Origin of the sequence: Enterovibrio gelatinilyticus, from assembly GCF_028683095.1 — a bacterium.
GTDB lineage: Bacteria > Pseudomonadota > Gammaproteobacteria > Enterobacterales > Vibrionaceae > Enterovibrio > Enterovibrio gelatinilyticus.
In genome coordinates this window covers 57,672-111,376 of record NZ_JAJUBC010000020.1, presented here as the reverse complement: position 1 = coordinate 111,376, position 53,705 = coordinate 57,672, and the positions used below count along the sequence as shown (strand labels likewise).

Genomic DNA, 53,705 nt, shown 5'->3' with positions numbered 1-53,705 from the left:
TGAATTTAAGCAGACTCGCAATGTTGATTAATAATGACTGGCTAGATTTATCCTAGTGTCGCAAGAATATTGAACATCGGCAGTAAAGCCGTTATGTTATTGATTAATAATGGCTGGCTAGATTTATCTCTTGCCTGGGTGCTACAGGTTGAAAAGTTATTCTAAAGTTCATAAACAACTATCTATTTCTGTATAAAAGTAGTGTTGCTTATTAAGTGATGAGCCACGAACCTATCCCATTGTTCTAATCCTTGTCCGGGATGGTTGAACCCGTCGACAAGAGAGTGTTATGCGAGTGCATATCGAACTGACGTATATCGGCGCTTAAATTATTACGAAGTATAGGGGGTATTTTTCAAATGAATTACACCGGTGTCGGGTCCCTTTTTTTCCTCATTCTTAGTGTGGCAGTAGCCTGGTTCGTCTGGGAAGATTCTGACTCCAGCACAGCAATTCCGGATTACTCGACGACCAAATTGTTGGCTGAGCAGGGTGATGGTGAAGCGCAATATCAGCTGGGTTTATTGTTATTGAGAGGACTGGGGGTAACGAGTGACCCCGAGGAGGCTCAGCAGTGGTTCCAGAAATCTGCAGATAGCGGTAATGCTCACGCACAGTTTCAGGTTTCACAGTTTCATGATCGGAAGTTTCAATCCTCCGAAAATCCAGAGCATGGCATAAAAGCGTTTAACTGGTTAAAGAAGGCCTGTGACAAAGGGAGTTGGGAAGCACAAACAAAGATGGGACAAATATACCTGAACGGTTTACAGATTGAGGGCCTTGAAGTTAGTCCGGACCAAGGAACTGCTGCGTTTTGGTTTCGTCGAGCGGCGAAGAATGGCAGCAGTAACGCCAATTATCAGTTGGCAAAGTTACTCGATGCAAACCCTAAACTGGCAAAAAATGGAGAGGAGAGTCTTGATTACTATAAAAAAGCTGCTGAACAGGGTAATCCGGATGCCCAGTATTGGCTTGGTGTTATCTATCTTGAAGGTAAGTTAACGCGACGAAACCATGGTTTGGCTATTGAGTGGATGAATAAAGCTGCACAGCAGGGGCAGCCATATGCGGAATACATGGTAGCAACAGAGCTTGAGAGAGAAGGTAAGATACAAGAAGCGTTAAACTATTATGCTCGATCAGCCGAGCAGGGTTTTGCAGAAGCTCATTATAAAATTGGTCTGATATACCGATTTGATACCCTCATTGACGCCGACCTTGAGAAAGCTGAATTTCACTTAACCAAGGCTACTGAGCTTGGACATAGTAAGGCGAAAGAAGAGCGGATTGGTTTACTGGCGGAACAAGGTGATGCGGAGAACCAGTATTACTTTGGTAATCTTTTAAAGAATCGCTATTTTGACGGTGGTGCACGAAAATCATTTCTGCATGACCAAGCCTATGTTTGGTATGAAAAGTCAGCAAATCAAGGTTATCCGGCGGCGCAGAATGAAATGGGCAAACATCTATATTTGGGTAACCCTGAAAAAGCTTTTAGTTTGTACCGCCAAGCTGCGCATCAGGGGTTAAGCCCTGCGCAATGGAATCTTGCGATCATGTATATGAAGGGAGAAGCCACTGAGCGAGACCGAATGACAGCAAACATGTGGCGCATAATCTCGGAATCTACCAGACCCGCAGGGGACATGTATAGTTATGGCCGAATGTCCGCTCGTTTTCAGTTTGCCCCACTAAATGAAACGGAAATGGAGGAGGTTCAGGCACTTGCTCAGCGATGCATGGAAACTGACTATGAAGTATGTGCTGGAACTTAATGTGTGGTTAATCGATGATAGGTAATAATGATTCTGCAGCCAGATGTCCTGATGGGTTTGATGCTTTAAGCCTGTGATTTACAAGCATTGAAAGGCTCATTCCGGTATGATTCTGATGGTTTGTCGTGCTGGCCTGTCCCAATATCAGCAACTTTCCCTTTGAAAGCTCTGAACTTCATCAAGGTAATTAATGCAAAAAGTGACCATTCTTGTCGATGTACAAAACATCTATTACACAACAATATAAATGCGGACAGGCATAGTTAATTGCTACGACTTCATCCCTGAAGTCGAAGCTCGCAGCCGCATCTACACCTGTTAATGTTCCTCTTCGATTTGGCTTTATCTCTTTATGCATTAGTGTCAGTAATTTGCCCTATGCAGTACTGACCTCTTTGTAATACTTTTCCTCATCAGTCGGGAAGGTATGGGGTCCGTCTAGCGAAAACCTCTAAGTTCATCAGTGTTTGCACTTTTATACAGTAGTATCGGTTTTGTGCGGTAAATCTCTAAACTTTGCGCAATCAGTTCACGGTTTGCTATTGAGTGAAAAGATAAAGAGGCGTAAATTCAGTTAGATGAAAGCGTGCGAGCATTCTTATTTGTAAGAGCTGGCTGAGATAACAGGAAAGCAAAGTGTGCGACTAAGTTTTGTCCTAGAGTGTATTGGATACAATTTAGCTATGCATGTCTCAATACGTTGTATTAATGAGGTATATAGTGTTGATGCCCGTGCACGCTTTCCCGAGAGAGCTTGGCAAAACGCGCAAGCCGTATATACAAATGTTAGGTACTCTAAGGATAGTCGTGCATAAATTTATTTTACTCATAGCTTTAAGCTATTTATCGTTCTCAGCTTCTTCCTGTGAATATCAACTGAATGATACCGGCGCATTCTTCACACCGCCTTCAACTATCGTCTTTCAAACAGGAACCATTTGCTCTATTCCTTGCTTAAACTTTAAACTTCCTAAAGGGCCTCATGGTGGACACCTGGATGGCCGGATTTTAGTATTGACAAAATAAGCAAAAAATTCTCCGAATACTTAAAAGAAATCAAGAGTTACGGAACAGGCTACAAAATATTATATAGAGATAAGAAAATTAAAGAATATAGTGTTGCGGAAATTGCTTCTACAGGTGAGGCTATATTTGATTTTGTTGGTGGTGGCTCTGGATCAACAACAGCTGAAACTAGAGAAATAGTTTTCGACTTTGGTGAGTATATTATTTCATGCTCAATGACATCGCGTAGTAAAGATCATAAAGTGCACTTAGCTTCACTAATTGAACTTTGTAACTCTATCAATGTAAAGCCGGAGTTAGAGTACTTAGCTTCAAGTTTGAAGTGCGACATTTACTCTGATTTGGGTACATAACATTCCTCCGGTGTTTTAAAGGCTAATCGTTTTCTAGGGCGAGTGTTAAGTTTCTTAGCGATTTGGTTACACTCTGCTTGAGTGACAAGTTCTAATGACATGCCTTTTGGGAAATATTGTCGGATAAGACCATTTGTGTTTTCGTTGGTTCCTCGTTCCCACGAGTGGTAAGGCGTAGCAAAGTAAACGGTTGTTTTTAAAGCTGCTTCTAATACGCTGTACTGATGAAATTCGGTACCATTGTCTGCCGTTATCGTTTTCACTAAATGAGATTTAAGCATCATGATCACTCGACGGTTCAATTCTCTGGTCGTTTTGTTATTCAAGTGACCGATAACGGTGTAACCCGTTTTTCTCTCAACGAGTGTAACGAGACAATGAAGTGAGCCTTTGCCCATGACTGTATCTATTTCCCAGTGTCCTTGTGAGTTTCTGTTTTCAACATCATGAGGGCGTTCAGAGATATGTTTTTTGGCAGCGATACGACCGCGACTGTCATAGGCGTTATAGCGTTTTCGACGTTGTTTTGGTGCGCAACGTAAGTGTTGCCAGAGAAGCCCGCCTTTTGCTTTGTCACGCCATATGTATTGGTAAATAGATTCATGGCTGATGTAGTGTAAACCTTTGCGGTTGAGGTGGCCTACGATTTGCTCTGGGCTCCAGTCGAGGCGGAGATAGTGCCTAACAAGGGCATAAATTGCCTCGGTCATTTGCGTGTTTCTGCGAGAACGACGTCTTCGAGCCACTGTTCGTCGCTGTGCTTTACTAGGTCTGTATGCACCATCAGTGACCCAGCAGGCATTCCGCTGAACTTCTCGATAAATGGTACTTCGGTGCCTACCTAACAACTTGGCAATAGAAGCAACCGTGCAGCCTTGCTTTCTGAGTACTGAGAGCATATACCTTTCATTCTCGGTGATCTGTTGGTAGTTCATAAGCTTTCACTTCTTGGCGGGAGTAAAAGAAATGAAATAGCACAGGTCACCGTTTTCTGCTGAAAAGGCTGTCGCACTTAGTATTTGAATTCGCCTTGGCTAACAAAGCGCTGCTAGGGACAAACCTACGCTGCGCTCCGGTTTGCCCAAGAGCATGGCGTTATGTGAACTGGATTAATATGAGAAAAAGACGAGCTAGAAACAAGAAAAAACATACGGAAGGTTATAGAAGGCTTTCAGATTACCCTAAGCTAAGTTACGACGCTTGGCATCGCCTGTTTTATACTAAGCGTACTGTAAATAATCCTAAAGAAGCGAGTATATTGAAGTGGGCGCAAAAAACAGCAAGCTATAGGTTTCAGTTCTTCTATTACATCAGTGGTGTAGTGTCTTTTATGATTTGGGCGGCTACGGGTATAGGTTTTGTTACTTTTCTTGGCTACGTTGGTTTAGGTTATGTGTTCTATCGCTATATACGTATGACATGGTCTTATGAAGAGCGTGTTACTTATGAAAGAGAATATCCAGTAAAAACAATAACAGAAGTTCATAAAGAGCTGGTTCACGATGGCTTAGTTACGAGTTTCTGTTCTATTGTAATCACGATACTAATGTTCGTTTTGGTTTATATGTCGAAATCGTTAACAGTACAATAAATTCATGCAGATTCGCAACGCTTGGCACTTTTGGTTTGAATCAGCTTCAGTGTTTACGGCACAATGGTAGAGGTTATGTGGCAGCGTTGCTCACTACTTAATTTGGCGTTAAATTGAAAGTAGAGAAGTCCAAATGGAAAATGTTATTGCAAAGTATGAATCAGGTGAATTGAGCGATAGCGACTTTGTCTATGACGTATATGAGTTGCTGGCCAGCAAATATGATGCAGTAGCGGGATATGATCTACTGAGGGAAAGCGAACAAATATTGGTTCACCCCTTAGAGCTTGAGGGGCAAGTTCTCAATGGTGGATTTAGCCAGTATTTTGAGAATATGTACGGCGATAATGTCTTTGCAGCCTTGGCTTCATTTAAGAAAATTGGCATGAACGAGGCCTATAAAATCGTGCAAAAGGTAATTGAACTGTTTCCTGATTCAAGTCCAGCAAAAAATGAAGAAGATAGAATTAAGCAGTTTGATCTGATGTCAGAAGAAAGCCAAAAAAAGATTGATGATCTTAGTCATCAGTTTTCATTACTAGAAGAGCATAATGCTAAATTATTTATTAGGTATGTTTTAGAAAACAAAAGAGAGTTGGTGTAAAAATTTAACAAAGCAATGCAGGGGATATAAACACAAGGAGAGTGCATTGGAAAAGTTTGCAGTATTGTCTGATATTCATAGTAACGTGTTCGCGCTTAAAGCTGTTGTTGATGACGCAAAATCAAAAGGGGTGACAAATTTTATAAATCTTGGAGATATTCTATATGGTCCAATAGCCCCAAGGGAAACTTACGATTACTTACTTTCATTGAATGCTATAACCATTTCAGGTAATCAAGACCGACAGATTTATGAGGCGACAAAAGCTGAAATAGACTCAAACCCAACAATGAAATTTATCTTAAATGACTTGGGTAGGTCACCATTAGAGTGGATGAAGCAGTTGCCATTTGATTTACAGATAACCCCTGATATTTACGCGTGTCATGGAACACCAGACGATGATCTCGTGTATTTATTAGAAGATATAGTTACCGGTAAGCCAGAAGTTAGAGCTGATCGTGAAGTAATAAAATTATTAAATGGCAGATACTCACCGATCATTCTTTGCGGTCATACTCACACCCCAAGATGTGTTGAGTTATCGACAGGACAGATAGTTGTTAATCCTGGAAGTGTTGGGCTGCAAGCCTACACTGATGATGAGCCTAATATTCACTCAATGCAGAATTATTCATCAAAGGCTTCTTATGCAACATTGCAGAAAAAGCCTGATGACAAATGGGACATAACGTTTGATAGAGTTACTTATGATATCCAAAGAGCAACGAGCGCTGCTAAAGCGCAAGGCAGAGAGGATTGGGTGCACTTTTTGTCCACAGGTCGGTGCTTATAACACATATGAGCCCTTCTCCGGTCAATACGCAATAGCATTCTTTTGGCTGCGTCAGCAGCCAATGCTTTCGAACAACAAAGCCGTCTACTTCGTTCTGTCTTTTCCGCCATTAAGTCGTTGCTTACGACAAACACATATAGAGGGTCTCTTACTGCGGTCTCACCGCTGCCTGCCACTTGTGTGCCAAGGCAGGCAGCGCTTTGGCTTTGCTCTTCACCAAGTGGGAATAGAGGCAAAGTGTTGAACGAAAGGAAAACGTTGAATATTCCCAATCTCATACAAAATCGTCAGCGCAAGAATACGGCCAATGCCGGGTACAGTTTGAAGCAGTAGATAGTCTCTCGGGTTGTGCTGTTTGGCGTTTTTCTCGATGAAGCACTCCACATGGGGGAGTTCTTTGGTGTAGAAGCCAATCATATTGAGGGCGATATCGATGTTGCGGTTAATCGCCGGTTCATTGAAGCGGTTGCGCACGTCTTCTCTGGAAGAGGGATAGCGAAGGGCGAGATTGGGTGACGGCACATTGTATTGGGTAAACGTGTTCGACACATGGGTTTTAAGGTGCGCACCGTGGCGCACGAGTTTGCCTGTTGCGTCGAGAATACAGACGTAAAGAATGTGTGCATGCAGATCGATGCCGCAGTAATAGTTATGCTGTTGGTTATAAAATCTCATTGAGTCTTCTCCGTTTTGGTTTTGTCGCCTTCCAGCTTAGCCCGAGGGTTAAGCTGGAGGAGAAGGCTCAATGAGTATTAAGGTCATCAACCATCGCTACTTCGAGGCTGGACAGCCACAGTCTAAAGCGCACTTCGCTCGCGGCTGCTGGTTATGGGGTGATATGCACTAGGTGTGGCATGAAGCTCGAATTCAATCATAAAGAATATTTGGAAATAAGATCCTCTGACCACGGCACTGCTGGTATTGGATATGATTGCCAGCTAACGCTTGGTTTCCAATCGGAATATGTGCAAGGCCAGACGGAAACTTGGGTAGATGGCCCCGAAATGGAGCAGTTTATTGAGCAGTTAAGGATGGTTGAAAAAACACTATCTGGTGAAGCTACTTTGAGTGCAACGAGTCCCGATGAACTTCTGATCGAACTTACACCAATAGATTTGCTCGGCCACTACAGCTTCAAAATAAAAACTGGTCACCGATATTTCGTACATTCAAAAATGAGCATTGCAAGTGCTGAAGCTGAATTCCCTGTCTATGGGCAGCAAGTTATTGAAATATGTATCTCATTGGCTTCTTATTTTGAATCAAAGCTGAGTGCGTAACAATCCCATTAAATATCGCGCCCTACGGGCACTAGACTCGCAAAAAATGCGCTCGCCGTTTATGGCTGCGTTAGGCTACTAAGGAATCCAGTATGCTGCTTCAAACAAAGGACAAAACTCAGGAACTGCTGAACACAATTTGGTGTGATGATTACTATGTAGTAGCAGCTGGTGAAAGTGCTCCAAGCAAAAGCCAGCTAAATGGTTTCGCACAAAAGTTCGGTGTTAAATTTCCAAAGGAGTACGTGGCTCACTCTGTTAACCCCTTTGGAGGTTTATATCTCGAAGTTAAAGAAGAATATTGGCCAAGAGCAAGCGTCGGAGAAGTCGGTCCTTTTTGGTCATTTTTGTACGGATTGACCACTTACGCATTTAGTGACGAAGCACCTGATTGGATGCGTATTGATATAGCTGCATCTGAATTCAAAGATATGGGCCACACAGTGGTGCCAATTCTAAAAGTAATGGGAGATGCGGATGTTTATTGTGTCAATGAATTAGGTGACATTGTCCGTTGGTCACACGAGGAAGACATCTTCGAGTCATTTGACGGTGGTTTCTTTGATTTATTGAGCTTCGAGTTAAAGGAGTTAGAAGACCGGCGTGTCAAAAAGGTAATAAATCTATCAAGCGAATGAGCGAGGGATGTTTAGTCGTGTCGCATTTGTCAAAGAAACGCTGTGACTTAGGCGTTTCAATCAGTTTGGGTTTGTAAATGCCCATTGTTTGAAAGTTAAGGCTCTAAAGTATGGCACTACCTAAAAATAAATCTCGTAAGATTGTGGTAGACGATGTTGAGTACCGCTTTGCGATTTCTATATCATGGAAAGATAATGGCGAGTTTGACTTCAATATTACAGTGCAGAGTGAAAAATCTAATGCTGGAAAACTAATTCTTAAAGGTCTTGTGACCCGAAATTTCTGGTTAGATTTCTCCGACCTTGTAGGTGATAAAATTAAAAAGGGCTTATACCCCACAATAACGCCAAAGCACATTGAGCATTTTATTAAATTGGCAATTGATAAAGGTTGGAAACACTCTCAAAGCGGTGATAATTTCAACCTTGTAGTAAACAATAAACAACTGGAGCTATAAGGTCTTAACATGTCGTTTTCCGCGACCACTTTACTTGGCTGCTTTTTTCAGAAGAGGTGCAAAAAAGCAGTCAAGATCGGCGGTAAACTTAGCGTTAGGTAGGGGAGTATCGAGAGCATTATGAGAAATCCTGAAAGAATTGATGAAATTTTAGATATGATAGGAATTATCTGGAAGAAGGATCCTGATATCAGGTTTCAGCAATTAATTTACACACTACAAAGTGAATACTCTTATAATCACAATAATGTAGGAAAAATTGAATCAACCACTCCCGATGGTTTTACACAAATAGGTTACGATCTATTTAATACTGAAGATGATCAATTCATAAATTATCTAAGAGAACGAATTAGACAGGGTGCTCAAGTTGGCAATACCTAACAAAGTGTCCGCCTAAACGGTCGAACATCAAAGGATTAGCACGTGCAATATGGCTGGTATGCCATTTATAGATAACGTCTTTTTCACGGTGCAACTGTGCATTGCCAGGCATTCGGTCGACTCGCTTGATGGTATGTTTAGCAGTGTTCATGACGTAAACGGAACGCCCGAATTTAGTGAGTGTGAGGTGAGCCCCATCGAGAGAGGATGGGTTCGCAAGTATCAGTGACTGAAGCCATTTTTTATGAATAATGGGACACTGAGTTTGTAGAATATCTTGTAGAATTTGAATATCGCGCATCGTTGCTTCCTTTTGTTGAAATGTGGTTTTTGGCGAAATTCATTAGATCAAAAGGGGCGATGCGCGTCCTTCTCATTGCTTAGGATAGGAATCTTGAGCGGGTTAGCTAGATTTCAACGTTAGGCACCATAGGTTACAAATGTGCGGTTCGATATTGATAGTATTGTATGGTCTTGTGGTTTCGTTCGGTGCAGTGGCGGGGACTTGTACGCAGGGAGATGATGGACGCTTTTATGTTTCGATGGTGTACGGTTCATTTCTGTTCTTACTCATTATGGTCACACTTTGGCGTGGAAGAGAAAATACAGTATTTATCTGGATTAACCCGATAATTGCTTTGTTGGTTTCTATGTCTGTGACTTATTTCTGGACACCTTTCGTCATTGAAACAACCATTGAGGGTCATCATTTTTGTGGCAAAGTATTCGATTCTTACATGGGCGAACCCTATTACTTGGATAGAGGCATACCAATGTTTCATATTGCATTCTCGTTGGCAATTTTCATGTTTTCATGTTGGAAGCTAATGAGGGTAAAGAAGGTTAGTTTGTGGTGACAAGATGTCTAACACGAGACTATTGCATCAATAGCTAATTCAAACTCTGTGTCTCGCTTCACATGACGCCATCGGGTAGCATCGAATTTAGAATGACAACCATCTTTCTGATGAAGGAATGCTAGCGACTTTTTTGGATTTTTTGCTTCAACGAGTCTTTGGAAAGTAGTGATTTAGTGCGAGAAACGGACTTGCGAAGAATGACTTTGCCACGGTAATCAATCGCGTGTAGAGAGAAGTGGTGTTTGCTAAGCGCAACATCGCAAAGAATTCTTGAAGACATGGAACCTCCTGTTTTCAAAAGGCACCAAAATTTTCCAAATTCACATGAGAGAGGGCCCATGTGATGCGTTATGTCGCACTTCAAATTTAAAGCTAAGGGTTCGGGTTATTATGGCCGAAAAATTGAAAGTTATATTTTGTAATCTCCTATATGTTCTTGGTTTGGTTGTTGCTATTTTTTCAATAGCTTATATAAATGCTGGAACAAATGTAAACGATGGGCGTGGCTTTGGTGAATACGCAGGGGTTAGTATGATGCTTGTCATGCTTCCCTTGTCGATGTTTTTATTTTATTTGGGAAATATCATTGGTTGTAAGTCTCGGGTTTTTACAATGAGGCGAGCGTTCTTTGTTATTTCACTTTCGGTGTTTTTTATTTCTACAGTGAGGTATTTATACTATGAAATTTTCTATTTACATGTTCACAAAAACTTTGGTGTCCCTCCTGAAGGATGGCAGAATATTGTTGCCTTACTAGTATGTTTGTTTTTTCTGTTTCTGTCTTCTAGATGTAAGAAAATATGATTTAACCATAATGATGGGAATGATATATATGAATAAGTATCGTGAAACCAATACTTAACTCTGGTGCTGAAATTTCCCTCATAATTAGCCCAGCCTTGATGAATGTGTTAGTCTCTTATATTGCTGTTAATTGATGAAAAATCGTCGATGCTAAAGGTGTTGGCTTGAAAGTCGTATTTCCATTTGGCTTTGTCGTAATGAGACCGTTCCATCACATCAGTATCTGAACACACGCTTTTGAATCGTAGCATCTGTCAGTACTAACTTGTGTGATTCTGCAGTAAACGGCTTAGGCTTCAATGATTGATTTTTGGTGTTTATTCGTCACACACGACGCTTTCTCTGAGCATAGAGCTTCTGATAACAACCATCTTTAGTGATTAATAAAAATGAAAATTATAGAAAAAGGTAAAACGATCTATACGTCGGCGATTTTGTCTTTACTAAATGATGCTGAGGGTTATATAGAAAATATTGAACGAACCTGGCGAGGGGATATTCCGATTACTGGGATATCACTCGATGCGATTCCTTGGTTCGGGCAATTTTCACTCTCATTGAGAACCAGCTCTGATTATCCTAGAAATGGATTGCGCTACGATTCAGCTGATTGGGAGCATTATGACTTTGTCTCGAGTTCTACTAATCCAAAGGTTAAAGAAGCTTTAGAGTATATGAAGTACATGTATGGTGATGAAAGCCGAGATAAGGCCGATTCTTCACATTTACACTTTATAGCGTGCGCCGAAGCGCTTCTAGATACTTCCGTTGCTTCAAAACTAGGATCGCTTGGCATCAAAGCGCCTGAAGTATCTGATCTGCCGATTAAATCTTCATTTGAGTATGTGGTAACTGATCCTGATTCCACCATTTCAGGAAACTACTGTGATTTTATTGTTTCAAACAGAGTTCTTTCGAGGCTTCGAAATGCCTAACACATATGAATCCTTCTGCATTTGCAAGGCAATAGGTTAATAGACGACTGTGTGAGAAGTCACTGCTTTCGGGCCACAAAACTGTTTATATCGTATTGCAGTTGAAGTATTGCACTTTAAGCAAGCGACCATTTTTTGTGAGTACATGAACGAAGCAACATTCGTTTTGAGATAGTTCAGCAAGATGAAGAAGTATCTGCGGGGGAAAAGTACAGTTGTGTATTGGTTAGCTGATGATGTATCTGACAATAATCTCAAGTCTTGAGGTGCTAGGAGTCAAGTTGTATCGTGGCCCAATGGAAATTGAAAGCGGTATAACAATTTGCCAGTTAGACGATCTTTTGGGGAACTTAATTGGCTTACATGGAAAGCCATATAAAAAGGCATGATTAGTACGTAAGGTTATAAATTAGGAGATACTATGAGAAATGGATTGTATTTGTTTTTATTCTTGGCCTTTCCTGTATTTTCGGGATTTAAGTGGGATATTCCATATGAGGATTTTGGCAATTATACCGGAAATCGGTATCTTACAGACTTGAAAGCAGGGGATGAATCTACGTTTTATGGTGAAACCTCATACTTTTGCTCTGATGAGAATGGGGAGTTATCTATCTATGGTTTAACTGTGATTGGAGAAGGGGATAATAAAGTTAAAATGCTTCAGGGAGGAATGGTTGACTTAGTTGTTCCTGATCCCATCGAATTTTTTGCTCAAAGAGTTTGGGATGACTCTTATGCCGATTGTAGTTGGTGGACACCTGGAAAAGGAAAAAATATCATGTTGATTAACAGCATTAACGGTAAAAAATCTTTTTCTAGCCTACTAGGTAATTGAACCAAAAATACAAAGAATAAGCACTGGGATGAATGTCGAGGACATGTCACATCAATCTGACGGGAAAGGTCGATTGATGAGCGCGGATAAAGGCATACTTCAATTGGACTGATTGGCGAAGTACGCCGCGATTTTTGATATGTCGCGCTCTTTTCTAGTGCGTTAAAACGCTTTCTTTGAGACGACGAATTTCTTCGCTTTCATCAGAATTGGTATGGGTAAGTCCCTAAATTTCAACGCAATGTACATTGAAGGAAGACTATGGACAGAAATGAGCCTCAAATTGGGAGTTTGCTTAATGCTGAATTCGATCGTGCCAAAGCGCCGAAAGAACACAATTTTGAAACTCGGAAATTATCCACTGCGCCGCTTAATTATCGATTTTTAGCGCAGATGACAGACTCTTTGATCAGTATACTGATTTTTATGGGGAGTTTTTACGTGTTAGGTAAATCTGGGCTAGACACAGAGAATGTGCGTATCTATTCACTGGTTGTTTCCGTGTCTTACTATCTTTTTAGCGACGCCTTACCTAAGGGGAAGAGCATTGGAAAAAGATTATTCAAGATTTCTGTTATAGACAAAAAAACAGGTGCATATTGTTCGTTGATTCAATCATTTTTTAGAAATTTTCTTTGTCTTATTCTCGGTTTCATTGATTCAATATTTCTATTGGGTAAGAAAAGAAGACGTTTGGGTGATTTATTGGCTAGAACCATTGTGATTAAAGATACATAGTTTGAAAGCTGGTTTTATTGTATGCGGCTTTTTTCGTTATCAGCGCAGCAAGGACTCTGGTCTTTTTTACCTATACTAGGTCAATTGGGTGAGTATGTTGCCGTATGAATTTTTCGATGCTGCGTCAATCAAACTCTCAATATGCACATCGAAACATATCATGGTAGTGAGTTAAGCAATGGTTTGACAACCTTTCAAACAAGAGTTGGTTCCTGTAATAAGTTGTCTTGTGAAGCGACTGAGATATGTGCAATGGAGTGTTATGAACACATTAAGTGTTAAACCAGGTGATATTGTAGCAACGGATTTTGGACTCTATGAACACTGGTCAATTGTTACTGACAAACTGTGCGACCAAGGGTTGTATATGCTTATATCAGCGACAAAACGTAATGGCACGGTGATTGAAGAGCCTTGGAATGTGGTTACCCAAGGAAAAAAGACAATTGTAAGTAATGTGAGTTCTCTTAATACCATTGATGAAATGCTCCAAAAAGCCCGCACTCAGATAGGTAGATGGAAGTATTCTGTCACAGATAATAATTGTGAACATTTTGTAACGTGGGCGTCAGGAGCGAAAGTCACATCAAATCAGTTAGCGAGCGGTTTAACTGGTGGCACAGTTGGTGCGGGTTTAGTTGCGGCATGTTCAGAAAATCCAACAGCTCTCAAGTTGCTTGGAGGCTTTGTTTTAGGTGTAGGGATAGGAGTTGCGGCCTCGAAAATTACGAATAAGAGTAGTTGACTCGTTCTAAAATCCTGAAGCAAGACGAATCAGTAACTTCTGTCGAAATGAATTGTGTCGTTTGAGGGAGCTTCGCGGCGTAGATTTGTGCGTTCTACCCTTTAAATACGACGTGAACAGAATGAAATCATCGATAAAGAAATGTATTGGTTTACTATGGAACGATTACAACATGCATGCTTCATGGTGATTGTCAGTTTTGAATTCAAGGGGATAAATTGAAGCTTGTATTGTTACCTGGCATGGATGGTACTGGAAACTTATTTAATGAATTCGTCTCATTCTATAGAGGTGAAACTGCCGTAATTTCATTCCCACATTTAGGCAGTCAGTCGTACGAAGACTTGTCAGCGTTTGTCGTTTCAAAGCTCCCAAAAGAGGATCACATACTGCTAGCTGAGTCGTTTTCAGGTGGTTTAATCCCGCACCTTATTCAGCATGATAACAAACATACAAAAGGTATTATCTTTGTCGCTAGTTTTCTTAGTTGCCCTCGTCCGTCTTTAATTCGTTTGGTTTTGTTACTTCCTATCAAACGTTTGTCATCAATCCCTGGTGCAAATTTGATGCATCGATTGTTGTTTTTGGGCTGGGATGTACAAGAGAGCATTGTCGCTACGTTTACGTCCACAATCAGCAATTTGCCTGAAGCCACCCTGAATAGTAGGTTGAGATCCATTCTAAGCTTGAAAAATACAATGGCATCTCATAGTTCATTACCTTGTGTGTATATTCGTCCAATTAGCGACTTGCTTATTCCTGAGGGGAAGGCGAAAGAAATACCGACGTCATTTACAAATTGTTCGTATAGGCCGATCGTTGGCTCTCACTTTATATTGCAGTCTTCACCTCAAATGTTGGCTAATGAAGTGAGGCAGGCGGTGCTGCATATAACAAAAAATTCGTGAGGCATTGGGTGATTGTCTTTGCGCTTCTATGTAGATTTCGCTGAAAGTTCTTTGCCATAACTTATCTACAAAGCCGACTATGTGTACCTACGGGCGTTGTTTCCTAAATCATTGATCTAATCATCGGCGCAGCGATTCAGATCATCAATGTGATGAACAAAGTCACAAGACTCGGTATACCTGCAAGTTACCGAGTTGAGTAACATGTATCATGCCCATAGGATCAGTACGTTAGATGGGTGATTTGATCAACAGCGCCGTTTCTACATTTCACAATGAGAGAATCATCACGATGGAAACCAGCAGACTCATTTTACGACGTTGGAAAAGTGAAGACTATCAGCCATTCGCTCGTTTAAATTCAGACCCTGAGGTCATGCGTTATTTTCCATCGACTCTTTCACGTCATGAAAGTGATATGCAAGCAACTCGACTTCAGTCACTGATTTTAAAAAGAGGTTGGGGCTTTTGGGCCATAGAGCTTAAAGCAACGGGTCAATTTATCGGATTTGTGGGCTTACATTACCAACACGAAGCTAGTGGTATTCCAAATGCTCCGTTTGTAGAGATAGGTTGGCGGCTGTTAGCTGAATATTGGGGAGAGGGTTACGCGTCAGAAGCTGCGCAACAATCACTTCACTTTGCCTTTCAAGAATTAGGCGCTTCAGAGGTTTATGCCTTTACTGCACTGCAGAACATCCCATCTCAACGCGTTATGTTGAAGCTTGGTATGACCAATAGTCATCAAGACTTTGATCACCCTCAACTCCCCAAAGGCCATGAATTGGAGCGGCATTGCCTATATAGAATTAGTCGTGAGCAATGGCTAGAGAGTGATACGACAGTGATCTGATTAACTGCCGTCGATTTTGTTGCAAACGCACTATGTGTAAATAAATTATTGCTGTTTATTCATCGCCTTAAGTCAGTTATCATCAAACCAAAGTGCACAGAATTTTGAAGGGAATATGGATATTCAGCCAGTCAAACCTAGTGATATATCGGCGGTACAACATTTGATTGCGATGGTGTCAGAGCTTGACGTTCTGCCTTTGTTCAACGCTCAAGGGAAAGAAGAATACAAGACGCGAGTGCTACCAGATATCGAATCAACATTTGATGAAAGCATGTTTACAGCGATAAAAGCCGAGCATGATGGCGAAGTGGTGGGCTTTGGTGCGCTTCGAGACGGAAACTATGTAACGCATCTGTTTGTGTCTAAATCTTGTCAAGGGACTGGGTTGGGCAGAAAATTGCTTAGCTCATTATTAGATTCGACGTCCCACAAAGAAATTCGTTTACGTTCATCCGTCAATGCAGTTTGTTTTTATGAGCATCACGGTTTTGAAGCGATGGCTGAAGAAGAGTCGTTTAACGGGATACGGTTTGTGCGCATGTCCTTGGTTCGTCCATAACGGTTTACCAAGAACGGTTTGTGCTGGTCTTTTTGTACCTTAAAGGTTTGTTGCAACGATTTATAACGCAGTATCTTGAGCGCGAAAGGCATATTGTCTACAATGTCGCACTTTTATATCTACAGGTCATGACCATGAACGACACTACTTCGCTTCCAGCTTTGCCGGATCGCCTATCAGGCAACCCACGCAGCCCACACCATGTTGCTGAGTGTTTCGAGCACAACATTGGTATTCGCCTTAACGGCAAAGAGCGTTTCGATGTCGAAGAATATTGCATCAGCGAAGGTTGGGTAAAAATCCCTTCACCGAAAGCATTGGATCGTCGCGGTCAACCGCTTTTGATCACGCTGAAAGGCACGGTTGAAGCCTATTACAGCTAAGAGTTGTTCGGTGTTACTACCGACACTTTTAGACACTAAAAAGAGAGCCTGAGGTCATTGGGCTCTCTTTTTTTATGGACGTTTATGCTTTATCGACAAACATATGGTTCGCCTTAGTCACACCACGATCGTATGTACAGAAGGTGTCTGTGGCGGCTTCTGTTTTGCTATGGATTTTGATGTTGGTGATCACTTCAAGTGCTCCCGCATCGTAGCAGGCTTGCTGGGCGGCTTTAACAATATCCAACAACTGATTGAGTTCGCCGCGCATCGTGGTCTCCATTGCGCCAACTTGATAAGGAACATTGGCGGCCTTCACAACCTCAATAGCCTTATCTACCACTTCAAAATTATTGCCTTCTTTTAATCTTGGAATAACTTGGAATGCGACATAGACATCTTTGATTTGGGGATTATTTACTGACATGGGTGTGCTTTCTCGAATAGTAAAGATCTCGCGCATGTTATCAGTTTCTAGGGTTTGCGCTAGCGGCGAATTCTGTTGATTGATGCCATGATTGAATTTCGTCTAACCTTCTTTATTTGTAGAAATTACTTGTTATGAGAGCCTGCTTGAAAGGCCATTTTGGGGGCGTATTCTGGCGATGTTTCCCCGTGTTAATCCGCTTTCGTATTTTAGTGAACCAGAGGATAATGCCGCATTCGCAATGTGTGCTTAGAGGTGTTAGATGAAGATTGTTGCTTATATGGCGCAAAGTCTTGATGGGTTTATTGCTGGTGTGAACGGTGAATTGGACTGGCTAGAAACGATTGAAAACCCTGAAGGCAGTGATTTTGGTTTCGCTGAATTTATGGGTTCGGTTGATGCATTGCTGATGGGACGAAATACCTTTGAAAAGGTGCTGTCGTTCGGCATGTGGCCATATAACAAACCCGTCTATGTGGCGAGTAACTCCCTGTTGGAAGTGCCTGAAGAATTGGCGGGTAAAGCGCATATTATCTCGGGCGAACTGCAAAGCATGTTGTCGCAGATGCAACAACAAGGTATCAACACGGTTTACTTGGATGGCGGTAAGCTGTTTCAAAGCGCACTGCGTTCTGGTGTTTTGAATGAAATGACGATCACTTCGGTCCCAATTGCTCTTGGGCAAGGGATTTCGTTATTTGGTGATTTAGAAAACCATGTACAGTTGAAGCTTGAAAGTTCAGAAGTCTTGTTGAATCAATTAGTGAAAACTAAGTATCGTGTTGTACATCAGCAAGGGTAAGTCATGCGTGATTTATCGTTCAACTGCCCTTCAATCGGCCTTTGATCATGGAAGGGGCATTTTGCCCCTTTTTAAAATCATCCTAGACTGTTTTCCAGTCCCATCTGATTTCTGTTAAGCGTGACGGCTTGGTACGCCTCGATGATGTGTCCGCCTATAGCTGCATTTCCCCTCTGAATTCGCGAATAGTGCGCCAAGGACTTAGTGAGGTACCTTTGGGTAATATGAGCTTGATCGTCGCAGTACGCATGCCAAATTTTCTCACCGACAGGGCTTACGGGAGCCTGCTCATTCGTACGGTTTGATACCAGTATAATTTCATAGAAACGTTGGTTGTCTTCGACTAAGACTTCGTCTTTTAGGCTAAACGCCATCTCAATCAGTTTTTCACGCAATACGAACTGGTGGTGCACGGGGCACAGCAGGAAATCAATCTCCATATCCGGATGTGAGCGATGAATAGCGCTAACGAATTCGTTCATCAGATCTCCACCGACACCTGCGATAATCACTAGATGCGTTCCCTGATAATCGACCAGCGGTAACGTGGCGACGTCGATGCAATGGGTTTGCCATTGAGACGAGACATCTGGGTAGAGCCGATTCAAATGTGTTTCTAGCGTCACCATGAGATTTGGTACGATATCGACGAAGTGTACCTTGTCAGCAGCATTTCGTTTTAGCAAAGCCGCGCCCAGAAAACCGTGGTCGCAGCAGCAATCCCAAATGTGGGTGTAGCGCGACGTTACCATCTGCTCAATGTGCTTCAATCTTTTGCTGAGTTTCAAGGAAGTTGCCTGCGAGATGTAAAAAAGGGCGCGCATTGTAAGGCTTTTCTCATGTTTAGCGAAGCTGGTTTAAAGCGATTTGGTGTGAAAAATGGCGACGGTGGCGTCAATCAAATTTTGCATCAGTATTTAGAAGGATTTCACTGCTTTTTGAAGTATTATGCGGCAATTGAGTTAACCGTAGATGTCTATGACTATCCCCGTTAAAAATGTCACGCCAGAAGTATTGTGCTCTAACTGCCGAGCATGTTGTTGTCGTTTGGAAGTGATGATCATCACTGATACTGGTGTTCCTGAAGAGCATATTGCTTATGACCAGTGGGGTGGAGAAACCATGTTACGTCTAGATGATGGTTGGTGCTCTGCGCTAGATCGCGAGACATTTATGTGCACTATTTATGAAAACAGACCTTGGATCTGCAGAGAGTTTGAAATGGGCTCTTGGGAATGCAAAGACGAAAGGAAAGGACTTTAGGGTGTGCTTACGCGATGCTGTGCAATAGGGCATTGCGGGTGAGACACTCCGCGATTAGTGCACGAAAGAAAATGGGCAGATTATCTGCCCATTTTTTATTTGGAGTTATAGGTGTGCTAGAGATTAATCAAACAGTTCCTGCATCACCAGCTTTGGTGTGCGATCAACCTTGAATAAGCCCCAGTGTTTTTCTGGTTCTTGAGGGTGAGAGTCGCCTTTCCACGGCTCATCAAATGCTTCAAACACGAATGTGAGGATTTTCTCTTCACGTGTCCAGTTTAGCAATTGCTCGTAGTAAGCGGCTTGCAGTTCTTCTGAAGCATTCCACTCGTCAATCCCGCGACCATTTGAGGCGGTTGCCCAGCCGGCTTCTGTAATAATGACAGGCTTGCCAGGGTAACGGTCGGCAACAGCGAAGTAGTTTTGCTTGGTGTATTCCAATGCGTCATCAATGGTTTTGTATTCCCAAACCGGATAGGTGTGCAAAGAAATGAAGTCTAGCGCTTCTACTAAATCATCCAGCTTGTAGGTCCAAGGAACATAGTTCTCGCAAAACGTGACTGGCTGTGAAATCGCAGACTTAACACGCTTAACATGTTCAACCAGTTTCTCCACAGAGATAAGGTGATCAGTCCATTCAACACTCGCTTCGTTACCGACAGAGACATATCCCACGGTTTCAGGATAGGCATTTGCTAGGTCGATCAATCGTTCAATCTCTTGCTTGTTTGCTTCTTGGTTTGCAGCCAGCGTTTCCTCACTGAACTGTGCACCCCAAGGGCAATCTGGGTTGTTCATTTCAGCGCCGACATCTGCTCCAAGCATGACTTTGAAATCCAGACCTTCGTTTTTTATTACGTCTAACACCAAACGTGCATGCGTACTGCAATCGTATAGGCGTAGGGCTGACCAGTTTTGAGAAAGGATCAGTAAATCCTCTTTCACTTGGTTGTAAGAAGGATAGATCCCTTCGCGAGGGTTTTGACCTTCTCGGTACCCCGAATAACAAATAGCGTTTCTGTATTCCATAGTGTTATACCTTTTTTCCTTATTTTTATAGCTAATAGAAAAAGACGGCTAGAGAATGCGTAAATTAAGCGTTGTACTTAAAGTTACCGTCTTTATCCCAAAGTCCCCAATAGGCACCAACAGCGCCTTCATCTTCCACTTTCCATGCTTCGTCGAATGACGAGAAATAGAATATTTCGATGTTTTCTTCCTCTGCCCATGCATAGGTGTCGATAAAGTATTTCAATGCGTTGATTTCAGAAGGCACAGCGCCACGTTCGGCGACGCCCTGATTTGGCCAACCTGTTTCTGATATGATCACGCGTTTACCGTTTCCGACTTTCATCGCACGGTGATACATCTCTTTCATGTATGGGACGGCGAATTCTTGTGGGCAGCCTTCCCAGAATGGGTAGCAGTTGGTGAGTACAACCTGACAGGCATCCGTGACGCGCTGGTGATTTTCAAATAAGAAATACGCATCCACATAGCCGACTTCAACATTAGGTAACGCCGCTTTAGCGCGTTCAATGTAGTCGATCAAATCGTCTTCAGATAAATCGCCACGCAGTAGCACTTCATTGCCAATCGCTAACACATCAACATGGCCTGCTTTAGCCACTTCAATAGCGTTGTTGAATTCGATTTCGTTTTTTTCTTTGTCATAATCAATCCAAACGCCAACCATGGTTTTTAAGCCATACTCTTTGGCGATTCTTGGAATGTTCTCGTGACCTTCTGTGCAGGAAAATGAACGCACCCAATTGACGTGAGGTACGATGATTTGCAATCTTTCGTGAATTTGCGCTTCGCTAATTTCAGAACCCGGTCCCTGTCCGTCGACATAAGGACTGAAAGAAATACCGTGAATTTTGTTATCCACGATTTGGCGCGTTTTCATTTTCAACTCAGTTAACCCGTCACCGTTTTGTTGGTGCAGGTAGGCCATTTTGCTCGACACTGTCTAACTCCCTTTGGATAGCGACTATCCTAACGTCAATGTCACTTAACTAATCAGTGACTTATGATTTTGTGGTTGCGATTTTCGTCTCGGTAGTTATCCAACTCTTGGTATTCAAACTGGAAAAGAAAGCGCTTTCTTTTTGATTTTTGCCACAAGAGGCGCATAACACAACCAAGAATATTACGAAGGTAAACATGGATCACATTTGTCGTTTATTACGTTATTCCGATAGCGCATAGGCGCATTTGCTCATATTGGCACCTAACTTTGGCGTTAAAACAAACAGTTGGATCTATTTGCCATCGATCCAAACCTAGGTTAAACGGCGTGCATAATGCGTCGATGAATTGACGGTGATGGTGCATGGCTAATTGGGTGAATTGGCAGTCTATCTAGACATTGCATGCTAATCGTGAGTTGCACGAAGTGAGGGTAGGTGAGTGAGTTCGATGACGAATAAATGGCGTGGATATTGAGTGTGGGGATGGGCGGTTATAGAGGCCGTAGTAAAGAGACTTGTCGCTGTGTGGAAGTGTTGGCGGAACAAAAGAAAGCGGGCACTTTTTGTGCCCGCTATAACCTGAATAAAAGGTTAAACCGTGAACCTATGAACCAATTCGTTTTGGCTCACTGCTTGTTTATCAAGCCTCTCACTGGCTCCGGCAACATTTTGCATGGCGCTGTAGCTGTTGTCTGCAATGAAGCTGATGTGTTCGACGTTACGTGCAATATCTGCTGATGTGGTGCGTTGCTCTGTCGCAGCCTGAGCAATTTGGCTGCTCATGTCGCTGATCATCATGATGATGGCTTCAATTTCTTCCATCGCTGAGTTGGCGTCAGATGCCTGGGTGACGCTATTGCCCATCTCCGTGACACACTCTTGCATCACGGACACAGCATCTTTAGATTGCGTTTGTAGTTTGCTGATCATCTCCTCAATTTCAGAGGTGGAGTCTGATGTTCGTTTCGCCAGTACGCGTACTTCATCAGCAACCACGGCAAAGCCTCGACCTTGGTCACCCGCACGCGCGGCTTCTATCGCGGCATTCAGGGCAAGCAAGTTAGTTTGGTCAGCAATGTTGCTGATCACGTCCAGAATCGTTTCGATATTGGCGGTCATCTCTTGAAGGGAAGAAACAACAGAAACCGATTCATCGAGTCGACTTGAAAGCTGGTGGGTAGTGCTGATGCTGCGCGTCATGATTTCGCGGCCTTTGGCTGCGGCGTCACTCACCTCCATGACCTTATCCATGGTCTGCTGCGCACTGCTAGCGACATCTTGAACAGAATGCTCCATCTGGGTCATTGCAGCGGCAACCGCCGTGGTTTGTTGGCGCTGTTCATTCAGCTGCTCTTTGGCTGTTTGAGTGGTGGACTGGTTTTCTGCAGCAACTTGCGCCTGATCTTCAGCCGCATCACGAAGTTGTTTCAATATGCCTTGAAGGTTAGATGCCAAGGTATTGATGTGGTCGGCAAGTTGCCCAAACTCATTGTGTTCCTTGACCTCGATGCGTTGTGTCATGTCACCATCGGTAATGGCTTCTAATACCGTTAGGGTGCTGCTCAGAGGTTTACGAACACTACGAGCGATGTGCCAACCAATGAAGAAGGTAATGGCAAGAATTAACGCGCCAATGAAAATGGTCTGTCTTACGCCGTTTTGGAATGATGTGTTCGCTTGCTCAATGGATGCCATCATGACGCCATCCGCTTGCTGGCGAAATTGATCCAATATTGCCATCGCATTATCAACTTCCACTGCGAGGTTGGAGATATTGTCGTATAGCTCTCCCGTCGCCACCAAATAGGCATAATGCTGGTCTAGCACGCCACCTTCTCTGGACACATCAACGGTGAAGGAGTCGAGATCTTTCTGGAACTTCTCTTTCAGTTCAGGTAACTGAGAAGTCAGTGAGCGAAATGAGTAATTCAATTGTTTAACACTGCGCCTGTTGCCTGCAATGGCTTTGTTGACGTCATTAAGATCATTACTGGCGAGCGCATCAGAGGTGTGTGTTTCGGTTTCTTGCAGCTTTCTAAAGTAGGTTTTAGAGATGATTTTAAGCGTTGTGGAACCGTTATTGGCAACAAAGTCTTGCATGCCAAGGGCAAGCGCCGTGTTCATACGTTGGAATTGGCGAGCGGCTTTTACACCATTTGCTTTGGCGGTTTGTTGGCGCTGAAAGTTCCCCATCGCCATTGCTGCTTCTTCGAAGTATCGCTTTTCAATTTCACGCAAGGTTTCCAACTGCCCTGCAAGTTCTGGCTGGCTAGAGGTGGCTTCGTAGAGGCTGCCAAGGTTAACGTCGAACTTTTGTCTGGCTGCTTCAAATTGATCAAGAACTTGCTGGCTGGCGGTGACAGTGCCGCTGGTGAGATAATCTTTGAAGATTTTATCTGCTGCGAGCAAGCTGACACTTGCTTCGTTAGACATGGATACTAAAGGTAGGGCTTCAGTGGTCACAACTTCTAGTTGTTCATGAATGTTTTGAGAGCTGTTCAAGTTTAGTGTGTTTGTCGCTACTAAACTGACTGCTAGTACTGCAAACCCTGCGTACATTCGACGTATAACAGAACTCTGTCGCTTCTTAGCCATTTGTTTCCTCCCACTAGCCACAGGCCAATGTCTCCCAGATAGACGACCTAAAATAGAGGCCGAAAAATCGTTGCTACGGAGGGGCACTTGCTGCAAAACAAACCACCTACCGTTAATAAAAGTTAATTACTGACTTCTAACACATCGCTATTCTTATCATCTGCAAGTATTTCAAAAACTTTACGTTTAAAATTGGTCGGTATTTCGAGTCTTTGAAGTGAGACGCAAAATTGCTGAGAGAATGGTTAATAAATAACTCATGACTGATAAGTGCAGCTAGAGGCTGGGGGAAAAACCATCAGGTTTTGTAACGAAACGTAAAAATAGAGCGTTCCCCTTCACTCATGTCGATAAAAACACTGTTCATTATTGCTCAATCTCTTGGTCTCTAGCATACTTAGACCTTCATGAAATCATTCATTTGGAGTTGCCCGTGGCTGAAGAAACCATTTTCAGTAAAATCATTCGTAAGGAAATACCCGCGGACATCGTCTATCAGGACGATCTCGTTACGGCCTTCCGAGACATTAATCCTCGTGCGCCAAGCCATATGCTCATCATTCCAAATAAGCTCATCCCAACGGTTAATGATATTGAAGCTGAAGACGAAGCGACCATGGGTCGTATGTTTACGGTTGCACGTAAGTTAGCGGAAGAAGAAGGCATTGCAGAAAACGGTTACCGTTTGATCATGAACTGCAATAACCATGGTGGACAAGAGGTGTATCACATTCATATGCACTTACTTGGTGGACGCCCATTGGGACCGATGACTGTCGGATAATGACTCACTATTTCTCCCAAGCCCTCGCCAATACGCGTAGGGCTTTTACTTTGTGCCATCAAAAAAAACTAGCTGTTGGCCTCATTAGCCTTGGCCTGATGGGCTGTGCCAATTTGTCAGTTCAAGGGCTGTTTAGCCATTATTCAGCGGCATTGAAGCCATCACATCAGTTAGCGTCTCAGGGAGAGTACGAGCAAGCGCTGGCATTGCTACCAGAGTCTGTCGATGGTGATTTGCTTGATGGCATGGAGCGCGGGCGTTTGGCGTTGCTTGCGGGCGACGAGGTGATCAGTAAGGAAGGGTTTGACCAAGCGGATATCGCGGCGACAGAGCAACAAAGACAAGCCGTGATTCAAGTTTCTGAGGGCTTTAATCAGGCCGGTGCCTTGCTCTCCAACGATAACATGTTGACGTATACGCCTCCGGATTACGAACTGGGTTTTTTGCACCTTTACTTAATGTTAGGGTATTTGCAGGAAGGCGATCTGACCGCTGCATTGGTAGAGTCTCGGCGTGCGAATAGGGTGCAAGAAGAAGCCCGTAAACTTCGTGAAACTGAACTGAAAAACGCGACGAATTCAGCCAAGAACAATGGTATCGCTGACAACGTCGGTGCCGTGCTCGCAAGGTATCCTGATGCGGGTGACAAGCTAGAAGCAGTGCAGAACGGGTATCTGTTTTATCTATCAGCCTTGTTGTATGAAGCTGAAGGTAATCTTAATGGTGCGTTCATTGATTACAGCCGAGCTTTGGCGGTTGCCCCAGACAACCAATACATTGCTGACGCGACAATGAGGGTGGCGTTCAAGCAAGGGCGTAATAGTGAGTTGGACTTGCTTGAAAAGCGCTACGGCGACTATCAACGTCCACTACGAAGCCAATCTCAACTGGTTGTGATTAATGAGCAAGGTGTGGTGAATGCGCGTCAAGATTGGCGTCTGCCCATCTGGTTGACTGATAGCGATGGGTATTTGGAAACCTATAGTTTGGCACTTCCGTATTACACTTCTTTTAGTGCTACGCCACAGCAGTCTTTTGGTATCGATGGTGTTACCGTCACACCGTCTGCGTTGGTGAATGTGAATGCTATGGCTCAAAATGCGCTGAGTGAAGCCATGCCAGCAATGAGTGTTCGTCAGATTTTGCGCCTTGTGGCAAAAAACGAAATGCGTAAGTCTTTGTCTAAAAATGACGAGAGTGGCGTTGGAAATTTTGTGGCAAGTATTTTAAACGTATTAACTGAACAACCGGATACACGCAGTTGGCAGACCCTGCCGGAAAGCGCGGGAGTGTTCAGCGGTATGTATTCTGGGGGCCAACACGTAGTAACCGTGGATGGGCAATCCATAGATGTGGCTTTGGAATCGGGTAAAACGACACTGGTATGGCTGTCTCGGCAGGGTGGTAATGTCGTGCACTGGCAGGGAATTTTAGGAGATATATGATGCGATCTGCATTTATTTTGCTATCGGCAACGTTGTTTTTGGCGGGATGTGCGAGTAATACGTCTGGCATTAGCATTGATAGCAGTAATCAGAATGTTGTTTTGGGTAATGAAGTGTTGGGCAAGTCTTTGGAGTTTGGCAATGCCAAAACCAGCGAAGTTAACGATCGCTTGTTAGCGCAAGTCATGGTCACGAATAAAAGCAGTGATGCGCAGAACCTTCAATACCGATTCAATTGGTATGACGAGCAGGGGCTTGAAGTCGACAGCGGTCGTTCTCCGTGGCGTCAGTTTACGCTATACGGTCAGGACTCTGTGACGCTTCAAGGCGTTGCATTGAACCCAGCGGCTAAGAACTTTCGTGTGTCACTGCGCAACGTGCAGTAATACTTAGTTCAGGGACATTAATCGCTAACGAATATAGACAACTTGATGGGTGAGAAGAATGAATAAAAGCGTGATTGCGCTGATGGGTGTAGCGCTCATCATGGGTGGGTGTTCACAAAAAGTGAGCTATGGCGACGCTCAAGAAGTAGAAACGACCACGATCGAGTTTGGCTCGACGGATCTTCAAAAAATCGCTGTTGAAATGACCGACAGCATGCTGACGTCAGGATCAGTCGCGGCGATTACTCGTGATAGCAGACCGATTGTTTTTGTTGAGTCAATCAAGAACAAAACGGCGGAACACATTGATACAGAATCAATCACTGATTCTATTAGCACGCGTATGCTTAATTCAGGTAAATTCCGCTTTGTTGATATGACGCGAGTGGAAGCCGTTCGTGATCAATTGGATTTCCAAAACAACGACGCGCTGGTTAACCCAGGCACTGCTATTCAGTTTGGTAAAATGGTGGGGGCGCAGTACATGTTGTACGGCAACCTATCCAGTATTGATAAGCGTAGTGGTAGTGATGCTGACGTCTACTACAAAATGACGATGCGTTTAATGGATATTGAAACGGGCCTGATTGAATGGGCTGATGAGACTGAAATTCGTAAGAAAGAGTCTAAATCTCTGATTGGTTGGTAATACGATTGCAACCCATAGAGCTTGATAAGGCCGCAGTTGTCGAACGACTGCGGCCTCATTTTATTATTGAAAACGCGCAATGGCTTGAAGGTGGTTTGAGCAACCGCTGTATGAAGCTTTCAGGCTCTGACGGTCGTGAATTTGTGTGGCGACCAAATGGGCAGCCTACCAAAATATTTGGCTTGAGCCGTCAAAATGAACATGATGCGTTGTTGATTGCTTCACAGATGGGGCTAACATCAAGACCTGTGGCTCTTTATCCTGAAGGCTTGTTAAATGAGTGGGTAAAAGGCGACGTATTAGTGAGCGCTGAATTGGACATGCTGGCAGAGTTGCAAGCCAAGGTTCATGAGCTACCAGCCCTTACCAATCGGTTTGATCCATTTGAAAAAGGTCAGCACTACTTTCGTTGTCTATCTTCTGATTCGTTAACCCACGACGTCGTGTCCATTCATCAGTATTTCCAGCGTTCGGCGTTCAAGAGTGATTTGACTTTAACAACCAGTCACTATGATTTGGGCGCGTACAATCTGATTAGGCAGCCTAACGGTGAAGTCAAAGTCATTGATTGGGAATATGCCGCGTTGGGTGACCCTGCCCTTGATTTGGTCATGACATCTATCGCAAATGACGTTGATCTTGAAACCTTAGTGAATCGGTACTGTCAAAAACGACGTATAGAAAACGTCGAGTTGTGGCACAAGACCTGTGAGCGATGGCTTCCAGTGGCCCACTATTTGGGCTTGCTGTGGTTTTTGCTTGGGTTTGAATTATACGGTTTGCCATTGTATCAAGAACGCGCTTTTCAACTCCTTGCCGATTTGAACAAGCAACGATATCCATAGTTGTTACCGAGAGGGGGCACATCGATGAAGCATAGTGATTATTCAATGAAAAACATGATGATTGCTGCGTTCATGGCATTCTCTCTCACTGCATGCACTAATCAATTTGCCTACAACACACTCCCTTTCTGGATCGATTACTACTTGTCCGACTATGTTGATATGACGTCGTCTCAACAGCAGCAGTTGGACAAAGATCTGGAGGTGTTTCATTCATGGCATCGACAAGTGGAACTTCCCAAAATACAGGCTTTGCTCAAGCAAGTTGAGCAAGATACGGCTTCACCTTTATCTTATTCAAAGATAGGGGAGTACCACCAACAGGTGAACGAAACGATTTTGGCGTCGCTTGTTGGCTTGACGCCGCCCTTAGCGAATTTGATTCGGTCGCTGAGTGATGAACAGGTTGAACACTGGCTGCAAACGCTCAAAGACAACATTGATGAAGGCGTTGAAAAGGCGAATGAAGGCACGACTGACGATCAGGTCATGCGACGTCAGACACGTTTGGTCGAGCGGATGGAAGTTTGGGTAGACGCTGTTAACGATAAGCAGCAATTACAATTGACCGAAATGGCGTCTTACCAGATTGAGATGCGACCTGTGTTTTACGATATTCGTGATCGCTTATTGGAAGAGCTGACAGCAATTCTTCTTCACCGTAATGAGCCCGATATCGAACAGCGCATCAATGATTATTTCTCCCGGCTTGTTCATTTTCAAAGTGATGAATACCAAAGTGACATGGCTATTTATCTTGCGAGACGATATGAGCTGCTTCAGCGATTGGATAGGCACTTGAGTGACAAGCAACGCCAAGTGTTACGTGATAAGTTGGCGTCTTATGTTGATGACATCAATGACGTACTTCAATAGTGAGTGTGGTTGTCGGAAAACTGCGTAGATACCACCACGGTTGGTGACAAGGTAACCAATTGACGTTGAATTTATTGACCCCTTCGAGGCTTTGTTCTTTAACCTTAAGTAATGTGTGTGAATGCATGGTAGATTGTGTTATCACCATGACACAGACTTAGAAGATAGCGGCGTTAGCCATACAAGTGTGAGAGGGAGTTTCAGTGATTATTTATCTTCATGGCTTTGATTCTACAAGCCCTGGCAACCACGAAAAGGTCATGCAGCTTCAGTTTATAGACCCTGATGTTCGCTTCCTTAGCTACAGTACGCGTCACCCGAAACATGACATGCAACACCTACTGAAAGAAGTCAGCAAGCAAATTGAAATGTCTGATGATAAGCACCCTTTGATTTGCGGTGTCGGGCTTGGTGGGTATTGGTCAGAGCGTATTGGTTTTCTAAGCGGCCTAAAGCAAGTTGTGTTTAACCCTAACTTGTTTCCGCAGGAAAATATGGAAGGTCGAATCGATAGGCCTGAAGAGTATGCTGATATTGGCACTAAATGTGTTGAAGATTTCCGTTCTAAAAATGCAGGCCGCTGTTTAGTTATTTTGTCCAAGAATGATGATGTGCTTGATAACTCGCGTTCAGAAGATGCATTGAGTGCTTACTATGATGTGGTTTGGGATGATGCCCAGAGCCATAAATTCAAGAGCATTTCTCATCACCTTCAAGCTATGAAGGCGTTTAAAGAGCAAGCCTAATACTCCTGTCGTTTAATCGTAAAGACACCTGCCTTTGCTTCAGGTGTCTTTGTCGTATTTACTCTGTTTTGTGTTCTCGAAATATTGTCGTTTCCAATCGATGCATTGCGCATTTTTGCGGCATTTGGTTGGGACTTTAAGATATAAAAATTGATTGAGATCAAGTGAGCTGTATAATGGAAGCGACAAATTGGTTGTGACGTTAAGCGCAAAAAAACAAATACAAAAGCGTAGATGCACTAAAAACAAAAGATAAATCTGCGACTTCACATTACCGCTAGCGATCAATTTTTACCTCATCACCTACACACGTTTGAACACACATTTTTTTTCATCACGCATTTTCGAGTGTGGGGTGAGGCACATTTTTTCGTTTTAAATTCATGGTGAGGAAGTAATCGTGACCAAAATTATTGTAGTAGGTGGCGGTGCGGGTGGCTTGGAATTGGCTACTAAATTAGGCCGCACACTTGGACGTAAAGGACGCGCCAAGGTCACTCTTGTTGATCGCAAAGCGAGTCATCTTTGGAAACCTTTGTTGCATGAAGTGGCAACAGGCTCATTGGATGAGGGTGTTGATGCCATCAGCTACCGTGCTCATGCTCGTAATCATTATTTTGATTTTCAATTGGGTAGCTTAGCCAATATCGATCGTGAGAATAAAACCATTCAGTTGGCGGCATTGCACGACGAGGAAGATGGCGAACTGCTGATGCCAGAGCGAGAGCTGAGCTACGACGTACTGGTGATGGCAATTGGTTCTACATCGAATGATTTCAATACTGAAGGCGTTCGTGATAACTGCATTTTCTTAGATAGCCCAGAGCAAGCGCGTCGTTTCCGTAACGACATGAACAATGAGTTCCTCAAGCTCCATGCTAAATCGGGTAACGGTACTGTTGATATTGCGATTGTTGGTGCGGGTGCGACGGGTGTTGAACTGTCTGCAGAGCTTCACAATGCGATCAAAGAGCTTCACAACTATGGCTTCCGTGACCTAGACAGCTCAAAGCTCAACGTGACCTTAGTAGAAGCGGGTGAGCGAATTCTTCCTGCTTTGCCTCCTCGTATTTCTGGTGCGGCGCAGCAAGAGCTGATTAAACTGGGCGTGAATGTACGCACAGCAACCATGGTTGTAAAAGCCGAAGAAGACGGTTTGGTGACCAAAGATGGCGATAAGATTTCTGCACAAATCATGGTTTGGGCGGCGGGTATCAAAGCCCCTGATTTCTTGAAAGATATTGCAGGCTTGGAAACTAACCGTATCAATCAGCTGGTGGTTAAGCCAACACTGCAAACAACGCGTGATGATGATATCTTCGTGCTGGGCGATTGTGCAGCGTGTGAGCAAGCAGATGGTTCGATGGTACCGCCTCGCGCTCAGTCAGCGCACCAGATGGCCAGCCGTTGTTTCTCAAACATCGTTGCGAAACTGACTGATCGTGAGTTAAAAGCCTACGTCTATAAAGACCATGGTTCTTTGGTTTCCCTTAGCCGTTTCTCTACCGTAGGTAGCCTAATGGGTAACCTGACTCGTGGCTCAATGATGGTAGAAGGCCGTTTGGCGCGTGTGGTGTACATTTCTTTGTATCGAATGCACCAAATCGCACTTCACGGTGTGATTAAGACGGGTTTGATGATGCTGGTGAGCCGAATCAACCGCGTGTTGCGTCCATCGTTAAAACTTCATTGATACATTGATAGATTTGGTGGGTCACTGAACGCGCCATTTAATGTATGAAAAAAGCTGCCATTGGCAGCTTTTTTTGATCTTGATGAGTGCGTTTTGGGTGTCACGCCAGCCTGAGATTAAAGCCCAAAATCAGATGGGACTAAACTGTACACCAAGCCTTCTCTGGGCTCGCCATCATACATGTATCGATTTCTTGCTTTGCATTCAAAGCTTGCGCCTAACTTTTCAGCAATACGAATACTGGCAAGATTGGCTGGATCCATAACGAGTTCAAGGCGCGTGAGCAGTAGGTGAGTAAACGCGAGTGTTGCCGCTACTTCAGTCGTTTCAATGGCAAGCCCTCGACCTTGATGGTGAGAGGCAATCCAATACCCGAGGTTTGCGAGGTTAGCGACCTTGTCGATGCTCGAGATGTATACACAGCCAACAAGTGTCCCTGTTTCTAAATCAAAAGCACCAAGCTCATAGCTTGTGCCAGTCAGCCAACCCTGTCGACTGCGATTAATCCATGCTTCTGAATCTAAATCATCAAAACCCTCGTGGCACCAGTCTAGCCATGGAGAAATGGTGTCAGAGGAGTCTCTGATAGCGTCGCGTAGCGCAATAGCATCTATGCGATTCAGTGCGCGAAGCAGAAGGCGATCTGTTTGAAATTCCAAGTTTGCTTGCATGGGTTATGTGTGTCGTTCTTCGTTATGTATTAATTAAGTATATGTCGACCCGAGTAACATGAGATCGAGTGCATTCAGGTTACTTACGTATAAGCCTGAAAAAGCAACGCCCTCTTAAGAGGGCGTTTATAAAGCAGTTTACTGGACACGAGTGACTTGAATAATCAGACCCATCAGAGGGTGATCCAAATAGTGGATCTCGCCACTTCGCATTCTGCGCTTTTGCTCGAAGGCATATGGCTTAAGATATTTCTCGACGGCATATGTACGTTCAAGTTTTTGAAGTCCGGTAAACGTGTCCGCTTCTTCTGGCAAAGCAACCTTAGTGCCATCGTCCAAGACCGTTTCGATGTCGGTCGCGGTTTGGTTATTTAGCGGGGTGGGCACTTCGCTCACGTCTTGTAGCACTTTTCGCTCACCAGGCTCACGAAGCACAAGGTCGGTTTCAATGAACAAGTAGTGCTGGACATAGACACGAATAAATCCATCTAACTCATACATTGAACCGCTTTGTTTTTCATTACTGTCATAAGCGGAGTCAGCATTGAGAGAGGTCTCTTTTGGTGTGCCATCGGTGTAGTAAGTATCACCAAAATTTTTACCCGCCGTAAATCGCAGTTTTGGCATGGCATGCTTACTACCATCATTTTGACGCCAAGCAGTGTGTAACAAAGGCTTGAAGCCGGCATGATTCGCTAATCTGTTGTATTCAGCGTTGAGCTGCCAATCGCGTTTTGGAAGAACCTGAAGTCCTTTGGCTGATAATGTGGCGGAGTCAAAAACAGATATCGCATTCGACAAATTAATGTTTGGTTGTGTATCAGGCCAGTTTTCCTGAACGCTTTCAGGGTTCTGGTTACGTTTAAATACAATCACTTCAACGTCAAACCAACGTTCTGCAAGTGAAGGCCAGCTAATGGTGCACAGCAGCAGGAAAATTAGCTTTTTCAAAGCATTACTCCGTTAATAGCATCTTGTCGCCAATGACTCAGGCGACCAATAGGTTGTCAGCAAATTGGGTCAGTAGTGTCTCTATGAACTCAACCCTTTCTCTGCGATCAGTCAGTGACTCCACAATTCTTAGTTTGGTTGGTCCATCGAAACGATATCGAGTTGGGTGCGATTGTAACAGACCCACCAAGAAGCCGGGATCAATTTGGGCGTTTTGGTTAAACTCGATCACACCGCCTCTATCATGAGCGTCGATCTTACGTACACCTAGTTTCGCTGCATCTAGTTTAATCTGTTGCACTTTGAGCAAATTCGATGCTGCATCAGGCAACAAACCAAATCGATCAATCAGCTCAACTCTTAGCTCTTCAATCTCATCTTGTGATTTGGTACCCGCAATACGTTTGTATAGTGATAGGCGAGTATTGATGTCTGGGATATAGCTATCAGGCAGCAGCGCAGGTAAGCGTAATTCAACATCGGTTTGCTGATTGAGCAAGTCTTCCAATGATGGCTCTTTACCTTCTTTTAATGCTTCTACCGCTTGCTCAAGCATTTCCATATACAGCGTGAAACCCACAGAGTGAATTTGACCACTTTGTTCTTCACCTAACAATTCACCCGCGCCACGTATTTCAAGATCGTGTGTGGCAAGCGTGAAACCTGCGCCAAGATCTTCGAGCGACGAGATGGCTTCAAGACGCTTAACCGCATCTTTCGTCATCCGTTTTGGATGTGGGGTGAGTAAGTAAGCATATGCTTGGTGGTGCGATCGCCCGACACGACCACGCAATTGATGCAATTGAGCGAGGCCTAAACGATCGGCTCTGTTCATCAATATGGTATTGGCAGTTGGAACGTCGATGCCCGTTTCGATAATGGTGGTGCACACCAATACATTGAAACGCTGGTGGTAGAAATCAGACATGATACGTTCGAGTTCACGCTCACGCATTTGTCCGTGAGCGACGGTAACGCGAGCTTCAGGTACCAGTTCAGCCAATTCGTCTGCGGCTTTTTCAATGCTGTCGACATCATTGTGAAGGAAGTAGACCTGCCCACCACGCATGATTTCACGCAGCAACGCCTCGCGGATCATCGCGTCCTCTCGCTCTCGAACGAAAGTCTTGATGGCCAAGCGACGTGAAGGTGGCGTGGCGATGATAGACAAATCACGCATGCCACTCATCGCCATATTCAATGTACGAGGAATTGGGGTCGCAGTGAGCGTGAGAATGTCGACATCTGCACGCATGGCTTTGACTTTCTCTTTTTGTCGAACACCAAAGCGGTGTTCTTCATCGACAATCAGTAAACCGAGGTCTTCGAACTTCACATCGCTTTGCAGCAGTTTATGTGTGCCGATAAGTATGTCGATCTTGCCTTCAGCACAGTCGGCAAGAATGGCTTTTTGTTCTTTGGCAGACTTGAATCGAGACAATACTTCTACGCGAACAGGTTGGTTGGCAAATCGATCTCGGAAGTTCTCAAAGTGCTGTTGTGCTAACAGTGTGGTTGGCACAAGTACGGCAACTTGTTTGTTGTTATTGACCGACAAGAAGGTTGCTCGCATGGCGACTTCTGTTTTACCAAAACCTACATCGCCACATACCAAGCGATCCATTGCGATAGGCTGGCACATGTCAGAGAGTACAGCATTGATGGCTTGAGATTGGTCTGGGGTCTCTTCAAATGGGAAGCTCGAGCAGAAATCTAAGTATGCTTCTCGGTCGTGTTTAAACGCAAAGCCGGGTTTGGTAGCACGTTTGGCATATACATCGAGTAGCTCTGCGGCAACATCTCTGACTTTCTCTGCGGCTTTCTTACGCGCTTTCTCCCACGCTTCGCCACCAAGACGGTGTAGCGGGGCGGTTTCTTCGGCGCCGCCACTGTATCGGCTGATCAAATGCAGTGATGCAACGGGTACATAGAGCTTGGAGCCTTGCTGATATTCCAGTGTGACATATTCAGTTTCAATGCCGCCAGCTTCTAGCGTTTGGAGCCCTAGGTAGCGGCCCACACCATGTTCGAGGTGAACAACAGGCTGTCCAATCTGCAACTCTGCAAGATTTCGGATCATGGTATCGCTGTTAACCGCTGCCTTTTTATCTCCGCGGCGGCGTTGTTGTATAACGCGCTCACCGAGTAAGTTGCTTTCACAAATCAGCGCAAAGGCGGGTTTCTCGCAGACAAATCCTCGTTCTGCTGGGCCGACCACCATGGCAAACGATGTTGGTGCATTTATCGCTTCTTCGAGGTTGGCACTAACGAAAGGGCGAATCTTGATACGAGCGAGAAGATCCAGCATGGCTTCTCGGCGTCCTTCCGTTTCAACGGAAAACACCACTTTGCCTTTGAAGTCTTCAGTGAACTTGCGCAGTGAGCCTAATGGTTCTTTGAGCTGCTGATTTACTGTGAGGTCTGGTAAATCCTTAATGGGCGCATTTTGTCGTCCGGCTTTATCTTCTGTTGAATCAATCTGTAGCTTGATGCGCGGGTATGCTTTAAACGCAGAAAATAGTTCTTCAACGTTCTGCCAAATCTCAATGGGTGGCAGCAGAGGGCGCAGTGGATCGACTCGGCGTTGGTCGAAACGATACTCAGCATCGGTTAAAAACTGATTAGCGGCAGATTCCAAGTCACCTTTGGTGAGCAAGAGAGTGTCGTTGGGTAAGTAGTCAAACAGCGTTTCGGTGCGCTCAAAGAAAAGTGGCTGCCAGTACTCAATGCCTGCTGGCCATGTCTTTTTGCTTACCTGCTGGTAGATGGATTCCGGCTCACGCCTTGCTTCAAATCGCTCGCGCCAGCGAACGCGAAATTGCTCAACAGCTTCGTCATCTGTTGGGAACTCGTGTGCGGGCAACAAGTTGATATGATCGAGTTCTTGAGTAGAACGTTGGTTCTCTGGGTCAAACTCTCTAATGGTGTCCACTTCGTCATCGAAGAAATCGATGCGGAAAGGATGGTTAGACCCCATTGGAAACAGGTCAAGAATCGAACCACGGCTTGCGTACTCACCATGTTGGATAACCTGATCAACATGACGATAGCCAGATAATTCGAGTTGATGACGTAGCTTTTCAAGTGATAACAAATCACCTTTCTTTACCATCAACGCATGCTGAACCAAGAAGGATTTCGGCATGACGCGTTGCAGCAAGGTAGATACCGGAATGATCAGTATCCCAGCGGTTTGTTTAGATAACTGATAGAGCCGAGCAATACGATCAGAGATGATGTCTTGGTGCGGTGAAAAGTTATCATAGGGCAGTGTCTCCCAATCTGGGAAAACATGGCACGATTGCCCTGTAAACTGCTGTATTTCTGGCTGAAGCTTTAGCGCTGTTTGATTGTCTGGGACGACCAACAACATCAATCTTTGCTGCTTATCCGCAATATTGGCAATGGTTAGAGGCAGTGAAGCGCCAAGGAGATTGGCAATAACACGTGTGTCGCCGGCTTTGGTTGGCGAAGGCAAGGTAAATAAAGCGTTATCTTTCATGATTTGGGGCTTAGTTATCTCTTTCTAATGCGCGTTGTCTAAGAAGCTTCTGCTGCTGATGAAGCGCAGCACGGATCAGCACATCTCTGTCTTCTTCTTGAAGGCGTGTGTATTTAATACCCACGGCAAACTTACCATTTTTTTCTTTGCATCCGTACACGGTACCGTAGCAGTAAATGGCGGAAGGAGGGTTCTCAAGAAAGAGCTTTAGGCGAAGATGCTGTCCTTTCTGAAATGCCTTCTTGGCGATGAACGTGAGGCTGCTGGCTCCGAAAGTTTCAGTCTGAAATCGAAGGTTGGGATCATCTTGTTGAGACAACATAAAGCCGAGCAACAAATTGATCTTTTCATTCTGAGCGGTCAGAAATTTGCTCAAGGCATGACCTTGGTCGTTATGCAGCGTATGGATTTCTTTTTCGACGCTACTATCTAGAACACCACAGTCGCTAGCAATACGAAAAGCAATCGGGATTTCACGGCCAAACTCTACGTCAGACGGGACATGCTCGCCATCACCTAATTCTTCCACATTAATTTTTAGGTGCGCATGTACGGAAAAGTATTCGTCCTGACTCATTGTGTGTCCTAATGCTTTGTAATCTGTTGATTATACCCAAACTGACCCAATATGCATGTTTCTGTGCTTAAGGTGTTTGATTCTTTGCCTGTTGATGGAGAACAGCGCCAATGAACTTGAGTACTCGATAAAACGATGGGCGGTTCATGATCTCGGTTCTAGGTCGTCATGGGCGCATTGGGTTAGCGCAAGTCACAGTATCTGCGAATAAGAAGGCTGTGTTGTAAGAAGAATGGAACGATTTGTTTGAAAAAGCACCTAACCGCGGGTGGTGAGGTTGGGTTTCATGGCAATCCGCTGACCTTAAAGGTATTCTTGCTGTTCACTATACCCACGCTAACTAAAGCGCTCATACGATGAAATACAATCTTTCATCTTACGAGCTGGCGAAGCATTGAAGCGGTTGGGTAAGCACACATAACAACGGACTATTGAATGGTATTTAGAGTAGTCCAAATGACTCGTTGAGAATTCGATTTATGTATCACCCTTTATCGGTGTTTATTGGCTTACGTTATTTACGTGGGCGTTCAGGCGACAAATTTGGCCGGTTCGTTTCGTATATGTCGACCGCGGGCATCACCATTGGTGTGATGGCATTAGTGACGGTACTTTCGGTGATGAATGGTTTCGAAGGTCAGTTGAAACATCGTATCTTGGGGGTTTTACCGCAAGCGGTGATTTCTGGCGATGCAGAGCTCGCTCCCGATGTGAACACGATTGCGAATTGGAATAACGTGACGGGCACGGCGCCAATCGTAAGCACTGATGCCGTCGTGCAAAGCCCAGTTTCGATTGCGGCAGGACGCTTGCTGGGCGTTGAGCCTAACAGTCCTGAACCCATTCGTGAGTTCATGGTGCGTGGTTCATTCGAAATGTTGAAGCCGGGTGCGTATCATCTGGTTTTGGGTAGAAAAATAGCGCGTGATTTAGATGTGTCCGTGGGCGACAAAGTCCGCGTGATGATCACCAGTGCGAGTCAATTCACTCCTGTGGGCCGCATTCCCTCTCAGCGTAATTTTACCGTTGCAGGTATCTATGACACTGCCACGGATGTTGATGGCCAACTCATGTATGCCAACCTCAATGACGTTGCACGATTAATGCGCCTTCCTCGTTCACAACCAGCAGATCTTAGGCTGTTTCTTGAAGATCCTTTTGATGTGCCGACCATTAAGCAAATTGCTGAAACCATGGGATACGAATGGTCCGATTGGCGAGAACTACGCGGTGAGCTTTTTCAAGCGGTAAAAATGGAAAAAAATATGATGGGGTTAATGTTAAGCCTCATCATTATGGTGGCGGCATTCAACATAATCTCAGCGCTCATTATGGTGGTTATGGAAAAACAGGCTGAAGTTGCCATATTAAAAACACAGGGCATGAGGCACAAAAGCATTGTGGCATTGTTTGTCGTGCAGGGCGCCAGCAGTGGTGTAATTGGCGCGATGCTTGGCGGTTTACTTGGTACTGCTCTGGCAATGAATATCAATGAAATTATGCACCTGTTCAATTTGAGTTTGCTCGGCAATGGCATTGCTTTGCCGGTTGTGGTTAAAACAGAGCAAGTTCTTTCCGTAGTGGTAGGCGCAATTGTGCTGAGTCTGCTTGCTACCTTGTTCCCATCATTTAAGGCGGCGTCTGTTCGTCCTGCTGAGGCTCTTCGCTATGAGTAATACGCTACTTACCTGTTCAAACGTTGTGAAAACCTATCAAGAAGGCGAGTTAAAAACGCACGTGTTGAAAGGCGTATCCTTCTCTATCGATAAAGGGGAGTTGGTGGCGATTGTGGGTGCGTCAGGGTCAGGAAAGAGCACCTTGCTGCACGTACTGGGCGCACTTGATACGTTAACTGAAGGCTCAGTGAACTTTGATGGAAAAGATTTGATCAAAATGCGTGCATCTGATCAGGCAACACTTCGCAATCGCAACATTGGATTTATCTACCAATTTCATCACCTTCTTGCTGACTTTACGGCAGTGGAAAATGTGGCGATGCCTCTGATGATAGGGGGAGAGAAACCTGTAGAAGCGAAGCGAAGGGCGCTGGAAATTTTAGATGCAGTGGGAATGTCCCACCGTGCCGAGCACCGTCCTTCCGAGCTTTCAGGCGGAGAGCGTCAACGTGTCGCGATTGCTCGTGCTGTCGTGAATCGTCCTGCACTGGTATTGGCAGATGAACCAACGGGTAACCTGGATCATAAGACTGCGCTAGATATTTATGACCTAATGCGTGAATTGAACCGTGAGTTCAACACAGCTTTTTTGGTGGTGACACACGATCAAGAACTGGCCGGAAAAATGGACCGACAGTTGTCGATGTTAGATGGTCAGTTCGTGGAGCAACACAGTGAGGTTGTCTCAGCATGATCGAACCGTTAGCACTGTTTATTGGGCGTCGATTTAGTAAGGCCAAAAGCCGCAATAAACTGGTGTCGTTTATTTCCGTTTCCTCAATGATTGGTATTTCTGTTGGTGTCATGGTGATCATTGTTGGTTTGTCAGCAATGAATGGCTTCGAACGAGAGCTGAATAATCGTGTGTTGGCAGTGATCCCTCATGCTCAATTGGAAGGGGTAAATACGCCAGTTAAAGAATGGGAAACCATGCAAAAGACCGCGGTCGCGAACCCCCGCGTTGTTGCAGGTGCACCCTATGTCACCTTAACCGCCTTACTTGAAAAAGGCGCGAACTTAAAGCCCGTTCAACTTCGTGGTATTGATGCGTTACAAGAGGTTAATGTAAGCAATATCAAAGACTACGTGGTGGGGGATGGTTGGTCTTCTCTTGTAGGAGGCAATCATGCTGTTGTACTGGGTAAAGGCATTGCGGATGGATTGGGCGTAGAAGTTGGGGATTGGATAACGGCACTGGTGCCTTCTCCTGACCCAGACCTTAAATTGCGAGCGCCAAAGCGCATACGGCTTCAAGTATCTGGCATTTTGAGCTTGGCGGGTCAGGTTGATCATGGCTTAGCGCTTATCCCTATTCAGGATGCACAAGCATACTTGGGCATTGGGGACATGGTTTCTGGTGTCGCGTTGAAGTTAACGGACCCTCTCGATGCGAGAAGTATCGTGCGAGAAGTCGGCCGAACACTGACGGCTTATGTGTACCTTAAGAACTGGACTCAGGAGTATGGCTTCCTTTATCGCGATATTCAGATGGTTCGTGTGATCATGTATTTGGTCATGGTGCTTGTGATTGGCGTTGCTTGCTTCAATATCGTTTCAACGCTCATGATGGCGGTGAAAGACCGGGCTGCTGACGTGGCAGTGCTCCGCACCATGGGGGCAAAAGATGGACTGATTCGCTCGATTTTCATATGGCACGGTTTGCTTTCTGGTTTGTTGGGCAGTGTGATGGGATCGATGGCTGGCTGTTTAATTGCGTTAAATCTCACAACTATTGTGGGTGGTATTGAGCGATTAACAGGGCAGGACTTTCTCTCTGGCGACATCTATTTCGTCGACTTTTTACCGACGGAATTGCACTACAGCGATGTGTTTATGGTTTCTGCTACTGCTGTTGTATTGAGCTTGTTGGCAACTTGGTATCCTGCGCAGCGTGCCTGTAAATTGCAACCCGCGACGGTATTGAGTGCACGATAGGTAACGCCTAAGAGTTGGGAGGACATCCCGTTGATAAGTTGTAGAATTACAGCCTTGTACCGCTTCAACACATAACATCTCGCATCCTATTCAATACGAAAAAAATACCCCGCAAAAGCGGGGTATTTTTGTATGTGTGTTTTTTAGTTGTCTTGGTTTTTCTGGTCTTGGCTATTTTGAGAGGGTTTCTTTTTCTTTAGCACTTTGATTTTAGGCAAACGCAATCGGCGTTTCTGCCAGCTTCTCACCACTGAATAGCGCCAAAGGCCGCGAACACTAAAGTATCCCACTGCGGCAAAGAAAAAAGCACATACCAAACTTCCCAGCAAAAACGGTGGGCCAATTTGATGCATTTGACCGAACAGAAAATCCCATGTCAGTTCAAAATGAAAATGGGTATTGGGAGTGCCCAACAACCAAGTGCCGACCTTGTAAGCGCCATAAAAAATGACGGGCATGGTGACTGGATTCGTGATCCACACCAAGGCAACAGACAGAGGAAGGTTCACCCCAAACATGATGGCAAGGCCAGCAGCCATGATCATTTGGCTAGGAAGGGGAATGAACGCCATAAACAAGCCAACAGCGAACGCGCCAGACGCAGAGCGACGATTCAAACACCAAAGGTTTGGGTCGTAAAGCAGATTGCCAAACACCGCGAGCGCTTTTTGTTTGCGGATCACGTCGTGTCTGGGGAGAAATTTTTTAATTATTTTTCTTGGCATAGATTTTCATTTAACACGGAATTGATACCTTCATGAAATTGTTACTGGGTATCGTGGTGGCTATCGTCACGCTCAAATGGTGGCCAGACATTCCAGAAATCAGCACATCGCTGATGGGCTCATTTATCACGCTTGTCATTTTGCTTGCCCTAAGAAAGCACGTATCCGTGTTTTTCATCGGTCTCACCCTTGGCTGTCTAGTGGCATCCAGCTCTGCGGCTCTGTTTACATTCAAAACCATTTCCGCTCAGACAGTGGCTCAGAATATTACCATAGCAGGAAAAGTTGGCAGCCTTTTTACAGCTGAAAAACGGCAAACAAGTGTAATCTTTGATGTCGACACAGTGAATGGACGCAAATTGACCACTTTTGAGACATTTAGAGTACGTCTCTATTGGCGAAGTGATCAGCCAGTTAAGCAAGGACAACGCTGGGAAATGACCGCAAGGTTAAGAGAGCCCTATGGTCGTTTGAATGAAGCGGGTTTTGATGCCGAAACCTATTTTTTGTCACGTCATATTCATGCTAAAGGCTCTGTGTTAACCGCAGAAATGCTTGACGACAGTGTTTCTTATCGCCAGCAATTGTTCGAGAAAGTGACTAACGAAATTCGAGATTATCCGTCTTTTCGGTATTTAGTCGCGCTGGGGTTTGGCGAACGATTTTTGTTGCAACAGTCTGATTGGATGAAGCTTAGAGATACTGGGTTAGCCCATTTACTCGCGATTTCAGGTCTACATATCGGATTGGCATTTTTCTTTGGTTACAGTGTCACCAAGCTGTTGTTACCTTTATTGTTTAGACATGATCAAGGGCTTTGGGTCGCTGCCATGGTGGGGCTGTTTTTTGCGTTAGGTTATGCATGGATGGCTGGTTTTTCATTGACAGCGCAACGTGCACTTATCGCCCTCATCACGTTCTCTCTTATTCGGCAAACAGGCTTCAGTGTCAGTCCATTTAACACATTCTTGATGGTACTGTCCGTAGTGTTGGTCGTTGACCCACTGTCCATCTTTTCCGCGAGCTTTTGGTTGTCTTTTGGTGCCGTTTTTGTGCTGTGCCTCATGTCATTGGTGGGGCAAAAGAGACGGTGTGATGACATAGAAAACAGCGTAAATAGCAACGAAGGCATCGAGAAAAGCGGGTTGCTTATCCCTTCCCTAAAACGCTATTTCAAGTTGTTATTTCAGATGCAGTGCTTTCTCACGGTTGGCATGTTGCCCTTCATGTGGGCATGGTTTGGCGGCATCAGTATGACGTCAATTCTCTATAACTTGTTTGCGGTTCCTCTTGTTAGTTTGATTACCGTCCCCCTAGTTCTTTTGGCCTTACTCATCTCTCCTCTCGTCGCGGACAACTGGGTATGGATGGCAGTAGACTGGTCATTACGTCCTTTGTTATTTGCATTAGAGACGGCCTCGTTTGGATGGCTTTCTATCGAGCGTGTACCTTGGCTTTGGTTGTTGATATTTATCATCACGGTTTTCCTTTGGCTGACGCTGAAAATGAGGCGGTTTCCACTATTGTTTGGCGCACTCGTCACTGTGTTAGTGATGTGGGAAGGCGGGGCTGATGACGCAGACAGTTGGAAGGTCGACGTGCTTGATGTGGGGCATGGATTAGCCGTACTGATAGAAAAAGAAGGGGAAGCTGTACTCTATGACACGGGGGGAGCATGGTCATCGGGAAGCATCGTAGAAAGTGTTGTTTCGCCGATCTTGCAATCAAGAGGTAGTCGGCTGGTCGGGCTTATCCTTAGCCACCGAGATAACGATCATGCTGGCGGGATGGCATGGGCGATCGACAATCTTGAACCTCAATGGGTGAGAATCAGCGAGAATCATCCCGATATGTTTCCTTGTCAGCGGGGTGAGCGTTGGGAATGGAATGGCTTACAATTTAGCGCCCTGTATCCACTCGCTCTCGTTGACGAAGCGAGAAACCCAGATTCTTGTGTGGTGCTGGTAACAGATGGCATTCATAGCGTTATGTTGACTGGAGATATGCCAATAGCGGGGGAGTCTTATCTCGTGGCACACGAAGAGGAGTTGGACACCGATGTTTTGATTGTGCCGCACCATGGCAGTAAAACATCCTCGTCGGTTGAGTTCATCGAACGCGTGCAGCCGCAGGCCGCTATTGCCTCAACCGGACGTTATACTCCCTGGAATTTGCCGCATCCGGATGTGGTTGCGCGTTATGAGCATCGAAACATTGATTGGTATGAAACTGGTATGCATGGTCAGGTGAGTGTGCAATTTTCACCATCTAGTTGGCGAATTCTTAGTCGACGTCTTGATCTGGAAGCATTTTGGTACCGGAAGATGTTTGGACGCCCCAAAAGAAAAGAGTAGAATGCCCGCTACTTGCAGAAATATAAGCAAATAAAATGTCAAATTACCAAGATAAAACCACCCGAGAAACGTTCAAAGCGCTTTGGCCGTACATTGCCAATTACAAACTAGGACTTGTGGTTGCCATCATTGCGTTAATTGTTAACGCAGCAAGTGACACGCTCATGCTTTCAATGATTAAGCCTCTACTAGACGAAGGCTTTACCTATGACAGCGTGGATAGCGATTTCCTTAAAATGATGCCGTTTTACCTTGTGGGTCTCATGCTCATTCGCGGCATATCGAGTTTTGTGTCTGCCTATGGTCTGTCATGGGTGTCAGGCAATGTTGTGATGGTGATGCGCCGTCGCATGTTCAATCATTTTATGAAGATGCCAGTGAGCTTCTTCGATAAAGAATCATCAGGTGCGTTGCTTTCACGTATTACCTACGATTCTGAACAGGTTGCTAACGCCACCAGTGGCGCATTGGTTAGTCTTGTGCGTGAAGGGGCATCGATTATTGGCCTGATGACGTTGATGTTTTATTACAGCTGGGAATTATCAGCCATCTTGTTGGTTATTGCGCCCGTTGTCGCTTGGGCGATTGGCTTTGTTTCTAAGCGTTTCCGTAAAATATCGTCCAACATGCAAGAGGCTATGGGCTCAGTGACGTCTTCTTCTGAGCAAATGCTTAAAGGCCACAAAGTCGTACTGAGCTTTGGCGGTCAAGATGTTGAAAAAGAGCGCTTCGAGAAAGTCAGCAATGGTATGCGCCAACAAACCATGAAGTTGGTGTCTGCGCAGGCCATCGCTAACCCCGTTATTCAGCTTATAGCGTCATTCGCACTTGTGGCGGTATTGATGCTGGCAAACACGGAAGCGATTCGCTCGGAGCTGACCGCGGGTACGTTCGCTGTGGTGTTCGGCGCAATGTTCGGTTTGATGCGCCCACTGAAAGCGCTGACTAACGTCACCTCGCAATTTCAGCGTGGTATGGCAGCGTGTAACAGCCTGTTTGAATTGATGGAAATGGAAACCGAGAAAGACAACGGTAGCCATGAAGTGGCGCGAGTGAAAGGTGACATCAAAGTCAATGACGTGGTGTTTACTTACCCAACCAAAGATACGCCAGCATTAAGCAAGGTCAGTTTTGAATTGGAAGCGGGCAAAACGTTGGCACTCGTTGGGCGTTCTGGCTCAGGTAAAAGTACCATCGCGAATTTGCTGACCCGTTTTTATGATATCGACAGCGGCGGGATCACTATCGATGATGTGCGTATCGAAGATTACACCTTGAGTAATCTGCGTGATCACGTTTCGATTGTTTCGCAGAACGTGCACCTGTTTAACGATACCATCGCCAATAACATCGCGTATGCGGCGGAAGAGAAATTCACTCGTGAAGAGATTGAGCGAGCAGCAAAGCTGGCTTACGCCTCTGACTTTATCCAGAACATGGATAACGGGTTCGATACGGTGATTGGTGAAAACGGTGTGAGTTTATCTGGTGGTCAGCGTCAGCGTATCGCCATTGCGCGGGCACTGCTTCGTAACGCGCCAGTTCTGATTTTGGATGAGGCAACCTCAGCACTAGATACCGAATCAGAACGTGCTATTCAATCGGCGTTAGATGAATTGCAAAAAGACCGCACTGTGCTTGTGATTGCCCACCGATTGTCGACCATTGAAAAAGCCGATGAGATCTTGGTTGTTGATGAAGGTGAAATTATTGAGCGCGGCAATCATGCTACCTTGATTGAGAAAGATGGCGCATACGCACAACTTCATCGTATTCAATTTGGAGAATAACGCTTGGCGGGTTTGGTCGAGAAAATTTGGTTTGAAAACCACCCGCTAGGTTGGCTCGCTGCGCCTTTGTTATGGCCTTTGAGCAAGGTGTTTGGGGCAATAGCCAGACAGCGTCGCAAGGCGTTTTTGATGAAAAGTGGTGAGGCTTACAAAGCGCCTGTTCCTGTCATCGTGGTTGGTAATATCACCGTAGGCGGCAATGGTAAAACGCCAGTTGTGATTTGGCTGGTGGAGCAACTCCAAGCACTTGGTATGACTCCGGGAGTTGTCTCCCGTGGTTATGGTGGCAATGCAAAGCAGTATCCTCTGGTGTTGGATGACACCACCACCACTGATGCAGCCGGCGACGAGCCTGTATTGATTTTCCAAAGAACGGGTGCGCCTGTCGCGATTGACCCTGTTAGAAGCGAAGCGGTGAAAGCGTTGCTGCCTCTTGGTGTTGATATTGTTATCACTGATGATGGGTTGCAGCATTATAAACTGGCGAGAGATCTTGAGTTTGTGGTGGTGGATGGCGAGCGTCGTTTTGGTAATGGTCATTACATGCCGTTTGGGCCATTGCGAGAGCAAGTTGACCGTTTAAATAGCGTTGACTTCATTATCTGTAACGGTGATGTCGCACTACCAGGCGAGATTGGCATGGCCTTATTGCCACATGAATTGGTTAATCTAAAAACGGGTCAACGGGTTGTTGCCAATAGCTTGCCAAATGCTGTTGCGATGGCTGGGATCGGCAACCCTCAACGTTTTTTCAATACGCTGAATGAATTGGGACAACACCCCATTCATTGCGAGCCCTTCGCGGATCATAAAGCATTTGAAATTGAGAGATTGATGACGTTAGCTGATCAAGGTGAGCATTTGTTGATGACGGAAAAAGATGCCGTTAAATGTCGGGCATTGTTACAACAACACCCAGAAATTGAGAATTGGTGGTATTTGCCCGTTGATGCGAGCTTCAATGCGGATGATACTGCCAACGTAATGAATACCATTAAGAAAGTGAAGGATGGATATGGATCACCGACTGCTTGAAATCGTCGCTTGCCCTGCGTGTAAGGGAAAGCTGAATTACAACAAAGAAAAGAACGAGTTGGTTTGTAAATTTGACCGGTTAGCTTATCCCATTCGTGATGGGATTCCAGTGATGTTGACACCGGAAGCACGTGAATTGACTTCTGAAGAGGTTAAGTAATGAAATTCACCGTGGTGATCCCCGCTCGGTATGCGTCGAGTCGTTTGCCCGCCAAACCTTTGGTTGATATTGGTGGAAAGCCGATGATCCAATGGGTTTACGAGCAAGCGCTGAAGTCTGGCGCTCACAATGTGATTATCGCAACGGATGATCAGCGTATTGTTGATGCAGCGAATGGCTTTGGTGCCGAAGTTTGCATGACCCGTGAAGATCACCAATCTGGCACTGAACGTCTTGCGGAAGTGATCGAGAAATACAACCTCGATGCTGATGAAATCATCGTAAATGTGCAAGGTGATGAGCCGTTAATCCCGCCGAGTGTTATTCGTCAGGTTGCCGAGAATTTAGCCAAGAGTGTTGCGCCTATGGCGACGCTGGCAGTTAACATCGATCATGCTGATGAAGTGTTTAACCCTAACGCTGTGAAAGTGGTGACGGATAAAGACGGTTATGCGCTGTATTTTAGCCGAGCGACGATTCCTTGGGATCGCGATAACTTTGCTAAAGTGCCGATGGAGATCCACCATAATCTGAAACGCCATATTGGCATATACGGTTATCGTGCAGGGTTCATTAATACCTATATCAATTGGGCACCAAGCCCGATTGAACACATCGAGTGCTTAGAGCAACTGCGTGTGCTTTGGTATGGCGAGAAAATCCACGTGGATGTGGCTATCGAAGTACCACCTGCTGGCGTGGATACGCCTGAAGATCTTGAAGTGGTTAGGCAGTTAGTTAATAGCCGTTAATCGACATATTGATTCGTCGAGTATCACGGCCGTACACAACATACTTAGACAAGTAAACTTGACAAAACAAATCCATAAAAAAAGCTGCCTGATGGCAGCTTTTTGTTTTTCTAACAGACGAATTGTTTTGCCAGTGAACAAATGGAGTCGAGTTAGCCTCGTATCTAATTGGCTGGCGCAATACCTTCGATATCAGTCTCTGGTGTCGGCATAGCCGATTCAGGAGACGTCACAGGGTCCGCTTGCAGTACCGCTTCTTGTAGCGCCACTTTGTCGCGTAGACGTTGCCACAGTTGCCCTAAGCGTTCATGCCAGAAGCGCTCGAATTGCTCGAGGTACTGTGCCCGAGGGCTGTACTTGATCCAAGGCTGTTGAATCTCTTTTTGGGCCATGTAATTCGTTGGTGCTGGGATAGGGTCTAGGCCTGCACTTTTAAATTCATACAATGCGCGAGGCATGTGGCTCGCCGACGTCACCAGTACCAAGTTGCTATCGCCCACGACGGATGCCGCTTGAAAGGCTTCTTCCCACGTGTCCTTTGCTGTTTCAAGCAACAGGATGTTGTTCTTGTTCACCCCCATTGCCATTGCTACCCGAGCCAGCATACGAGCATGGCTCACTTCGTATCCACCATCATAACCTGACAAAATCAGTTGTGAGGTTGGGTACATGAAGTGAATCCGAATCCCCTCTATGAGGCGCATCAACGCCACTCGCGACAACTCAGAAGTAGGAGGGATTTCGTCATCAACCACGTGACCATGCCCAAGCACCATGACGTAATCAACGGGCTCTTCTGGTTGTAAAAAACGGGTGTGCTGTCTTTCTAGCCCCATTAACAACGATGAAGATATTGGCTGAAAAGATACGAGTCCAATTAACAGCAGTGAAACAAAAACAAAGAACGAACCAAACCCTTTACGCTGCGTGAACCAAATCAAAAACAGACCAAAAAATCCGATTAGCAGTAGTGCAGGGAGGGGCATCAGTAAAGTTGATATAAGTTTTTTTAGTTCAAACATGAAATGTCGCCCGAAATATAGTCAAACAGGGGCCAATAAGTACAACAAACCTTTATTAACGGCAGTCTTATGCGAAAATAGCCCCTTCAGTAGAATATGATAACGAAGGCACTGTGACAGAGGATAGAAATTTCGACGACATTGCCCACAAATTTGTTAAAAACATTTACGGCTCGGGCAAAGGAGAAATCCGCCAAGCCGTTGTTTGGCAAGATCTCGAATCAATTTTGGGACAACTGGGTGAGTCTAAACCACTGGATATTTTGGACGCTGGAGGCGGCTTAGCGCAGCTTTCGCAGCAAATTGCCAACCGTGGTCATCACGTCACTTTGTGCGATCTTTCTTCACAGATGCTCGAGTTGGCGGAAAAAGATATCGAAGCGGCGGGGTTGCTTCCTCAATATCGCTTTGTTCATGCACCCGTGCAGGAAATTGCACAGCATGTGGATAAGCAAACTGATTTGGTGCTTTTTCATGCGGTGATGGAGTGGCTAGCGGATCCGCGAGAAGCTTTGAATGTCATTCTTTCGCAAGTAAAGCCTGGTGGCATTGCGTCAGTGATGTTCTACAACCAAAATGGTTTGCTGTTTAAAAATTTAATATGCGGCAACCTTACCCATGTTGAAGAGGGTATGCCGCATAGAAAGCGCTTTAAGCTTCAGCCTCAAAAAGGCCTTCCACCTGAAGACGTTTATCAGTGGATCGAAGAGGCTGGCTTTAATATTTTGGGAAAAAGTGGTGTACGTACATTCCATGACTACATGAAAGACACAAGAATGGGCGAATATACCTTTGAACAGGTTGTGGCGATGGAGCAAAAGCTTTGCCGCCAAGAACCTTTTATATCGTTAGGGCGCTACATTCATGTGTGGGCGCAAAGACCTCTCGATAAATAATTAGAAATAGACAACAAGGATTACGGATGAGCGAATTCTCTCAGACTGTTCCTGAGTTGGTCGGTTGGGTGAAACAGAATGACTTCTCTCTCAATCTGCCGCCGGAACGGCTGGCATTTCTCCTTGCCGTTGCAGTACTCAGCAGCGAGCGTTATGAGGAGGAGCTAGGGGAAGGGGAACTTGTCGATGCGTTCCGCATTGTGAGTGACCAATTCGATCAAGCTAGCGAGACCATCGCGTTTCGCGCAAACAATGCCATTAACGATTTGGTGCGTAGCCGCCTGTTGAGTCGCTTTACCAGCGAACTGACAGAGGGTGCGAGCATCTATCGTCTTACACCGCTTGCGCTGGGTATCAGCGATTACTATGCACGTCACCGTGAATACAGCTCATTGAAGCTGTCTATTCAGCTTTCCATGGTGGCAGATGAGATTGATAAAGCTTTGTCAGCAGCGTCAGAAGATGGCGATGCTGACTTTTGGCGTAAAAATGTTTACGGCGTACTTAAGTATTCTGTGGCAGAAATTTTCGATCGCATCGATTTGAACCAACGCACCATGGATGAACAACAGCAAAAGGTCAAAGAAGACATTGCTGCGCTGTTAAACCAAGATTGGCAAGCAGCGATTGCTAACTGTGAGCAACTGTTAAACGAAACATCCAGTACGCTGCGCGAACTGCAAGATACGTTGCAGTCTGCAGGTGACCAACTGCAAACACAGCTATTTAATATTCAGGAACAAGTTCAGGGTCGAGACGATCTCGATTTCGTTGATGCCATGATCTACAACTTGCAAATGAAACTCGACCGCATCGTCAACTGGGGTCAACAAGCGATAGACCTGTGGATTGGTTACGACCGTCACGTACATAAATTTATTCGTAATGCCATCGACATGGACAAGAACCGTGCATTTAGCCAGCGTTTACGTCAATCGGTGACAGAATATTTTGATAACCCGTGGTTCCTGACTTTTTCAGATGCCGAACGTCTTCGTGATATGCGTGATGAAGCCTTGGTGCTTCGTGATGACGAAGTGACTGGCGAAATGCCTGCGGAAGTCGAATTTGAAGAACTCACACTGGTTACCGACCAATTGGGCGATCAAATCGCTGACATGCTGTCTCGTCATCGAACAACGGGCGAGGGCATCGATTTGGGCGTTGTTTTGAAAAACTATCTGGCTCAACACCCACAAGCTCGCCATTTTGATTTGGCTCGGATAGTGATTAATCAGGCGGTACGCCTAGGTTATTCACAATCAGATCTCAATGCGATCCAACCGGATTGGCAGGCAATTAACGAATACGGAGCCAAGGTACAAGCGAATGTCATCGATAAATATTGAAGAACTTATGCCAGAGGAATTGGCAAAAGCGATAGCTAACCCTTTGTTTCCAACACTGGATAGCACGCTGCGTGCTGGCCGCCATATTGCCAGCGAAGATTTGGATAACCACGCTTATCTGATTGAATTTGAAACGCCACTACAGCATTTCTATCAGCGCTACCATGCTGAGCTAGTGCGAGCGCCGGAAGGCTTTTTCTATCTGCGTCCACGCTCCACATCGTTGATCGGTCGCAGTGTATTGTCAGAGCTCGATATGCTGGTGGGTAAGGTACTGTGTTTCCTCTACCTAAGCCCAGAGCGATTGGCTCAAGAAGGTATTTTTAATACCCAAGAGCTGTTTGACGAGCTCTTGACTCTAGCGGATGAGAAGAAGCTGATGAAGCTGGTGACCTTACGTGCCAGCGGCTCTGATCTTGATCGTGAAAAACTGTATGACAAAGTGAAAACATCACTTCGTCGTCTTCGCCGATTGGGCATGATTGTCCCAATCGGAGATAACGGAAAATTCCGCGTTAGCGAAGCCACGTTCCGCTTTGGTGCGGATGTTCGAGTGGGTGACGATATGCGTGAAGCGCAATTGCGTTTGATTCGTGATGGTGAAGCGGTTGTTCATACACAAGAGCATGCGCAATCAAGTCTATTGAGTAACGACGAGAGCGATGAATTAGAAATCGACGCGTTAAGCAACGACGATCAGGAGGCTCAGGCATGATCCAACGCGGTAAATACCAATCGCTGACCATGGTTAACTGGAACGGCTTTTTTGCTCGCACCTTTGATATCGATAACCTAGTTACCACCTTATCTGGCGGTAACGGTGCGGGTAAATCGACCACGATGGCGGCGTTTATTACAGCTTTGATCCCCGATCAAAGCTTGCTGCATTTTCGTAATACCACCGAAGCGGGCAGTTCAACAGCATCACGTGATAAAGGCCTTCACGGAAAACTGAAGCCGGGCGCGTGTTATGCCGCGCTTGATGTGGTGAACTCCCGTAACCAACGTATTTTGTTCGGCGTGCGCCTTCAGCAAGTGGCGGGGCGTGATAAGAAAGTCGACATCAAGCCTTTCATTATTCAAGGTCTGCCTTCACACGTTAAACCAACCGATATTTTGATTGAAAGCGTGTCTGCCAACCAAGTGCGTGTTCGTCAGCTTAATGACGTGAAAGACGCGCTAGGTGAGCACGAAACGGCACATTTTAAAGCGTTTACTTCTGTCACCGATTACCATGCGCAAATGTTTGAGTTAGGTGCGTTGCCTAAGAAACTGCGTAATCAAACGGATCGTTCGAAGTTCTATCGTTTGATTGAAGCCTCGCTCTACGGTGGCATTTCAAGTGCGATCACCAAGTCACTGCGCGATTACTTGCTGCCGCAAAACGGTGGTGTGAAGAAAGCCTTCCAAGACATGGAAGTGGCACTTCGCGAAAACCGTATGACGCTAGAAGCGATCAAGCTGACACAGCGTGACCGTGATTTGTTCAAGCACTTGATCACTGAATCGACCAACTACGTTGCGTCTGACTACATGCGCCATGCCAATGAGCGTCGCAAGAAGCTTGAACTGGCATTGCAACGACGTGGCGAGTTGCTGGGTTCTCGTCGCCAGCTAAGTGATTTCCAAGGTACGTTTGGTCGCATGACCGATGAACTGGATGTGCTGACCGATGGACAAGCTCATCTAGAACAAGATTACCAAGCGGCTTCAGACCACCTTCAATTAGTGCAAACCGCGGTTCGCCAGCAAGAGAAAGTGGAGCGCTACCAAGACGATTTGGAAGAGTTAGCCGTACGCCTCGAAGAGCAAATGATGGTGGTTGAAGAAGCCACTGAACAACTTGCGATCTCGGAGGAGCAAGCGCACCTCAACGAAGAAGAAGTTGATAGCCTCAAAACCCAACTGGCGGATTACCAGCAAGCGCTGGATATGCAGCAAACTCGAGCGCTTCAGTATCAACAGGCCGTTAAAGCGTTAGAAAAAGCGCAAGGGATAACGGGTAATGATGATCTTGAGCATCATAATGCTGCAGACATGCTGAATGCGCTGAAAGGTGATGAAGAAGCGCAAACCGCGCAACTTCTGAGCCTGAAGCACAAGTTGGATTTGTCGTCTGCCGCGGCAAAACAATTTGAACGTGGCTTGCAATTAGTGCGTCAGATCGTTGGTGAAGTTTCTCGTGAAGATGCGTCAACAAAAGCACGTGAAGTGATTGCAAAAGGCCGTGAGTTTGCCAATTTGGCAAATAATAGTGACCAACTCACCGCACAGCATCGTGACCTTGAGCGTCAGCTACGCAGCTATCAGCAAGCCAAAACGCTTTCAGAGCAATACCAGCGTCAATTCAACACGGCGGTTGAGTCTGAAGAACTGACCGAGCTTGAAATGGCACGTCAGCAAGCACGTCTCGAGTCGGCGGAAGATGCGGTTGGCGAACAAGCTGACAAACTCCGCGAACTGCAGCGCAGTGAAAATGACATCAATGCCAAAGTGACGGCGTTTGAAAACGTTGCTCCTGCATGGATTGCGGCACAAGAAGCGCTAGAAAAACTGTCAGACCAAACCGAAGAAAGTCTTTACGACAACCAAGCGGTTCTCGACACCATGCAAAAAGCGATGGTGAGAGAACGTCAAACACTGGATACCCGTGACAAGCTGGCCGTCGAAAAACAAACGCTTGAAGCGGAAATTGAACGTTTGGCTCAGCCTGGCGGTAGCGGCGATGCACGCTTGCAATCACTGGCTGACACCTTAGGTGGCACACTGCTTTCAGAAATTTACGATGACATCACGATGGAAGATGCACCGTACTTTTCAGCATTGTACGGCCCAGCTCGCCACGCCATTGTGGTTCCTGATCTTAAAGGCATTAAAGAAAAACTGGTTGATATTGAGGATTGCCCTGACGATCTTTACGTTATCGAAGGCGATACAGATGGCTTTGATGACAGTGTATTCGATGCTGATGAAATGGAAGGCGCGGTTTGCGTTCACCTTAATGATCGTCAGCTTCGCTATTCGCGTTTCCCTAAAGTCCCATTGTTTGGTCGAGCGGCGCGTGAGCATCGCCTTGAAGTGTTGCGTGAAAAGCGTGAAGAGCTGGTTGAAGACTACGCCAAAGCGTCGTTTGATGCTCAGAAGCTTCAGCGTCTAACTCAGAGTTTTAACCAGTTCGTTTCGCATCATATGAACGTTGCGTTCAATGAAGATCCAGAAGCGGCATTGAAAGTATTGCGTGAGCAGCGTAATCAAGTTCAGCGTCAGTTAGGTCAATTGCGTGACAACGAGCAGC

54 protein-coding genes and 1 pseudogene (1 of these 55 only partly in view) are annotated in these 53,705 nt (G+C 45.2%); 40 read left to right on the top strand and 15 right to left on the bottom strand.

The window, feature by feature from the left end; translation table 11 throughout:
* The first annotated feature begins 359 nt into the window (after nt 1–359).
* Nucleotides 360–1,775 (top strand): tetratricopeptide repeat protein, encoded by a 1,416-nt coding sequence (locus LRP50_RS16855; protein ID WP_274165630.1) that lies wholly within the window; start codon nt 360–362, stop codon nt 1,773–1,775.
* A 1,357-nt stretch (nt 1,776–3,132) separates the two neighbouring features.
* On the opposite strand, the gene LRP50_RS16850 is transcribed toward LRP50_RS16855, so the two are convergent.
* Nucleotides 3,133–4,089, bottom strand: coding sequence for an IS30 family transposase (locus LRP50_RS16850; protein ID WP_274165629.1), 957 nt, complete (start codon nt 4,087–4,089; stop codon nt 3,133–3,135).
* 95 nt (nt 4,090–4,184) lie between these two features.
* Here LRP50_RS16850 and LRP50_RS16845 point away from each other — a divergent pair, with 95 nt between their 5' ends.
* The 3 genes from LRP50_RS16845 to LRP50_RS16835 all read left to right on the top strand — a co-directional run bounded on the left by LRP50_RS16845 (nt 4,185) and on the right by LRP50_RS16835 (nt 6,145).
* On the top strand, nt 4,185–4,745 hold the full coding sequence (locus LRP50_RS16845) for a hypothetical protein (protein WP_274165628.1): 561 nt from the start codon (nt 4,185–4,187) through the stop codon (nt 4,743–4,745).
* Between the two features lie 133 nt (nt 4,746–4,878).
* A complete protein-coding gene (locus LRP50_RS16840) occupies nt 4,879–5,349 on the top strand; it encodes a DMP19 family protein (protein WP_274165627.1) in 471 nt (156 codons plus the stop codon).
* A 46-nt stretch (nt 5,350–5,395) separates the two neighbouring features.
* Nucleotides 5,396–6,145, top strand: a complete 750-nt coding sequence (locus LRP50_RS16835; RefSeq protein WP_274165626.1) for a metallophosphoesterase family protein — start codon at nt 5,396–5,398, stop codon at nt 6,143–6,145.
* A gap of 196 nt (nt 6,146–6,341) precedes the next feature.
* Here the strand turns inward: LRP50_RS16835 and LRP50_RS16830 are convergent.
* Nucleotides 6,342–6,820 (bottom strand): annotated as a pseudogene (locus LRP50_RS16830) (transposase); the annotation flags it as partial.
* Between the two features lie 179 nt (nt 6,821–6,999).
* On the opposite strand from LRP50_RS16830, the gene LRP50_RS16825 reads away from it, so the two are divergent.
* From LRP50_RS16825 to LRP50_RS16810, 4 genes are all read left to right on the top strand, one after another.
* Nucleotides 7,000–7,425, top strand: coding sequence for a hypothetical protein (locus LRP50_RS16825; RefSeq protein WP_274165624.1), 426 nt, complete (start codon nt 7,000–7,002; stop codon nt 7,423–7,425).
* A gap of 92 nt (nt 7,426–7,517) precedes the next feature.
* Entirely contained in the window at nt 7,518–8,063 is a 546-nt protein-coding gene (locus LRP50_RS16820; RefSeq protein WP_274165623.1) for a hypothetical protein, read from the top strand.
* A gap of 110 nt (nt 8,064–8,173) precedes the next feature.
* A complete protein-coding gene (locus LRP50_RS16815; RefSeq protein ID WP_274165622.1) occupies nt 8,174–8,521 on the top strand; it encodes a hypothetical protein in 348 nt (115 codons plus the stop codon).
* A 120-nt stretch (nt 8,522–8,641) separates the two neighbouring features.
* Complete coding sequence (locus LRP50_RS16810) at nt 8,642–8,905, top strand: DUF1040 family protein (protein WP_274165621.1); 264 nt, start codon at nt 8,642–8,644, stop codon at nt 8,903–8,905.
* Here the strand turns inward: LRP50_RS16810 and LRP50_RS16805 are convergent.
* Nucleotides 8,874–9,206, bottom strand: a complete 333-nt coding sequence (locus LRP50_RS16805) for a hypothetical protein (RefSeq protein ID WP_274165620.1) — start codon at nt 9,204–9,206, stop codon at nt 8,874–8,876. The genes LRP50_RS16810 and LRP50_RS16805 overlap by 32 nt on opposite strands.
* Before the next feature lie 677 nt (nt 9,207–9,883).
* Complete coding sequence (locus LRP50_RS16800) at nt 9,884–10,045, bottom strand: hypothetical protein (protein WP_420791232.1); 162 nt, start codon at nt 10,043–10,045, stop codon at nt 9,884–9,886.
* 110 nt (nt 10,046–10,155) lie between these two features.
* On the opposite strand from LRP50_RS16800, the gene LRP50_RS16795 reads away from it, so the two are divergent.
* The 9 genes from LRP50_RS16795 to LRP50_RS16755 all read left to right on the top strand — a co-directional run bounded on the left by LRP50_RS16795 (nt 10,156) and on the right by LRP50_RS16755 (nt 16,531).
* Nucleotides 10,156–10,569 (top strand): hypothetical protein, encoded by a 414-nt coding sequence (locus LRP50_RS16795; protein ID WP_274165619.1) that lies wholly within the window; start codon nt 10,156–10,158, stop codon nt 10,567–10,569.
* Nucleotides 10,570–10,958: 389 nt separating this feature from the next.
* Nucleotides 10,959–11,504, top strand: coding sequence for a hypothetical protein (locus tag LRP50_RS16790; protein WP_274165618.1), 546 nt, complete (start codon nt 10,959–10,961; stop codon nt 11,502–11,504).
* A 421-nt stretch (nt 11,505–11,925) separates the two neighbouring features.
* Entirely contained in the window at nt 11,926–12,342 is a 417-nt protein-coding gene (locus LRP50_RS16785; protein WP_274165617.1) for a hypothetical protein, read from the top strand.
* 261 nt (nt 12,343–12,603) lie between these two features.
* Nucleotides 12,604–13,080 (top strand): RDD family protein, encoded by a 477-nt coding sequence (locus LRP50_RS16780; protein ID WP_274165616.1) that lies wholly within the window; start codon nt 12,604–12,606, stop codon nt 13,078–13,080.
* Nucleotides 13,081–13,342: 262 nt separating this feature from the next.
* A complete protein-coding gene (locus tag LRP50_RS16775; protein ID WP_274165615.1) occupies nt 13,343–13,825 on the top strand; it encodes a lecithin retinol acyltransferase family protein in 483 nt (160 codons plus the stop codon).
* 218 nt (nt 13,826–14,043) lie between these two features.
* On the top strand, nt 14,044–14,733 hold the full coding sequence (locus LRP50_RS16770; protein WP_274165614.1) for a hypothetical protein: 690 nt from the start codon (nt 14,044–14,046) through the stop codon (nt 14,731–14,733).
* 286 nt (nt 14,734–15,019) lie between these two features.
* Nucleotides 15,020–15,586, top strand: coding sequence for a GNAT family N-acetyltransferase (locus LRP50_RS16765; RefSeq protein ID WP_274165634.1), 567 nt, complete (start codon nt 15,020–15,022; stop codon nt 15,584–15,586).
* A 115-nt stretch (nt 15,587–15,701) separates the two neighbouring features.
* Entirely contained in the window at nt 15,702–16,148 is a 447-nt protein-coding gene (locus LRP50_RS16760) for a GNAT family N-acetyltransferase (protein WP_274165613.1), read from the top strand.
* A 134-nt stretch (nt 16,149–16,282) separates the two neighbouring features.
* Nucleotides 16,283–16,531, top strand: coding sequence for a DUF3297 family protein (locus tag LRP50_RS16755; protein WP_274165612.1), 249 nt, complete (start codon nt 16,283–16,285; stop codon nt 16,529–16,531).
* Nucleotides 16,532–16,613: 82 nt separating this feature from the next.
* Here LRP50_RS16755 and LRP50_RS16750 read toward each other — a convergent pair whose 3' ends face one another.
* On the bottom strand, nt 16,614–16,958 hold the full coding sequence (locus LRP50_RS16750) for a thiamine-binding protein (protein WP_274165611.1): 345 nt from the start codon (nt 16,956–16,958) through the stop codon (nt 16,614–16,616).
* Nucleotides 16,959–17,220: 262 nt separating this feature from the next.
* Here LRP50_RS16750 and LRP50_RS16745 point away from each other — a divergent pair, with 262 nt between their 5' ends.
* Nucleotides 17,221–17,760, top strand: a complete 540-nt coding sequence (locus tag LRP50_RS16745; RefSeq protein ID WP_274165610.1) for a dihydrofolate reductase family protein — start codon at nt 17,221–17,223, stop codon at nt 17,758–17,760.
* Between the two features lie 77 nt (nt 17,761–17,837).
* Here the strand turns inward: LRP50_RS16745 and LRP50_RS16740 are convergent, their stop codons facing one another.
* A complete protein-coding gene (locus tag LRP50_RS16740; protein ID WP_274165609.1) occupies nt 17,838–18,548 on the bottom strand; it encodes a tRNA (adenine(22)-N(1))-methyltransferase in 711 nt (236 codons plus the stop codon).
* A 51-nt stretch (nt 18,549–18,599) separates the two neighbouring features.
* Between LRP50_RS16740 and LRP50_RS16735 the strand changes: the two genes are divergently transcribed.
* Together LRP50_RS16735 and LRP50_RS16730 are read left to right on the top strand one after the other, a co-directional pair.
* Complete coding sequence (locus LRP50_RS16735; RefSeq protein ID WP_274165608.1) at nt 18,600–18,755, top strand: hypothetical protein; 156 nt, start codon at nt 18,600–18,602, stop codon at nt 18,753–18,755.
* Nucleotides 18,739–19,023, top strand: coding sequence for a YkgJ family cysteine cluster protein (locus LRP50_RS16730; RefSeq protein ID WP_274165633.1), 285 nt, complete (start codon nt 18,739–18,741; stop codon nt 19,021–19,023). Before LRP50_RS16735 ends, LRP50_RS16730 begins: the two co-directional genes overlap by 17 nt.
* Nucleotides 19,024–19,146: 123 nt before the next feature.
* On the opposite strand, the gene LRP50_RS16725 is transcribed toward LRP50_RS16730, so the two are convergent.
* From LRP50_RS16725 to LRP50_RS16715, 3 genes are all read right to left on the bottom strand, one after another.
* On the bottom strand, nt 19,147–20,052 hold the full coding sequence (locus tag LRP50_RS16725; RefSeq protein ID WP_274165607.1) for a glycoside hydrolase family 17 protein: 906 nt from the start codon (nt 20,050–20,052) through the stop codon (nt 19,147–19,149).
* Nucleotides 20,053–20,116: 64 nt separating this feature from the next.
* Nucleotides 20,117–20,992, bottom strand: a complete 876-nt coding sequence (locus LRP50_RS16720) for a glycoside hydrolase family 17 protein (RefSeq protein ID WP_274165606.1) — start codon at nt 20,990–20,992, stop codon at nt 20,117–20,119.
* A gap of 595 nt (nt 20,993–21,587) precedes the next feature.
* Nucleotides 21,588–23,591, bottom strand: coding sequence for a methyl-accepting chemotaxis protein (locus tag LRP50_RS16715; protein ID WP_274165605.1), 2,004 nt, complete (start codon nt 23,589–23,591; stop codon nt 21,588–21,590).
* A 433-nt stretch (nt 23,592–24,024) separates the two neighbouring features.
* On the opposite strand from LRP50_RS16715, the gene hinT reads away from it, so the two are divergent.
* From hinT to LRP50_RS16675, 8 genes are all read left to right on the top strand, one after another.
* Entirely contained in the window at nt 24,025–24,375 is a 351-nt protein-coding gene (gene hinT, locus LRP50_RS16710; protein WP_274165604.1) for a purine nucleoside phosphoramidase, read from the top strand.
* On the top strand, nt 24,375–25,820 hold the full coding sequence (locus LRP50_RS16705) for a COG3014 family protein (protein WP_274165603.1): 1,446 nt from the start codon (nt 24,375–24,377) through the stop codon (nt 25,818–25,820). Before hinT ends, LRP50_RS16705 begins: the two co-directional genes overlap by 1 nt.
* The gene (locus LRP50_RS16700) at nt 25,820–26,206 is read left to right on the top strand and encodes a YcfL family putative periplasmic lipoprotein (protein ID WP_274165632.1); all 387 of its coding nucleotides are present in this window, start codon (nt 25,820–25,822) and stop codon (nt 26,204–26,206) included. Before LRP50_RS16705 ends, LRP50_RS16700 begins: the two co-directional genes overlap by 1 nt.
* Before the next feature lie 58 nt (nt 26,207–26,264).
* Nucleotides 26,265–26,855 (top strand): penicillin-binding protein activator LpoB, encoded by a 591-nt coding sequence (gene lpoB, locus LRP50_RS16695; protein WP_274165602.1) that lies wholly within the window; start codon nt 26,265–26,267, stop codon nt 26,853–26,855.
* Nucleotides 26,856–26,860: 5 nt separating this feature from the next.
* Complete coding sequence (locus LRP50_RS16690; protein WP_274165601.1) at nt 26,861–27,700, top strand: phosphotransferase; 840 nt, start codon at nt 26,861–26,863, stop codon at nt 27,698–27,700.
* Between the two features lie 24 nt (nt 27,701–27,724).
* Nucleotides 27,725–28,576, top strand: coding sequence for a DUF6279 family lipoprotein (locus tag LRP50_RS16685; RefSeq protein ID WP_274165600.1), 852 nt, complete (start codon nt 27,725–27,727; stop codon nt 28,574–28,576).
* A gap of 203 nt (nt 28,577–28,779) precedes the next feature.
* On the top strand, nt 28,780–29,322 hold the full coding sequence (gene ycfP / locus LRP50_RS16680) for an alpha/beta hydrolase YcfP (RefSeq protein WP_274165599.1): 543 nt from the start codon (nt 28,780–28,782) through the stop codon (nt 29,320–29,322).
* 400 nt (nt 29,323–29,722) lie between these two features.
* Nucleotides 29,723–31,015: an NAD(P)/FAD-dependent oxidoreductase gene (locus tag LRP50_RS16675; protein ID WP_274165598.1), complete on the top strand. Its 1,293-nt coding sequence runs from the start codon at nt 29,723–29,725 to the stop codon at nt 31,013–31,015.
* Nucleotides 31,016–31,131: 116 nt separating this feature from the next.
* On the opposite strand, the gene LRP50_RS16670 is transcribed toward LRP50_RS16675, so the two are convergent.
* From LRP50_RS16670 to LRP50_RS16655, 4 genes are all read right to left on the bottom strand, one after another.
* A complete protein-coding gene (locus LRP50_RS16670; RefSeq protein WP_274165597.1) occupies nt 31,132–31,674 on the bottom strand; it encodes a GNAT family N-acetyltransferase in 543 nt (180 codons plus the stop codon).
* 150 nt (nt 31,675–31,824) lie between these two features.
* A complete protein-coding gene (locus tag LRP50_RS16665) occupies nt 31,825–32,637 on the bottom strand; it encodes a peptidoglycan binding protein CsiV (RefSeq protein WP_274165596.1) in 813 nt (270 codons plus the stop codon).
* Between the two features lie 37 nt (nt 32,638–32,674).
* Nucleotides 32,675–36,139, bottom strand: a complete 3,465-nt coding sequence (gene mfd, locus LRP50_RS16660; RefSeq protein ID WP_274165595.1) for a transcription-repair coupling factor — start codon at nt 36,137–36,139, stop codon at nt 32,675–32,677.
* A 10-nt stretch (nt 36,140–36,149) separates the two neighbouring features.
* Nucleotides 36,150–36,716: a PilZ domain-containing protein gene (locus LRP50_RS16655; protein ID WP_274165594.1), complete on the bottom strand. Its 567-nt coding sequence runs from the start codon at nt 36,714–36,716 to the stop codon at nt 36,150–36,152.
* Nucleotides 36,717–37,195: 479 nt separating this feature from the next.
* Between LRP50_RS16655 and lolC the strand changes: the two genes are divergently transcribed.
* From lolC to lolE, 3 genes are read left to right on the top strand one after another with little or no spacing between them, the layout of a single operon-like run.
* Nucleotides 37,196–38,392 (top strand): lipoprotein-releasing ABC transporter permease subunit LolC, encoded by a 1,197-nt coding sequence (gene lolC, locus LRP50_RS16650; RefSeq protein WP_274165593.1) that lies wholly within the window; start codon nt 37,196–37,198, stop codon nt 38,390–38,392.
* Nucleotides 38,385–39,086, top strand: coding sequence for a lipoprotein-releasing ABC transporter ATP-binding protein LolD (lolD, locus tag LRP50_RS16645; protein WP_274165592.1), 702 nt, complete (start codon nt 38,385–38,387; stop codon nt 39,084–39,086). The genes lolC and lolD overlap by 8 nt, the downstream gene beginning before the upstream one ends.
* Nucleotides 39,083–40,327 (top strand): lipoprotein-releasing ABC transporter permease subunit LolE, encoded by a 1,245-nt coding sequence (lolE, locus tag LRP50_RS16640; RefSeq protein WP_274165591.1) that lies wholly within the window; start codon nt 39,083–39,085, stop codon nt 40,325–40,327. The genes lolD and lolE overlap by 4 nt, the downstream gene beginning before the upstream one ends.
* A 143-nt stretch (nt 40,328–40,470) precedes the next feature.
* Here the strand turns inward: lolE and LRP50_RS16635 are convergent, their stop codons facing one another.
* Complete coding sequence (locus tag LRP50_RS16635; protein ID WP_274165590.1) at nt 40,471–41,052, bottom strand: DUF2062 domain-containing protein; 582 nt, start codon at nt 41,050–41,052, stop codon at nt 40,471–40,473.
* 32 nt (nt 41,053–41,084) lie between these two features.
* Here LRP50_RS16635 and LRP50_RS16630 point away from each other — a divergent pair, with 32 nt between their 5' ends.
* Genes LRP50_RS16630 through kdsB form a run of 5 tightly spaced genes read left to right on the top strand, consistent with a single transcriptional unit; the run spans nt 41,085 to nt 47,143 of the window.
* Nucleotides 41,085–43,406, top strand: a complete 2,322-nt coding sequence (locus LRP50_RS16630; protein ID WP_274165589.1) for a DNA internalization-related competence protein ComEC/Rec2 — start codon at nt 41,085–41,087, stop codon at nt 43,404–43,406.
* A 35-nt stretch (nt 43,407–43,441) separates the two neighbouring features.
* A complete protein-coding gene (gene msbA / locus LRP50_RS16625) occupies nt 43,442–45,196 on the top strand; it encodes a lipid A ABC transporter ATP-binding protein/permease MsbA (protein WP_274165588.1) in 1,755 nt (584 codons plus the stop codon).
* Nucleotides 45,197–45,199: 3 nt separating this feature from the next.
* Nucleotides 45,200–46,231: a tetraacyldisaccharide 4'-kinase gene (gene lpxK / locus LRP50_RS16620; protein ID WP_274165587.1), complete on the top strand. Its 1,032-nt coding sequence runs from the start codon at nt 45,200–45,202 to the stop codon at nt 46,229–46,231.
* Complete coding sequence (locus tag LRP50_RS16615; RefSeq protein WP_274165586.1) at nt 46,212–46,391, top strand: Trm112 family protein; 180 nt, start codon at nt 46,212–46,214, stop codon at nt 46,389–46,391. The genes lpxK and LRP50_RS16615 overlap by 20 nt, the downstream gene beginning before the upstream one ends.
* Nucleotides 46,391–47,143 carry a 3-deoxy-manno-octulosonate cytidylyltransferase gene (gene kdsB / locus LRP50_RS16610; protein WP_274165585.1) on the top strand — a complete coding sequence of 251 codons (753 nt, stop codon included), beginning with the start codon at nt 46,391–46,393 and terminating at the stop codon, nt 47,141–47,143. The genes LRP50_RS16615 and kdsB overlap by 1 nt, the downstream gene beginning before the upstream one ends.
* Before the next feature lie 164 nt (nt 47,144–47,307).
* On the opposite strand, the gene elyC is transcribed toward kdsB, so the two are convergent.
* Nucleotides 47,308–48,165, bottom strand: coding sequence for an envelope biogenesis factor ElyC (elyC, locus tag LRP50_RS16605; RefSeq protein ID WP_274165584.1), 858 nt, complete (start codon nt 48,163–48,165; stop codon nt 47,308–47,310).
* 113 nt (nt 48,166–48,278) lie between these two features.
* Here elyC and cmoM point away from each other — a divergent pair, with 113 nt between their 5' ends.
* The 4 genes in view from cmoM to mukB are tightly spaced (at most 26 nt apart) and all read left to right on the top strand, a layout consistent with a single transcriptional unit that may run on beyond the window.
* Entirely contained in the window at nt 48,279–49,061 is a 783-nt protein-coding gene (gene cmoM / locus LRP50_RS16600; RefSeq protein ID WP_274165583.1) for a tRNA uridine 5-oxyacetic acid(34) methyltransferase CmoM, read from the top strand.
* A 26-nt stretch (nt 49,062–49,087) separates the two neighbouring features.
* Nucleotides 49,088–50,410 (top strand): chromosome partition protein MukF, encoded by a 1,323-nt coding sequence (gene mukF, locus LRP50_RS16595; protein WP_274165582.1) that lies wholly within the window; start codon nt 49,088–49,090, stop codon nt 50,408–50,410.
* Nucleotides 50,391–51,125 carry a chromosome partition protein MukE gene (gene mukE, locus LRP50_RS16590; RefSeq protein ID WP_274165581.1) on the top strand — a complete coding sequence of 245 codons (735 nt, stop codon included), beginning with the start codon at nt 50,391–50,393 and terminating at the stop codon, nt 51,123–51,125. The genes mukF and mukE overlap by 20 nt, the downstream gene beginning before the upstream one ends.
* A protein-coding gene (mukB, locus tag LRP50_RS16585; RefSeq protein WP_274165580.1) for a chromosome partition protein MukB crosses the window boundary here: on the top strand, nt 51,122–53,705 show its 5' portion. 1,880 nt of this gene lie beyond the right edge of the window; only the first 2,584 of its 4,464 coding nucleotides appear in the window; its start codon is at nt 51,122–51,124; the stop codon falls past the right edge of the window. Before mukE ends, mukB begins: the two co-directional genes overlap by 4 nt.

Coding starts and splice junctions, on each gene's coding strand:
- LRP50_RS16855 (WP_274165630.1), top strand. CDS start 360: ATGAATTACACCGGTGTCGGGTCCCTTTTTTTCCTCATTCTTAGTGTG.
- LRP50_RS16850 (WP_274165629.1), bottom strand. CDS start 4,089: ATGAACTACCAACAGATCACCGAGAATGAAAGGTATATGCTCTCAGTA.
- LRP50_RS16840 (WP_274165627.1), top strand. CDS start 4,879: ATGGAAAATGTTATTGCAAAGTATGAATCAGGTGAATTGAGCGATAGC.
- LRP50_RS16825 (WP_274165624.1), top strand. CDS start 7,000: ATGAAGCTCGAATTCAATCATAAAGAATATTTGGAAATAAGATCCTCT.
- LRP50_RS16820 (WP_274165623.1), top strand. CDS start 7,518: ATGCTGCTTCAAACAAAGGACAAAACTCAGGAACTGCTGAACACAATT.
- LRP50_RS16815 (WP_274165622.1), top strand. CDS start 8,174: ATGGCACTACCTAAAAATAAATCTCGTAAGATTGTGGTAGACGATGTT.
- LRP50_RS16810 (WP_274165621.1), top strand. CDS start 8,642: ATGAGAAATCCTGAAAGAATTGATGAAATTTTAGATATGATAGGAATT.
- LRP50_RS16805 (WP_274165620.1), bottom strand. CDS start 9,206: ATGCGCGATATTCAAATTCTACAAGATATTCTACAAACTCAGTGTCCC.
- LRP50_RS16800 (WP_420791232.1), bottom strand. CDS start 10,045: ATGTCTTCAAGAATTCTTTGCGATGTTGCGCTTAGCAAACACCACTTC.
- LRP50_RS16795 (WP_274165619.1), top strand. CDS start 10,156: ATGGCCGAAAAATTGAAAGTTATATTTTGTAATCTCCTATATGTTCTT.
- LRP50_RS16790 (WP_274165618.1), top strand. CDS start 10,959: ATGAAAATTATAGAAAAAGGTAAAACGATCTATACGTCGGCGATTTTG.
- LRP50_RS16785 (WP_274165617.1), top strand. CDS start 11,926: ATGAGAAATGGATTGTATTTGTTTTTATTCTTGGCCTTTCCTGTATTT.
- LRP50_RS16780 (WP_274165616.1), top strand. CDS start 12,604: ATGGACAGAAATGAGCCTCAAATTGGGAGTTTGCTTAATGCTGAATTC.
- LRP50_RS16775 (WP_274165615.1), top strand. CDS start 13,343: ATGAACACATTAAGTGTTAAACCAGGTGATATTGTAGCAACGGATTTT.
- LRP50_RS16760 (WP_274165613.1), top strand. CDS start 15,702: ATGGATATTCAGCCAGTCAAACCTAGTGATATATCGGCGGTACAACAT.
- LRP50_RS16755 (WP_274165612.1), top strand. CDS start 16,283: ATGAACGACACTACTTCGCTTCCAGCTTTGCCGGATCGCCTATCAGGC.
- LRP50_RS16750 (WP_274165611.1), bottom strand. CDS start 16,958: ATGTCAGTAAATAATCCCCAAATCAAAGATGTCTATGTCGCATTCCAA.
- LRP50_RS16745 (WP_274165610.1), top strand. CDS start 17,221: ATGAAGATTGTTGCTTATATGGCGCAAAGTCTTGATGGGTTTATTGCT.
- LRP50_RS16735 (WP_274165608.1), top strand. CDS start 18,600: ATGTTTAGCGAAGCTGGTTTAAAGCGATTTGGTGTGAAAAATGGCGAC.
- LRP50_RS16730 (WP_274165633.1), top strand. CDS start 18,739: ATGACTATCCCCGTTAAAAATGTCACGCCAGAAGTATTGTGCTCTAAC.
- LRP50_RS16725 (WP_274165607.1), bottom strand. CDS start 20,052: ATGGAATACAGAAACGCTATTTGTTATTCGGGGTACCGAGAAGGTCAA.
- LRP50_RS16715 (WP_274165605.1), bottom strand. CDS start 23,591: ATGGCTAAGAAGCGACAGAGTTCTGTTATACGTCGAATGTACGCAGGG.
- LRP50_RS16705 (WP_274165603.1), top strand. CDS start 24,375: ATGACTCACTATTTCTCCCAAGCCCTCGCCAATACGCGTAGGGCTTTT.
- LRP50_RS16700 (WP_274165632.1), top strand. CDS start 25,820: ATGCGATCTGCATTTATTTTGCTATCGGCAACGTTGTTTTTGGCGGGA.
- lpoB (WP_274165602.1), top strand. CDS start 26,265: ATGAATAAAAGCGTGATTGCGCTGATGGGTGTAGCGCTCATCATGGGT.
- LRP50_RS16685 (WP_274165600.1), top strand. CDS start 27,725: ATGAAGCATAGTGATTATTCAATGAAAAACATGATGATTGCTGCGTTC.
- mfd (WP_274165595.1), bottom strand. CDS start 36,139: ATGAAAGATAACGCTTTATTTACCTTGCCTTCGCCAACCAAAGCCGGC.
- LRP50_RS16655 (WP_274165594.1), bottom strand. CDS start 36,716: ATGAGTCAGGACGAATACTTTTCCGTACATGCGCACCTAAAAATTAAT.
- lolC (WP_274165593.1), top strand. CDS start 37,196: ATGTATCACCCTTTATCGGTGTTTATTGGCTTACGTTATTTACGTGGG.
- lolD (WP_274165592.1), top strand. CDS start 38,385: ATGAGTAATACGCTACTTACCTGTTCAAACGTTGTGAAAACCTATCAA.
- lolE (WP_274165591.1), top strand. CDS start 39,083: ATGATCGAACCGTTAGCACTGTTTATTGGGCGTCGATTTAGTAAGGCC.
- LRP50_RS16635 (WP_274165590.1), bottom strand. CDS start 41,052: ATGCCAAGAAAAATAATTAAAAAATTTCTCCCCAGACACGACGTGATC.
- LRP50_RS16630 (WP_274165589.1), top strand. CDS start 41,085: ATGAAATTGTTACTGGGTATCGTGGTGGCTATCGTCACGCTCAAATGG.
- msbA (WP_274165588.1), top strand. CDS start 43,442: ATGTCAAATTACCAAGATAAAACCACCCGAGAAACGTTCAAAGCGCTT.
- LRP50_RS16615 (WP_274165586.1), top strand. CDS start 46,212: ATGGATCACCGACTGCTTGAAATCGTCGCTTGCCCTGCGTGTAAGGGA.
- kdsB (WP_274165585.1), top strand. CDS start 46,391: ATGAAATTCACCGTGGTGATCCCCGCTCGGTATGCGTCGAGTCGTTTG.
- elyC (WP_274165584.1), bottom strand. CDS start 48,165: ATGTTTGAACTAAAAAAACTTATATCAACTTTACTGATGCCCCTCCCT.
- mukF (WP_274165582.1), top strand. CDS start 49,088: ATGAGCGAATTCTCTCAGACTGTTCCTGAGTTGGTCGGTTGGGTGAAA.
- mukE (WP_274165581.1), top strand. CDS start 50,391: ATGTCATCGATAAATATTGAAGAACTTATGCCAGAGGAATTGGCAAAA.